Here is a 55,877-nt window from a genome sequence, read left to right on the forward strand (position 1 = left end):
GATCCACGATAATTCCATCAACAGAGTTATCCACAGGTCGGATGCGTTTAGGCGCGTTCGGCCAGGAGCAGGAAATTACGCGGCGTGAGCGGGGTTTCGCAGAAGGTACCGACGCGAACGCTGTAACCCTGCTCGGCGAGGAAAAGTGCCCGGTCCAGGACCAGCCAAAGCTCCAGTGGGCGTCGGAAAAGTCCGCGCAGTAGTTCAAGGTTGCGCACTTCGGCCAGTCGCTGCCAGCCGGCGGCTTCGAGACTTGGCCAATCTTGCGGGCCGATTGTGGATAACTCTTTGAGTGCGGCCAGGTGATGGCAGTAATCGGCGAAGGGTTTGTCCAGCCAGGCGCTGGGCAGGGAAGGGGTTGGCAGGTACTCGTCCATGCCGCGCAGTTGCCGTTGCAGCAAGTCGAATCCCAGGCGTCGGGCCATGGAGGTGTCGCGTTGACGTCGCACGCGGGCGCCGGCGGTAACGGTTTCACTCATGGGCAGCGCGAGGTCGTCGAGGGAAAGCTGTAGGCCGGAGCCTTTGGCGGCCGAGGAAATCGGCGAGTATTGGGCAAGACTGATCCGGTTGTAGCAGCACGGCGCAATGGCGAGTTGTTTGCAGCCTGTGGCGCTGGCGAGTTGAATCAGCCGCACATGCAGATCACCGCAGGCGTGAAGCGCGACGGGCGTGTGATGCGCGCTCAATAAAGTAGATGCGTCTGCCGCGAGCACATCCTGTTCGATGTGCAGCGCTTGCAGGTGATGGCGTTGGCTGAGTGCCTGGCCGCTGGTGACCAGTGCCGGGTCGTATTCCAAGCAAGTCAGTTGTTGCCCCGGTTGCAGCAGGCGGCGGCCCAAATGTCCCTTGCCGGAGCACCAGTCCAGCCAATGCTGCGGTGCCTCGGAAAACTGCAATCGACTGGCGAAGGCTTCGATCTGCTGCCATTTGCGCCCCGGTACATCGACGTTCAATCGATGGCCGGCCGCTTCAAGCGCACGTGGGGGCAATTCATCCATGGCACTCAAGGCAACGGACATCCTTGCCAAGGAAGCAAAGGGTTCCGGTGCATTCAGGAGGGCGGGTTGGTTGTGAGCGTTTTCCGCGTCTTCCAGCGTTCGCTCGCGTAGCCATGCGGCCAGTTCCGGGTAGGACGCTTCCCAAGGTAGCTGAAGATGAGTGAACGGCCGGGGTTTCCACAATGCTTGATGCTCTGTCAGAAAAGCATCCAGCGCGGTGAAGCGGGCGAGCAGGGCCTCGCCCGTCAACACCTGGGAATCAACGCCCTTGGCAGGCATCGACGCGCAACCAGCGCTCCAGCAGCTTGAAACCGCGTACCAGCACATAGGCCATTACCAGGTAGAACATGCCCGCGGCGAAGAAGATCTCTACCGGCAGGTAGGTCCGGGCAATGATGGTGCGGGCCATGCCGGTCAGCTCCAGCAAGGTCACGGTGCTGGCCAAGGCACTGGCCTTGAGCATCAGGATCACTTCGTTGCTGTAGGCCGGCAGGCCGATGCGCGCGGCGCGTGGCAGGATGATATAGAACAGCGCCTTGGGTCTGGACATGCCCAGCGCCCGCGCCGCCTCGATCTCGCCGGGCGGAATCGCCTGAATGGCGCCCCGCAGGATTTCCGCAATGTAGGCCGCGGTGTGCAAGGTCATGGTCGCCGTGGCGCACCAGAACGGATCGCGCAGGTACGGCCACATCGAACTGTTACGGATCGCGTCGAACTGCGCCAGGCCGTAGTAGACCAGGAACAGCTGAACCAGCAACGGCGTACCACGGAAAAAGAAGATGTAGCCGTAGGGAAATGCCCGTACCCACCACAGGCGCGACGAGCGGGCGATGCCCAGTGGAATGGCCAGCAGCAAACCGGCGATCACGGCGATGGCCACCAGTTCCAGGGTCAGGGTTGCGCCCTGGGCCAGTTTCGGCAGCCACTTGATGATGACTTCCCAGTTCATTGGGTGCTCCTCGCGAAGCCGCGAGCGGCACGTTTTTCCAGGAAGTGCATGCCGGTCATCGCCAGCACCGTCAGGCTCAGGTACATGAACGCGGCCACCATATAGAAGGTGAACGGCTGTTTGGAGACGGTTACGCCGATCTGCGCATGACGCATGATTTCTTCCAGGCCGATCACCGACACCAGCGCGGTGTCTTTCATCAGGATCATGAACAGGTTGCCCAGGCCGGGCAGGGCGATGCGCCACATCTGCGGCATGATCAACTTGGTGAAGATGCGCCACTTCGACAGACCCAGGGCCACACCGGCTTCACGATGGCCTTTGGGGATGGCGAGGATCGCGCCGCGAAACACTTCCGTGGCGTAGGCGCCGAAGCACAGGCCCAGCGCAATCACACCGGCGGCGAAGGCGTTGAGTTCAAGGTCGGGGTTGCCGAAGAACTCGCCCAGGGCACGCATCAGGTTGACCGTGCCGAAGTAGATCAACAGTACCCAGAGCAATTCCGGGATGCCGCGAACCAGGGTCGAGTAAGTGCCGCCAAGCCATTGCAGCGGCTTGTACGGGGAAGTCTTGGCCAAGGCGCCGAGCAGACCGAGTACCAGCCCCAGGCACAGGGCCGAGAGTGCCAGTTTCACAGTCATCAGCGCGCCAGCGGCGAGCGCCGGGCCGAATCCGTAGAGGTCGATAATCATGGATTTCTTTTCAAATCGCGGCAGGCAAGGCCGAGAACCGGCGCCATCAGACGCCGGTCAGGCAGGTCAGTATCAATAGATGCTGAACGGGAAGTACTTGTCGTTGATCTTCTTGTAGGTGCCGTCAGCGACGATTTCTTTCAGCGCGGCGTTCAGCTTCTCGCGGATCGGGTCCTTTTTACGGACAGCGATGCCGATCTTGTCGCTTTCTTCCACGGGATCGCCCTTGAACTCGTAGCTACGGCCAGCGTCGCTTTTCAGCCACTCGTAGTTGACGTACTTGTCGGCCAGGATGCCGTCCAGGCGGCCGGAAGTCAGGTCGAGGTAGGCGTTTTCCTGGGTGTCGTAGAGCTTGATGGTGATGTCGTCACCATAGTTGTCTTCCAGGAAGGTGCCGGCCAGGGTCGCGCGCTGGGCACCGATGATCTTGCCTTTGAGCGCCGCCTTGTCGGTTTTGAAGTCGATGTCTTTCTTGGCGATGAACTGCAGCTTGTTGGAGTAGTACGGGTCGGTGAAGTCCACCGCTTGCTTGCGCTCGTCGGTGATCGACATCGAGGAGATCAGGAAGTCGAACTTCTTGGCGTTCAGGGCCGGGATGATGCCGTCCCAGTCGGAGGTCACGACGGTGCACTCGACTTTCATCTTGGCGCACAGGGCGTCGCCGATCTCTTTGTCGAAGCCGACGACATTGCCACTGGCATCTTTATTGTTGAACGGCGGGTAAGCCGCTTCGATGCCCATCTTCAGGGTTTCGGCCATGGCACCGGCGCTGAACGCCAGGGTGACAGCGGCAGCCAGGAAGACCTTTTTGTAGTTCTGCATGTGGGTAGCTCCGTTAGCGGTTGCTGGACATGAATTGTTTGCAGCGCGCCGAAAGCGGGTTTTCGAACACCTGCTGTGGCGATCCTTGCTCTTCTACCAGGCCCTGGTGGAGGAACACCACTTCGCTGGAGACCTGACGGGCGAAGCCCATTTCGTGGGTCACGAGCAGCATGGTGCGGCCTTCTTCGGCCAGCGCGCGGATGACATTAAGTACTTCCTGGACCATTTCCGGGTCAAGCGCCGAGGTGGGCTCGTCGAACAGGATGACCTTGGGCTGCATGGCCAGGGTGCGGGCGATGGCCGCCCGTTGTTGCTGGCCGCCGGACAACTGCGCCGGGTAGGCGTGGCGCTTGTCGGCGATGCCGACCTTGGCCAGCAGGGCTTCGGCCACTTCGATGGCTTCGGCCTTGCTCTGGCCGAGCACGCGGCGCGGCGCTTCGATGATGTTGTCGAGCACGCTCATGTGCGGCCACAGATTAAAGTTTTGAAACACAAAACCGATTTCGCTGCGCAGGCGATTGATCTGCTTGCCGTCGGCGGCCACCAGTTCACCGTTCTTCGCGGCCTTGAGCTTGAGTTCTTCGCCGGCGACCAGGATCTGGCCCTGGTGCGGGTTTTCCAGCAGGTTGATGCAACGCAGGAACGTGGACTTGCCGGAGCCGGAGGAACCCAGGATCGAGATCACATCGCCGTCGCGGGCGGTCAGCGAGATACCTTTGAGCACCTCCAGCGAACCGTAGCGTTTGTGCAAGTTGCGGATTTCAAGCGCGGGCGTGGCCTCAGCCATGTGCGTTCCTCATATATGTTGCGCTCCTGCTGTTGGCGGCCTTCCTGGCGAGGCGGCCAACCTAGCATAGCGTTTCAATGGCAGCCAACAGCGCTAGGGACGGTAAACGGCTGGTGCGTGGCAGGTTGTCGCATCAGCGCAGCAGACTGTCGCCCCATCAACAACCGAACAGCCGTTTGAACCTTGCCTGTCGATAAAAAGCGCGGTGGCTGCCGCAAAAAAAGGCGCGATGTTGCCAGCTTTGACAGGGTGTTGGAAGCGCTATCCGGCCAAATGCACCGCTTGTGCACTTTTAATGTGCGCGGAGCTATTTTCAGGTGTGTTTCCGGTGCGCTGATTCACCCCACAAAGTGGGTCGCAGGGTAACGTTCTGGCAAAGTGCCATTGAATTCAATGGGTTGCGATGACTGTCCGGTCGAGGCGAGATCGCCGGGTTAGAGGGTTTTGAAATATTTTGGCGCAATTATTGCGTGCAGAATCCAGAACGCCCTGTTGGCTTCTTTTTACGAGAAGGTCCGCCGAACGGGATGCACGCATTCGCTTCTCCTTACAAAGGTAGTTTTAATGAGCAGTACCCAAAGCTCTAGTGGCCTCGAACAGGGGCTCAAACCGCGCCACGTGACCATGCTGTCGATTGCCGGGGTTATCGGCGCCGGCTTGTTCGTTGGCTCGGGTCACGCCATCGCCGCTGCAGGTCCGGCTGTTCTGTTGGCTTACGCCGCCGCCGGCATGTTGGTGGTGCTGGTGATGCGCATGCTCGGCGAAATGGCCGTTGCCTCGCCGGACACCGGTTCGTTTTCGACTTACGCCGACCGCGCGATCGGTCACTGGGCCGGTTTCACCATCGGCTGGCTCTACTGGTGGTTCTGGGTGCTGGTGATTCCACTGGAAGCCAACGCCGCCGCGACCATCCTGCATGCCTGGTTCCCTGGCGTGGACATCTGGGCTTTCGCTCTGGTCATCACGATGCTGCTGACCGTGACCAACCTCTTCAGCGTAAAGAACTACGGTGAGTTCGAGTTCTGGTTCGCCCTGCTCAAGGTTGTGGCAATCATTGGTTTCATTGTTCTCGGCGTCCTGGCGATCTTCGGCTTCCTGCCGAACAGTCAGGTCAGCGGTGTTTCGCACCTGTTCGACACCCAGGGCTTCCTGCCAAACGGCATGGGCGCGGTGTTGGGTGCCATCCTGACCACCATGTTCTCCTTCATGGGCACCGAGATCGTGACCATCGCGGCTGCGGAATCGAAAGATCCGGGCAAGCAAATCTCCAAGGCCACCAACTCGGTGATCTGGCGGATCGGCTTGTTCTACCTCGTATCGATCTTCATCGTTGTGGCCCTGGTGCCATGGAACGACCCGATCCTGGCCAGCGTTGGTTCCTACCAGACCGTGCTTGACCGCATGGGCATCCCGAACGCCAAGATGATCGTCGACATTGTGGTACTGGTTGCCGTGACCAGCTGCCTGAACTCGGCGCTCTACACGTCCTCGCGCATGATGTTTTCCCTGGGCAAGCGCGGCGATGCGCCGGCGATCTCCACGCGCACCAACAAAAGTGGCACGCCTTACTGGGCAGTGATGTTGTCCACCGGTGCCGCGTTCCTGGCAACATTCGCCAACTACGTGGCCCCGGCTGCGGTGTTCGAATTCCTGCTGGCCAGCTCCGGCGCCATCGCATTGCTGGTGTACCTGGTGATTGCGATTTCGCAACTGCGCATGCGTAAGCAGCGTATAGCGCGGGGCGAGAAAATCGCCTTCAGCATGTGGCTGTTCCCGGGCCTGACCTACGCGGTGATCGTCTTCATCGTCGCGGCCCTGACCATCATGCTGTTCCAGGATGCCCATCGCGTGGAAATTCTTGCGACCGGCTTGCTCAGTGCCCTGGTGGTAGCGACCGGCTTGCTGGTGGCTCGCCGCCGCAAGCTGGAAAAACGCGGCGCGGTAGTGCTGAACTGATCCATACCGCGTAATGCAAAACGGCCGCTGTCAGTGATGACAAGCGGCCGTTTTTGTTTCTGTCGATTGCTCTGTGTTCATTCGACATGAACCCAGTCTTCTACGCGTAACCCAGGAACGCGCTCAAACTCCCGCAGGTTGTTGGTGACCACGATAAACCCGCGTGAGCGTGCGTGCCCGGCAATCATCTGGTCGTACGGGCCTATGGGTGTGCCGGCCTTTGCCAGCTCGGATCGGATCATCCCGGTGTGCGCTGCAGCTTCGTTGTCGAAGGGCAGGACTTCAAGTCGGGCGGAGAAGCCCTCGATGACCGCCAGGTTTTTTTCGGGGGCAGCTGATTTTTCTGCTCCGTAGATCAGTTCCATCAGCGTGACCGCACTGATGCACAGTTGGCCGTGATGACGGTTGAACGCCTCCCGTACCACCTGTGGTTTGTTCTTGATGGTGAAGATGCAGATGTTGGTATCGAGCATGTACTTGATCATCAGAACGACTCACGCTCCTGATCGGCAGGTTGCTCGCGATCGGTCATGAAGTCTGCCGTGATGCTTTCTCCATCGAACCAGCTGTCCCAGGTTTCACCGGCGGGCGTGATGATGCGGCTTCTGCCGACGGCGACGACGTCGACTCGTTTCACGTCGCTTGGCATGGCCACGGCTTTCGGCAGGCGAACGGCCTGGCTTCGATTGCTCATGAAAAGGGTTGTCTGTTCCATCTGGACCTCCTGCGCTTTTGCTGGCGCGATGAGTCCAAAGGATAGGTTTTGTGTTGGATATGTCAACGGGATATACGTGGTGTCTGACGGAAGGAAAGTGCTCGATTCAGAGCCAAAAAAAGGCCGCTGTCAGTGATGACAAGCGGCCGTTTTTGTTTGAGTCGTAACCCTTACTCAGCTTTTTCTTCCGGCGCTTCCAGCGACTCGCGGTAGACATCCAGTGCCGCGCCGAAATCGGCGATGAACTGTGGCTCGCTCAGCCATGCCTGGGCGGCGTCGCGGTCCATGCCGTCGGCCCACATGCGGTAGTCGATCAGCATGTCGGCGGCCAGGTGGGTGGCGGCCATGCCTTCGTCGTCGGCGTTTTCCATGTCCAGCAGTTCTGGATGGTCGATGATGATAAAGGCGAGGTTCGTCAGCAGCACCGAGAGCATTTCACTGCGGCTGACGGCTTCCGCGTCGCGCATTTTGCTGAACATCGCGAAGGTATATTCCGGGATCGGCTCGGGGACATCGCCCAGGTCCTGGTCCACAATCGATTTTCTGCCAACCATGCGGATCTGCTTGGCTTTGGCTTTTGCGCGCTTGGCGCGTTTCTGTTGCTTGTTCAGGGAGGCCATGGGAACTCAGTTCGGTTTCTGTTGGGTTTGCGCGGCAATGGCGTCGGACGCCGCCACGTAGTCGGCCTGGAAGGCCGGTGATTCGATCCACGCCAGGGCGCCGGCCTCGTCGGTTTCAGTGGACCATTGGCGATACTCGATCAGCGCGGCAAGGATGAAGTCCATCGCACCTTCTTCGCCTTCCTGCTCGTACACCAGTTCCAGCAACGGGTCTTCCAGGAAGGCCGTGCACAGGGCTTGCTGGCTGATCTTCTCGGCGTCGATCATTTTCTTGAACAGTTCGGTCAGGTCCACCGACTCGAAGTCGATGCGATCGTCGTTCGGGTCCAATTCCACCGGCGCGGCAGCCCGCTGGGTGCGGTTCTGCTTGGCCTTGGCCTTGGCGCGGGATGCGCGTTTGTGCTGCTTGTTGGCGGAGGCCATGGGCGTCGTTCCGTATTCGTTGAAAGGGCAAAAGGCCTAACTGCGTGGCACTCGCCGCCCGGGGGTATCGGGGGCCAGTTCACCGTTTTGCAGCCAGGCCAATGCAATGGGCCATAGTGTGGCTTGGTATGCGCTGCGAAAAAAGGCGAAATGTCCGACTTCTTCTTCTTCGCCGATGTCTTCGGGGTGGATACGCAGGTGCGAGTTTGTGCTGCCGGTGAAGTAGCCGAGCAGGCGTTCGATGGCCGGGACCGTGCCGTAGGGATCGTCGCTAATGCTGATGGCCAGGGTTTGCGCGGTGACGCCGGCAAAGGGCAGCTGTCCGGCGGTTTTGCTGATTGTGCGGCCGCTGGCGCGTTTCTCGTAGCAGGCAGTGGAGAGGCTCCAGTCACGGACTACGCCGGCGGGTGTGTCTTCCAGCCAGCCAAGGCGTTTGCCCGGAAAGTAGCCGTAGATCATCGTCACCAGCGGCATCAGCACATGCCACTTGCCGAACATGCGCCAGCGATGGGCCGGCGCGTAGTCGCGCCAGTAGGCGAATTGCGCACCGACTGTCACCAGACGCCGGATCAGGTGCCCGGACGCCCCCAGGCCCGCTGCACAGCCGCCAAAACTGTGGCCGACCACATCGATAGGCTGCCTTGGGAACTCACGCTGTGCGCGCTTGAGCATCGCCTCGAAATCCAGCGCTCCCCAATCGGTCCACGAGGCTTGAAGCCCCTTGAGCGACGCCGGCCGCGACTCGCCGATGCCGCGGTAGTCATAGGTGATGACATCGAAGCCGTGGGCGAACAGGTAGTCGGCGAAGCGCGAGTAATGGCGGCAACGGACCGAGGTGGCGGCATTGATGATTACGACTGGACGAGCGGCGTCCTGAGAGGCGTGTCGCCAGGTGAAGCCACCGAGGATGAAACCGTCCGAGGCGGTTTCCTTGAACGGTTTGCCGGGCGCGGTAGTTGGCAGCGGCAACTCGATGAGAGTGGTGGCCAGTGGAGGCGTGTCCTGCAAATTCATTGGCGTCAGACCTTTGCGGGTAGCTGCCAACGATAGTCTTGATGCCGTTGATGAACAATCCGTTCGCCTCAACGCGGTTGTTGATCGAACAGTCGTTCTTCAAGTGCCGCCCGTTCCCGATTCAGCTCATTAAGCAGTTCCTCCTCACTCGGCAGGCCCCGCTTGTACTTGCTGGCGAACAGTTGCTCGTTTCCTTCCTGCACTGAGTAACGCACCACGGATTCATCCTTTTGCGCGCAGAGAATGATGCCGACGGTTGGGCCGTCTTCCACGCCGCGTTTGAGGTCGTCGTACATGCGCACGTACATGTCCATCTGCCCCACATCCTGGTGGGTCAGTTCACCGCGCTTGATATCGAAGATGACGAAGCATTTGAGCATGTAGTTGTAGAACACCAGGTCGATGTAGAAGTCTTTACTGTCGGTACTGATGCGTTGCTGGCGGGCAATGAACGCGAAGCCCTTTCCCAGCTCCAGCAAGAAGTCCTGCAGTTTTTCGATCAGCGCTTGTTCGATCTCGCTTTCTTGAAGCTTGCCGGCATTGGGTAAGCCAAGAAACTCCAGTACCACCGGATCGCGGATGAAATCCCGAGGGCTGGCCTTCATGTTTTGAATGTGGGTGGCGGCCTCCTGCTTGACGCTGCCGCGATCGCGGCTCGCCAGCAGGCGTTCGTAGTACAACGTATTGATCTGGCGCTCCAGTGCTCGGCTTGACCAGTTCTGGGTGGCTGATTCGTTCATGTACCAGAGGCGAGCGCTGTCGTTGTCGACCCGAAGCAAGCGGCGGTAGTGGGTCCAGCTCAATTCGTGATGCAGTGCGTCACGAATTGGAAAGGCTTGATAGAACAGACGCATATACCGAAGGTTGGAAGCGTCAAATCCCTTTCCGAACTCCGCAGTTAGCGCTTTGGCCAAGGTCGACGGTAACTCTTTGCCATACCTGACCCGTCGCGCGCCGTTCTGTTCGAACTCAACGATGTGCCGACCAATCTGCCAACAGGTTTGCACTTGTACGGTATCGACCGCCCGAAGCACCTTCTGACGTGCCTGATGGATCAATTTGCCAAGGTTGCCAAGCAGTGATGCCAGATGTGGGTCGTGAGTGTCGTTGTGTGTGAGGGCCGTCATGAGGTCTTCCGCAGCAAGTTGAACAGCGAAAGAGAATGACAAGTGAGCACCTTTCGAAGATGCCGGGGATTACTGAAAAACAGGCAGGAAATACCGGGTTCGCCGGCAGGACGGGTCTGATGGTGGGCGAGGGCTGAGGAACAAATGGCGTAGTACGTTTCGTACTCAGGTCAAATCAATCTAAACCCCTCCCTCCGGCTGGAAATCCAAAGAATGTAACGATTGGGTTCTGCAGAACCCGGGAGTCGTCATCATGAAATACTTCCATTCACTCCTGTTGCCTCTCTCCGCCGTCGGCGTGTTGATGTTTCCATCGATGCTGCCCGCCGCCAGCCTTGATCCCATCGACAGCGCTGGCGTACAGGTGCAACGCCAGGAGCAAAACGGCATCGTCTACCTGTCCGGCGGTATCGGTGAGGATGAGTCCAAGGCCATCCAGCAGACCACCGGGTACAACCTGCACATGACGTTCTCTGTCGGAGGGGAAAATGAATACACCCCTGACGTGAATGTAGTTATTCAGAAAGCCCCGGGGCAAACCGTGCTGACGCTCAATGACGCCGGTCCGCTGGTTTACGTGAAACTGCCTGCCGGGAAATACACGGTCATTGCAACGCGCAAAGGCGAAACACGGCAGGACGTTGCCGATGTTGGCAGCGGTGCAGTGCGTAATCTGGTTTTTCACTGGAATGATGCGAGTTAACGAGAGGCTCTAAACCCTGGGTCCTGCGACTCAGGGTTTTTCGTTATTGACACCCTCGTACGTGTGGATGAGTGCAACGCGTAGAGGGTTGGTTTCTACGCTCAGCAGCTTGATGGCCAAGGCGCAGCAGACCACGATCAACATAGGTTTGATCAACCGCGGTCCGACCCGAACAGCGGCCCGCGCACCCAATTGAGCGCCGACGAAGGCCGCCAAAGCCATGGCTATGGCTACCGGCCAGATAATCACACCTTTGGTGATAAAGACCGACAGAGAACCGAGATTGCATGACGCGTTGGCAAGTTTGGTAAAACTCATGGCGCGCATCATGCCCAGGCCGCAGAGCAGTACGAATCCGACGATAAAGAATGAGCCTACACCGGGGCCAAATATACCGTCGTAGAAGCCCAGAATCGGCGCAACGCTAAACGAAAAAAGCAGAATGCCAATTCTCTTGCGTCGATCTTCATTGGCCAGCTTTGGAGAGAGCGCAAAATAGATGGCTACCAGAATCAGCATGATAGGTACGCAAACTTCCAGGTAGCGCTTATCAATAGAGCTGACCAGCAAGGCACCGCTGGCGCCGCCAATAAATCCGCAGACAACCAGGAAACGGCCTTCGCGCCACTCGATCATTCCTTTGCGAGCGAAAGTTACAGTTGCCGAAACAGTTGCCGAAGCGGCCTGGAACTTGTTCGTGGCAATCGCACTGATGGGGTCCACCCCAGCCAGAAAAAGTGCAGGCAATGTTATCAGTCCGCCCCCACCCGCAATCGCATCAAAAAAACCGGCGCAGAACGCCACGAGCGCCAATAGGCTAATTACATCCCAAGACATCCCAATCCCTCTAATCCAATTATTGGCAAGTCATCTACGTGACTGGCTACTCAACAGTCAGGGCGTGCGGCAAAAGTCAGCCCTGCAGCCTCAGCGGGTCTTCTGAAATAACGATAGGAGGCGAAAATTTCGACAGGCCAAAAATGCCGATTCTGCACAAACCGACGATAAGCGTATGTCATCCATTTCCGTTAAAGCAGACAGAGCGTTCTGACAGAGCAGGGACAATCAGGAATTACCGATATCCGATGCCTGAAGGCTTTTCGGTAGTCAGCCTCGGCAACCGTTACGGTCGCTTGCGGACGTGGTGACAGGAGGTGGGAAATTGTTGCTTCAATGGAGGCTGGGCCGTTGCCTCATCAAATTGCAGGCATAAAAAAACCCTGAATCTTGCGATTCAGGGTTTTCGGTATTTGGTGCCCAGAGACGGAATCGAACCGCCGACACGGGGATTTTCAATCCCCTGCTCTACCGACTGAGCTATCTGGGCAACGGGGCGCATTAAACGGGTTTTTCAGGGGGTCGTCAAGCAAGTTTTCAAAAAAATTTTAATTATTACCGTCGCTTACGTTCCGACCCCCGATAAATCGGGGTTATTCCGATGGCGGTACGTAGCCTTCGGCCTTGGCGTAATCCTCGCCGGAGAAGTACTTGTCCATCTCGCCCTGAAGATATTTGCGATCTTCGGCGTTCATCATGTTCAGGCGTTTTTCGTTGATCAGCAGGGTCTGGTGCTTCTGCCAGTCGGCCCAGGCCTTTTGCGAGACGTGGTCAAAAATGTCCTGGCCTTTGGCGCCCGGGAACGGAGCACGTTCCAGGCCTGGCAATTCTTCTTTGTACTTGCGGCACATGATGGTGCGGGTCATGACGACTCTCCTGCGTTCAATACGGCGGCCGCGCGTTCGAGCAAGGTTTTGACCGGGGCGGCAAGGCCCAGGCGCGGCGGGGTGGCGAGGTTATACCAGAGCCAGTCAGCCTCGGCCACGTGATGGCCGGACTCCTGGACCTGAACCAGCCAGGGTTCGATGGATAACTGAAAATGGCTGAAGGTGTGCACCAGGTTAGGCAATGCCTGTTGGGTGCCCAGTTCCAGCGAGTGCTGCGATGCCAGGTGCGGCAAGTCGTCGAGGTCGTCGAGTTCCGGCAGGCTCCACAAACCGCCCCACAGGCCCGTGGACGGGCGACGGTAAAGCAGGATCGCACCGTCGTCGTTGGCGAGCATCGGCATCAAAGTGCGTTTCTGCGGGATGGCTTTGCGCGGCTTGGGGATCGGGTAGCGGGTTTCCAGGCCGAGCATGTGCGCCTCGCAGCCCTTTTCCAGCGGGCATAGCAGGCAGCTCGGTTTGCTGCGGGTGCAGAGCGTGGCGCCCAAGTCCATCATCGCTTGAGTGTAGGCGTTGGCCCGGTCGTGTGGCGTAAAGCGCTCAGCGTTGGCCCAGAGCTGTTTGGCCACCTTCGGCTCGCCAGGGTAGCCCTCTTGCGCAGTAAAGCGCGCCAGGACGCGCTTGACGTTGCCGTCGAGGATCGGCGCGCGCAGGCCCATGCTGATGCTGGCAATGGCACCAGCGGTGGATAGGCCGATCCCCGGCAGATCAGTGAGCTTTTCCACATCCCGGGGGAATTCGCCGCCGTACTGCTCGACGACGATCTTTGCGGTCTTCTGCAAATTGCGCGCGCGGGTGTAGTAACCCAGGCCCGTCCACAGGTGCAGTACTTCGTCTTCCGGCGCGCACGCCAGCGCTTCGACCGTCGGCAGCGAGGCCATGAAGCGGTCGAAGTAGTTCAGCACGGTGCTGACCTGGGTCTGCTGCAGCATGATTTCCGAGACCCATACCCGATACGGGTTGATGTCTTGTTGCCAGGGCAAATCGTGACGGCCGTGGCGGTCGAACCAGTCCAGCACCGCCGTTGAAAACTGCTCGGCTCTCATCGCTTGAACAGCTCCTTGAGCGCGTCTTTCAGTTTCGGGTCGACCTTGTCGCCCCATTTCTCGTCGATTTTTTCGCTGATCCTGTCGCCTGCCAGTTTGCCCGCGACCTGGCTCATGCGGTCATTATCCAGGCGGCAAGCCTTGGCACCCAGCTCCAGCGGGCCGCGGCAGCGCAGTGGCCACTCGACGCCGACAAACTTGTCGCCGACCTGGCAGGCCGGGTCCGGCATGGCGCTGGTATCGCCTTCGACGATGATGCCGACGCGGTAGTCCATGCCCAGCACTCGCAGATCGATGTCACCGTCACCTTTGACGGTCATGCCCGGGATGCGCACTTTCAGATCCGGGTTGCTGGCCACGCCGTTACGCAAGGTCAGGTTGCCCTTGAGCTCCTGGAACGGTGTGTCCTTGCCCCGGGGTTCGCCGTTGAGGGTTTTGCGGTTGAGCGTGGCGATGCCTTTGCACAGCTGTTGCTCAAGGTTGGCGTTGAGCAGCACGCCATTGTTGATCACGAAGCTGGCGTTGCCGTTGAGGGTTTCGATCAGCGCTTTCTGGCTGTTGCCGCTGCCGGTCAGGCTGCTGTTGAGCGTGACCAGGCCTTTGACCGGCGGGTTCTTGCCCTGGCTTTCGAGGATTTTTTCTGCAGGTACCCGGCTGATCTTCGTCTGCAAGTTCAGCGCCGGCACTGGCTGGCGCACATCGAGCGTGCCGGTGGTTTCGAAGTTGCCCTCGTACAGGTCGCCGCGCAGGTTGGCCAGTGTCAGCAGGCCGCCCTGGCCGGTGGCCTTGAGTGCCGCGTTATGGATCGGCAGTTTTTGCAGGGTCAACTGGCCGAAGGTCAGGTCGGCGTCCACATCGAGCTTGCTCAAGCGTTCCACGGGCAACAGGCGCTCGTTGCTCCAGGCGTCCTTGGTCGGCGCGGGTGGCAACGGAGTACTGCCGGCGCCGGCCATGGCATCGGCTTCGGTGCTGGCGACTTCGGCCTGACGCACTTGTGTCGCGCTATTGGCCTCGGCGGATTTCGGCGGCAGGTAACGGTCGACGTTGAAGGTGTCGGCCTTGAGTACTGCGCGCAGCGATTGCTTGGCGAAGTCTTCGACGGCAATGCGGCCGCTGAAGGTGCTGTCGTCGACTTTCAGGTTGACGTTATCGAACGCCAGGCTGGTGGGTGTTGCCGCCAGACGGCTGACCAGCTCGACCTTGCTCAGGCTGCCTTCGGCCATGGCCGGGAGTTTCTGGCCGATACTGTCGACGAATTTCGCCAGGTCGAACTGGGCAATCGAGATGCCGCCGCTGACCTGTGGGGTCTTGTCGAGGTCGTTGACCTTCAGTTCACCCAGTGCCCGCAGCTGGTTCGCGGAGATCTTGATGCCGGTCCACTCGGCGACATTGGCGGCCTTGTCCAGCACCAACTGGCCCTGGGCGGAGAACGTCATGCTCTTGCCTTGCAACGGGTCGCCGGTCACTTCACCGGACAACTTCATGTCTTCGAGCTGATAGCGCTGCAGTGCACGTGCGATGCGCAACTCGCCATTGAGCTCGGTACGCACTCGCAATGCCGGCTGGTTGGCTGACAGGAAAGCCGTGAGCTTGAGCGGAATGTTGACGGAGTCGTGAACCGCACCGGTGCTCAACTGGATGCTTTCGGCGCTGAAGCTCTTGCCGGTTTTTTCGTCGCTGTATTCGACCCGAGCGTTGTTCACGGTCAGGCTGTCGATGTCCAGGCGGATCGGTTGCGGCGGTTTTTTGGTCGCGACGCTGGCTTCGGGTGCAGGTTCACTCGCTGCGGGCGCAGTACCGGTCGCGTCGGTACTGGCCGCTGCCGGCACCTTGCCGACGTCTTCCCAATTGCCGTGGCCGTCCTTGTCACGGTTCAGGCGCAGGTTCAGGCCCTCGACGCGCACGTCGCTCATCTGCACTTCACGGCGCAGCAGCGGCAGTACGCGCACCGACAGGCCGAGCATCTGCAAGTCGGCAAACGGCTCGGCCGGCTTGATCAGGGTCGCCACACTGGCGTCGTGCAGTTCAAGGCCCAGCCACGGGAACAGGCTCCAGCCGATATCGCCATTGAGCGTGAGCTCGATGTGGGCCTTGTCGCGGGCAATCTGGCGAATCTCGTCTTTGTAGTCGTTGGGATCGAAGAGGTGGGTCAGGGCAAAGCCCAGCGCCACAATGATCAGCAACAGCCCGAGAAGTACCAGACCCAGGATTTTGCCGAACGCTTTCATGGGCGAGTCCTTGTAATTAGTCGAATTCAAAATTTAGCCGAGGAGTATAGCGCCCCCGAACAGACGACCGGTCGGTGATCACGCCGGCAGCACATCCAGCGGCAGTTTCAACTTCGCGGCCAGCGCCTGAGCCTCCAGATGCCCGGCAGGCGCCAGCAGGCGCAGGGGCATGCCCGATTGCGCGGCCATTTTCCGGGCTTCGGCGACCAGTCGCTCGGCAACACCACGGCGACGGGTGATTTTTCGTACACATATTTGGGACAAGTGCCAGGCGTCTTGGTGCCTTTGCAGGCGGGCCGCGCCCAGCAGGCGATCGTTGAAGCGTCCGGCGATCAGTGTGCCGTCGCGCAAGCAGTCTTCGATCAACTGCGCGGCCCCGGAAAAAGGTGCGAACAGCCAGTCCGGGGCGTCGCTGTAGATCTTCTGCAGATCCTGCCGATCCTGGGCAGTGGCTTGGTTCAGCGGCTCGACAATGATCGGCATGGTGATTCCTGTGAGGTCATGAAGCGATAGAGATCAGATGACGTACAAAAGGTGATGTCAGTTTGGTTTTTCTGTCACTGGCAAATGGTAACCTTTGCCCGTTCGTCCGTCCTTCTGCGACCTGTTGTCGCACAACAAGGTGCTCCACCAAAAAAACGGTCATGCCTGCGTGCATAGAGGCCGGGAGCGGGCTGTGGCTGGCGAACCATACTGACAATTGGGGGATACACAATGACCACGAGCATCACGGCGGACGGCTTCAGCGCCGACCAGCCAGCGTTCCTGTCCAAGGAGCGGATCATCGCCAAGCCCGGTTTCAACCGTTGGCTGGTGCCACCGGCCGCGCTGGCCATCCACTTGTGCATCGGCATGGCCTACGGCTTTTCGGTGTTCTGGTTGCCGCTGTCCAAGGCGCTGGGCGTCACAGCTCCAGCGGCCTGCGCACCCGACATGAGTTTTATCGCACAAGTCTTTTCGTCCCAGTGTGACTGGCCGATCTCGATGCTCGGCTGGATCTACACCCTGTTCTTCATCTTCCTCGGTTGCTCGGCCGCCATCTGGGGTGGCTGGCTGGAACATGCCGGACCGCGCAAGGCCGGTGTCGTATCGGCACTGTGCTGGTGTGGAGGCCTGCTGATTTCGGCGTTGGGGGTGTATACCCACCAGATCTGGTTGATGTGGATCGGCTCCGGGGTCATTGGCGGTATCGGCCTGGGCCTGGGCTACATTTCGCCGGTGTCGACCCTGATCAAATGGTTCCCGGACAAGCGCGGCATGGCCACCGGCATGGCGATCATGGGCTTCGGCGGCGGCGCAATGGTCGGCGCTCCGCTGGCGGCGGCGCTGATGGGGCATTTCGCCTCGCCAACCAGCGTCGGCGTGTGGCAGAGCTTCCTGGTGATGGCTGCGATCTACTTCGTGTTCATGATCGGTGGCGCGCTGTCCTACCGCGTTCCGCCAACCGGCTGGAAGCCTGAAGGCTGGACGGCCCCGGCGAAAAAAGCCTCGAACGCGATGATCACTCATCGCCATGTGCACGTGAATGTGGCCTGGAAAACGCCGCAGTTCCGTCTGGTGTGGTTGGTGCTGTGCCTGAACGTATCGGCCGGTATCGGCATCCTCGGCATGGCGTCGCCGCTGTTGCAGGAAGTGTTCGCGGGCAAGTTGCTGGGCAATGACCTGGCCTTCGGTCAGCTGGACGCCTCGCAACTGGCTTCGATCGCCGCCATCGCTGCCGGTTTCACCGGTTTGCTGAGCCTGTTCAACATCGGAGGGCGCTTCTTCTGGGCTTCGTTCTCGGATTACCTGGGTCGTAAAAACACCTACTTTGTGTTCTTCGCCCTGGGTTTTGCCCTGTACGGACTGATTCCAAACCTCGGTCACTTGGGCAGCGTCGCGCTGTTCGTGGCGGCGTTCTGCATCATCCTGTCGATGTACGGCGGTGGTTTCGCGACCGTTCCTGCGTATCTGGCGGACCTGTTCGGCACGCAAATGGTCGGTGCGATTCACGGTCGTCTGCTGACGGCGTGGGCTGCTGCCGGTGTGCTCGGTCCGGTGCTGGTGAACTACCTGCGTGAATATCAGCTGAGCATCGGCGTCGAGCGTGCGGCGGCCTACGACATCACCCTGTACATCCTCGCCGGCCTGCTGGTGTTGGGTTTCCTGTGCAACCTGCTGGTGCGTCCGGTGGCGGACAAGTACTTCATGACCGACGCCGAACTGGCCGCCGAACAGGCGCTGGGCCATGACAAAGGCGCTGACAGCAGCACCGTACTGGAGTGGAAAGCCGCGCCGGGCACCAAGCCGCTGGCGATTGCAGCGTGGCTGGTGGTGGGTATTCCGTTGGCGTGGGGTGTTTGGGTGACCTTGCAGAAGACGGCAGTGCTGTTTCACTAAGTAAACGCATAACCCTTGTAGGAGCGAGCCTGCTCGCGATAGCGGTCTGACAGTCGACAATGATGTTGAATGTGAGGGCCTCATCGCGAGCAGTCGAGCGTCGACCGGCTGCTCCTACAGTTGTTTTGGGGTGTCCGAAATGGCTTGTACTGACATGTATATCACCGGGCATGCGGGATTCACTCCGTCAGGGATATCACCTCGCGTGTTTCTGTTTGGCGCCCGCACGCCTATAATGGCTGCCTTTTTCGCCCAATGATTTTGCGGAGCTGGTGATGGCCGAACGTAAGGCGTCTGTCGAGCGCGACACTCTGGAAACCCAGATCAAAGCCTCGATCAACCTCGATGGCACCGGAAAGGCCCGATTCGATATCGGTGTTCCTTTTCTTGAGCACATGCTGGACCAGATCGCCCGCCACGGGCTGATCGACATGGATATTGTCAGCAAGGGCGACCTGCATATCGATGACCACCACACGGTGGAAGACGTCGGTATCACCCTTGGCCAGGCTTTTGCCAAAGCCATCGGCGACAAGAAAGGCATCCGTCGCTACGGCCACGCCTACGTGCCGCTCGATGAAGCGCTGTCGCGTGTGGTGATCGACTTCTCCGGCCGTCCAGGCCTGCAGATGCACGTTCCGTACACCCGCGCCACCGTCGGCGGCTTTGACGTTGACCTGTTCCAGGAGTTCTTCCAGGGCTTCGTCAACCACGCCAACGTCAGCCTGCACATCGACAACCTGCGTGGGCACAACACCCACCACCAGATCGAAACCGTGTTCAAGGCTTTCGGCCGCGCCCTGCGCATGGCCGTGGAGCTCGATGACCGTATGGCCGGGCAAATGCCATCGACCAAGGGCGTTCTGTAATGCAGACAGTCGCGGTTATCGATTACGGCATGGGCAACCTGCACTCGGTGGCCAAGGCCCTCGAGCACGTCGGTGCCGGCAAGGTGCTGATCACCAGCGATGCCAACGTGATTCGCGAAGCCGACCGGGTGGTTTTCCCCGGCGTCGGCGCCATTCGCGATTGCATGGCGGAGATCCGTCGCCTCGGCTTCGATTCGCTGGTGCGTGAAGTCAGCCAGGACCGTCCGTTCCTTGGCATCTGCGTGGGCATGCAAGCCTTGCTCGACACCAGCGAAGAGAACGACGGCGTCGACTGCATCGGCCTGTTCCCGGGCGCGGTGAAGTTCTTCGGCAAAGACCTGCATGAAGACGGCGAACACCTGAAAGTCCCGCACATGGGCTGGAACGAAGTGAAGCAGAAGGTCAGTCACCCGCTGTGGCACGACATTCCGGACCTGGCGCGGTTCTACTTCGTGCACAGCTACTACATCGCTGCCGCCAACGCGCGGCAGGTGGTGGGGGGCGGTCACTACGGTGTCGATTTCGCCGCGGCGCTGGCCGAAGGCTCGCGTTTCGCCGTGCAGTTCCACCCGGAGAAAAGCCATACCCATGGCCTGCAGTTACTGCAGAACTTCGCTGCATGGGACGGTCGCTGGTAAATGGCAATCAAGAAAAAACCGCCGATTCTGACCCTCACTCCCGAGCAGGAGAGCGAGGCCAATCGCAAGATCAAGCGTTTCATGGAAGACCGCTTCGAACTCGACCTCGGCTCGTTCGAGGCGGCGGAGATTCTTGAGCTGTTTACCCGTGAAATTGCTCCGCACTATTACAACAGGGCGATTTTCGATGTGCAGGCGCACCTCAAAGAGAGGTTCGAAAGCATCGAAAGCGACCTGTGGGCGCTCGAGAAAAACTGATTTTCGAGCCAAGCTGATCATTCAAATTTGAAGGTTTGCCAGATGCTGATTATTCCCGCTATCGATCTCAAAGACGGTGCCTGTGTTCGTCTGCGCCAGGGCCGTATGGAAGATTCCACGGTGTTCTCCGATGACCCGGTGAGCATGGCTGCCAAGTGGGTGGAAGGCGGTTGCCGCCGTCTGCATCTGGTCGACCTGAACGGCGCCTTCGAAGGCCAGCCAGTCAACGGCGAAGTGGTCACTGCCATCGCCAAGCGCTACCCGAACCTGCCGATCCAGATCGGCGGCGGTATCCGCTCCCTGGAAACCATCGAACACTACGTGAAAGCGGGCGTGAGCTACGTGATCATCGGCACCATGGCCGTGAAAGATCCAGCCTTCGTTGCCGAAGCCTGCCGCGCATTCCCAGGCAAGGTGATCGTTGGCCTGGACGCGAAGGACGGCTTCGTCGCTACCGACGGCTGGGCTGAAATCAGCACCATTCAGGTGATCGACCTGGCCAAGCAGTTCGAAGCCGACGGCGTGTCCGCGATCGTTTATACCGACATCGCCAAAGACGGCATGATGCAGGGCTGCAACGTACCGTTCACCGCCGCGCTGGCTGCTGCCACGAAGATCCCGGTGATCGCTTCCGGCGGCATCCACAACCTCGGTGACATCAAGTCGCTGCTCGACGCCAAGGCGCCCGGCATCATCGGCGCGATCACCGGCCGTGCGATCTACGAAGGCACCCTCGATGTCGCTGAAGCGCAAGCTTTCTGCGATTCGTACAAAGGCTGAGGAAACGACCATGGCCCTGGCCAAACGCATCATCCCTTGCCTGGACGTGGACAACGGCCGGGTGGTCAAGGGTGTGAAATTCGAAAACATCCGCGACGCCGGTGACCCGGTGGAAATCGCCCGTCGTTACGACGAGCAGGGCGCCGACGAGATTACCTTTCTTGACATCACCGCCAGCGTCGATGGCCGCGACACCACACTGCATACCGTCGAACGCATGGCCAGCCAGGTGTTCATCCCGCTGACCGTGGGCGGTGGCGTGCGCACCGTGCAAGATATCCGCAACCTGCTCAATGCCGGTGCGGACAAGGTCTCGATCAACACCGCCGCGGTGTTCAACCCGGAATTCGTCGGCGAAGCCGCTCAGCATTTCGGTTCGCAATGCATAGTGGTAGCCATCGACGCGAAGAAGGTTTCCGGACCGGGTGAAACCCCGCGCTGGGAAATCTTCACCCATGGCGGTCGCAAACCAACCGGCCTCGACGCCGTTGAGTGGGCGAAGAAAATGGAAGGCCTGGGTGCCGGCGAAATCCTGCTGACCAGCATGGACCAGGATGGCATGAAAAACGGTTTCGACCTGGGTGTCACCCGCGCCATCAGCGATGCGCTGGGCATTCCGGTGATCGCCTCCGGCGGTGTCGGCAACCTGCAACACTTGGCCGACGGCATTATCGAAGGCCACGCCAGCGCGGTACTGGCGGCGAGTATTTTCCACTTCGGCGAATACACCGTGCAGGAAGCCAAGGCTTATATGGCCCATCGCGGAATCGTGATGCGTTAAACAAACCGGTACAGGCCAGTGGACACCATGGCGTACCCAAGGCACTCTTGGGTACGCCATGGATTTCGGTAGCCAGACATGCTTAAACGCTTTCTTCTCGTCCTTGCCAGCGCTTCTCTGTTGTTGATCAGCGGAGCAAACGCTAAAGACAGCCCCGATACCGACCTGGTGTTGCTGACGGAGAATTTCCCGCCGTACAACATGGCGAAGAACGGCAAGAACTTCGCTCAGGACGAGAACATCAATGGCATCGCCACCGATATCGTCCGCGAGATATTCAAGCGCGCCGACATTACCTACAGCCTGACGCTGCGTTTCCCTTGGGAGCGGGTGTACAAACTGGCTCTGGAAAACCCCGGTTACGGTGCCTTCGTGATGGCGCGTCTGCCCGATCGCGAAAAACTCTTCAAATGGGTCGGCCCGATTGGTCCCGACGACTGGATCATGTTGGCCAGGGCCGACAGCAAGATTACCCTCGAAACCCTCAATGACGCGCGCAAATACAAGATCGGCGCCTACAAGGGCGATGCGATTGCCGAGACGCTGGCCAAGCAGGGGCTTAATCCGATTGTTGTGCTGCGTGATCAAGACAACGCGAAAAAACTGGTCAACGGCCAGATCGACCTGTGGGCCACCGGTGACCCGGCAGGCCGCTATCTGGCGCGCCAGGAGGGCGTGAACGGGCTCAAAACCGTGCTGCGGTTCAACAGCGCCGAGTTGTACCTGGCGCTGAATAAAGACGTTCCGGATGAAACCGTCGCCAAGCTGCAAGCCGCGCTGGATCAGCTGCGCAAGGAAGGCATCGTTGACGACATCATGGGTCGCTATTTGTAGCAATTACCTCGATGTGGGCTGAAGCGCAGCGTCCGGCATCGCGCTCAAGTACACGGCGCTTGTAAACACGTTATTCAACATCGCCCTTGTCAGCTGCTGTTCTCCTGAGGCGACACCGATAATACAGAGCGCATGTGCGCCGCTTTGTGGCCCGATTTCAGTATTGATGTATGCGTCTTCAGAGCTGAGGGCGGCGCTGTAATTGTCGGGAGCTTTGCAGTCCCTGGCGTTACTGACCGTTTTGTAGCGATACAAGGGCGCCTCGAGGGAGAACCTGAAATCCCACGTAGGCAATACGATCCGCCCCTCCGCGTTTTGCGTTCCATGAACGTATGACTTGAGCTTCCAAGGCTCCGAGACAGTCAGTTCGACCGGTTTCAGGGAACAGTCCCGCCCATTACTGGTAAAGATGCCGTCGATAAAGCAGTAGTACAGAAAGTTGGCGGAATAGCTGTAGTTGAAATGCGTTGCCTGGCAGGACGATGAGTGTTCGCAGCCGGGGGGAGTTGACATGTTGCGGTAGGCTCCGACTTTACTGACGATGCCGGTGATTTCGTTGGTGCGGCGGTTCAGCATCGGGCTACCGGAGCTGCCAGCGTAAAGATCGCAGCTGTTTTTCATGGCCAAAGGGAACACCCCGGGGTGATCGATGAATGTTCCGGCGGTTTGTTCGGCACAGGCGCTCAATCGAAGCCCCTGCTCGGTAAAGCCGCCCGGCGCGCCAACGTTAAGCACATCATGGCTCTCGTAGGTTTGATGGGACGCCAACTTGAGCGGATTGACCCCGGCCTGTATCAGCGACGCCAATGTCGCGTCGACCTCGAGTACTGCAAGATCGGTCCCGACCAGGCTGCTCCATCGGGCAGTTCGGATGGCGTATTGGCGCTTACGCTGTGGCACGTCATGAAAGTAGTGGAAGGTGACGCTGGCTTTCAAAGGCAAATTGGTCCGCGCCGAACCGTACTCAAAGAACACGCAATGACCGCTGGTGAGCAGGTAAGCAGGGCCAGTGGCTTGGCCTTGTCTGTTACGCGTGTCCAGTAGAACGGCGCTGCAGGTCTCGCCCGATTGGAGACTGAGTCGTCCCACGCCGCTCCAGATTTCATAAAAATGCTCGCTGTTTTGCAGAGCTCTTGATGGTGAATCGTTGACGGCGCCTTCGCCCAAATCGCGAGCCTGCACTGCGGAAATAGCCAGCAGGCCAAGCAAGCCTGCGAAGCAAAAGAGGCTGAGGTATTTCATGTCCATTCCTTGGTGATGAAATTCAGGGTGAGCGCTATCGTGGCACGCGGTGGTGTACCCGCTGGCATAAGTAGTTATCGCGAAATGGAGTGAGCTGCGAGGAATTACCGGGCAGTCGGGAGGCGGTACTGGCCATCCTTGCCGTGCGCTGCCGTTGCACGATTGCCGCGCACGCTGATCATCTGTTGGATATCGATCCAGTCAATGCCCTGAGCCTTGAGCTTGGGCAATTCACGTTCAAGCACTGCCAATGTCTGCGGATACGGATGCCCGATCATCACCGCAGAACCCTGCTTGCGCGCCAGGCTGATAGCCGTCTGCAGCTGAGTGAAGATCTTGGCTTCAGTGGGCTCGTCATCGAGGAAAACATCCCGCGAAACGCTCGCCAGACCGATCTTCTGCGCTTCGGCGGCCGCCACGGTTTGCGCACTGGTGCGGCTGTCGACGAAGAACTTGTGTCGACGCTGCAAGTCCGCCATCAACCAGGCCATGGCCGGTTGCTGAGCGGTCATGCGGCTGCCCATGTGGTTGTTGATGCCAGCGGTATACGGCACAGCCTTGAACGCTGCGTTCAAGCGCTTCTCGAGTTCTTCGACGGGTAACTCGGGATGCCAGGCAAAGGGCCCGGTGGCCGGGTCCATGGGCATGTGCAGGATGACGATCTTGCCGGCGCGATGGGCTTCGCGGGCGAATTCGGTGGCGTGGGGCGTGTCGGGCATGATTGCCGTGGTCACAGGGCCAGGCAGGGCGAGCACACGGCGATCCCGGGGCAGGTTCTGCCCCAGGTCATCGATGATCAGGCTCAGGTAGGCTTTGTGGGGCGTCGATCCGGCGGGCTCTGCGTGAGCAACACCCGCCAGACAACACAACAGACCAATCAGTAACCGCAGAAACATCTCAACGGCCGGATGTGATGCTCAGCCCTTTGAGCAGGCTCAGGGCCTGGGCCAATTGGTAATCATCGTCCTGCGGCATAGGTTTGGCCTTGCCGCTGGCGCCGGTCGGTTTGTCGGCGCCGCCGTTGCCATTGCCCAGGTGACCCTGCAAGTCAGCTTCCTTGAAGTAATCGCTGTCCTGCTCGCTGGTGATCTTGGCCTTGCGTACTTCGATGTCCGGCACGATGCCCTGGGCCTGGATCGAGCGGCCGTTTGGCGTGTAGTACAACGCGGTGGTGATCTTCAGTGCGCGCTCGTTGTTCAGCGGCAGCACGGTTTGCACCGAGCCTTTGCCGAAACTGGTGGTGCCCATCAGCACGGCGCGTTTCTGGTCCTGCAGGGCGCCGGCGACAATTTCCGAAGCCGAGGCGCTACCGCCGTTGATCAGCACGACCATTGGCACGGCTTCGCTTTCGTCCTTGCCGGTGGCAGAGAAACGCAACTCGGAGTTGGCGATGCGGCCCTTGGTGTAAACGATCAGGCCCTTGGTGATGAAGTGGTCGACCACTTCCACCGCCGCCTGCAACACCCCGCCCGGGTTGTTGCGCAGGTCGAGAATGATGCCCTTGAGCTTCTTGCCGTTGTCCTTGCGCAGCTTGGCCAGAGCCTTGGAGACTTCTTCGCCGGTCTTGACCTGGAACTGGGTGATGCGAATGTAGCCGTAGCCCGATTCCAGCAGCTGGCTCTTCACGCTCTTCACCTGGATGACGGCGCGGGACAGGGTCACGTCGAACGGCGTGCCGCCGTCGCGCACCAGGGTCAGGGTGATTTTCTGGCCGATCTTGCCGCGCATCTTGTCGACGGCTTCGGTCATGCTCTGGCCGCGGGTCGGCTGGCCGTTGATCTTGACGATGAAGTCGCCGGCCTGAATGCCGGCCTTGGAGGCCGGAGTGTCATCAATGGGCGACACCACCTTGATGAAGCCGTCTTCGGCACCGACTTCAATGCCCAGGCCGCCGAATTCACCGCTGGTGCTTTCCTGCAGCTCGGCGAAATCTTCAGGGCCGAGGTAGGCCGAATGCGGATCGAGGTTGCTGAGCATGCCCTTGATGGCGTTTTCCAGCAGGGTCTTGTCGTCCACCGGTTCGACATAAGCGGCCTTGATCCGGTCCATCACCTCGGCAAAGGTGCGCAACTCATCCAGCGGCAGTGGCGCCTTGGTGGTCGCAGCAGTGCCCGCAGGCGCAACCGCCGGCGCTGGTTGAGCGGCAAACGCCAGAGGCGCGCCGATCACCAGGGCGATCGTCAGGGCCAGCGAGGTAAGGCGGGACAAATGCAGCATGTCTAACAAACTCCTGAATTAGGTAACGCGCTTATCCTTGCGCGCGGCACCATTGCGCCGGATCACTCGGGTGACCCTGCTGACGAATCGCGAAATACAATGCCGGTGTATCTTGTCCGCCACTGCTACCCACAGTGGAGATGGACTCACCGGCTTTAACCACATCACCCGCAGACTTGAGCAGCGTCTGGTTGTGACCATAAAGACTCAAAAAACCGTTGCCGTGGTCGAGGATCACCAGCAACCCGGCGCCTCGCAGCCAGTCGGCAAACACTACGCGACCACCATGCACCGCATGCACGGTGCTGCCGGCAGACGCGCCGATCATCACGCCATCCCACTTGGTCCGGGCATCGTCGCCACGGCTTTCACCGTAGCGCGCCAGCAGTCGACCATCGACAGGCCAGGGAAGTTTGCCGCGGGTTGACGCAAACGCGCCGCCAAAGGTCTCGCCGGAACTGGAAACCAGTGCGCCAGGTGTCGACCTGACCGGTTTGCGTGGGGCGTCGTCGCCGGCATCTGCCTGCGCCTGGGCCTCACGTAAACGCTTTTTTTCGGCTTCCTGCTGGGCAATCAGCGCTTTTTGTCGCGCTTCTTCTGCCTCACGGGCCTGGCGGGCCAGGGTTTCTTCAATGGTTTTAAGGACTTTAGACAGGTCTGCCTGATCCTGCTCGCGCGCTGCCAGTTTCTGATCGCGAGCCTTTACGTCGTCATTGAGCTTGGCCAGGACTTGCTGGCGCTCCTTGCGGACTTTCTCGAGCTCGTCACGCTGGGTGTCGAGGCTGCTTTGCTGCACCAGCAATTGCGCCTGCTGCATGGCAATGTCTTTCTCGACATTGGACAGTTGGCGCAGGGTTTCGTTGAAACTCTTCAGCTGCTCCAGGCGAGCCTGGCTCAGGTAGTCGTAATAGGTGAGGGTGCGGGCGAATCTTTCCGGATTCTGCTGGTTGAGCAGCAGCTTGAGGTATTCCTGGCGCCCGTTCTGGTAGGCCGCCCGGGCCTGAATGGCGATCAGTCGTTGCTGTTCAATGCGCGCGCTCTGGAGTTTTTTTTTCTCCGCATCGAGGCGCTGCAGCTCGGCTTCGCTTTTCTTCAGCTCTTTTTGCAGGGCGTCGACCTGCTTCTCGAGCTTGCCCATTTCGGTTTCGGTGCCCTTGAGCTCCTTTTGCACACCGGATTTTTCTTCCTGGAGCTTGCCCAGCAGCTTCTTCAGCTCGGCAATGTCCTGACGCGTGGCGTCCAACTGTTGTTGGGTGTCCGCGCGCTCGTCAGCGAAAGCCGGTTGGAGCAGGCAGGTCAGGGCTAGGGCAGTCAGGATGCGGAGCATAGGGGCGGGCGGCACCAGGGAAAGGGACGGCCTAGTATGCCCGCCATGGGCGGCAAAAAAAATGCCCATTTCTGACTGTGTGATGACTGGAGTGAAGTTGCCCCTGAAAACACCCCAAAACCACTGTGGGAGCGAGCCTGTGTGGCGAGGGGGCTTGCCCCCGTTGGGTCGCGAAGCGGCCCCAAAATCTGCAATAGCGGTGTATCAGGTACACCGCATGCAATGGTTTTACGACTGCTACGCAGCCGAACGGGGGCAAGCCCCCTCGCCACACAGGCTCGCTCCCACAGGGTTTAGCGGTGTTTGAGCGGCCGGGTTACACCAGAATCGAAGTCCCGGTCATTTCCTTCGGCTGCTCCAGGCCCAGCAACTTGAGCATGGTCGGCGCCACGTCCGCCAGCACGCCGCCTTCGCGAACTTTCAGATCGCGCTTGCCGACATAGATGAACGGTACCGGCTCGGTGGTGTGCGCAGTGTGCGCCTGGCCGGTGGTTTCATCGGACATTTGCTCGACGTTACCGTGGTCAGCCGTGATCAGCGCTTCGCCACCGACCTTTTCCAGGGCGTCGACGATGCGGCCCACGCACAGGTCCAGGCATTCAACGGCCTTGACCGCCGCTTCGAACACGCCGCTGTGGCCAACCATGTCGCCGTTGGCGTAGTTGACCACGATCACGTCGTAACGCTGGTTTTCGATGGCGTCGACGATGCGGTCGGTGACTTCCGGTGCGCTCATTTCCGGCTGCAAGTCATAGGTGGCGACTTTCGGCGACGGAATCAGGATGCGTTCTTCGCCCGGGAACGGCTCTTCGCGGCCGCCGGAGAAGAAGAAGGTCACGTGGGCGTATTTTTCGGTTTCAGCGATGCGCAGCTGGGTCTTGCCGTTTTTCGCCAGGTAGTCGCCCAGTACGTTTTCCAGGCTGCCGGCAGCGAAAGCCGACGGCGCAGGGATGCTGGCGGCATATTGGGTCAGCATGACGAAACCGGCCAGTTTCGGCTGGCGGGCACGCTCGAACTCACTGAAGTTGTCTTCGACGAACACGCGGGTCAGCTCGCGGGCGCGGTCGGCGCGGAAGTTCATGAACACCACGGCATCGCCGTCTTCGACTTTTACCGGCTCACCGATGGAGGTGGCCTTGACGAATTCGTCGCTCTCGCCACGCTCGTAGGCTGCTTGCAGGCCTTCCTGGGCGGTGGCGGCGTTGAATTCGCCCTGGCCATCGACAATCAGGTTGTAGGCCTGGGACACTCGGTCCCAACGGTTGTCGCGGTCCATGGCGTAGTAGCGGCCGATGATGCTGGCGATCCGGCCTTTGCCCAAGGCCTGGAAGGTCGCGTCGAGCAGTTCGATCGACGATTGCGCGCTTTTCGGCGGGGTGTCGCGGCCGTCGAGGAAGGCGTGCAGGTAGATGTTTTGCGCGCCGCGCTTGAAGGCCAGTTCGGCCATGGCGACCAGGTGATCCTGGTGGCTGTGCACGCCGCCATCGGACAGCAGGCCCATGAAGTGCACGGCTTTGCCGGCGGCGACGGCCTTGTCCACGGCGGCGCAGATGGTCGGGTTCTCGAAGAACTCGCCGTCGCGGATCGATTTGGTGACGCGAGTGAAGTCCTGATACACCACGCGGCCGGCACCCAGGTTCATGTGGCCGACTTCGGAGTTGCCCATCTGGCCGTCTGGCAGGCCGACGTCCATGCCGCTGCCCGAGATCAGGCCGTTCGGCACGGTGGCCCACAGACGGTCGAGTACGGGCTTTTTGGCCGCATAGATGGCGTTGGATTCGGGGCTGTCACTGTGACCGAAGCCGTCGAGAATCATCAGGACCAAAGGTTTAGGCGTGGTAGTCATGGAATCCACTCGTGGCTGAGGTAAAAGAGGTAATGGAAAAAGGGAGTCGCAGTTTAAAGCGAAGTTCCGGCCACGTCACCGCCGGACGGGGTTTGGCCCACCATAGTGGCTGTGTATACTGGCCGACATTTTAACGCCCTGGAACCTCCTTCGATGGTTGCTAACCTGATTCAATTTGCCACTAACCACTACATTCTCGTCGGTATCTTCGTCGTACTGCTGGCGTTGCTGATTGCCTATCAAATGCAGGGCGGCGGCCGTAGCCTGAGCACCGGCGAACTGACCGGGCTGGTCAACAAGGACGCAGGCGTAGTGATCGACATTCGTCCAACCAAGGATTTCGCCGCCGGTCACATTGTCGGCGCGCTGAACATTCCCCAGGACAAACTGACCGCTCGCGTTGGTGAGCTGGAAAAGCACAAGGCCAAAACCATCATCCTGGTCGACGCCATGGGCCAGACCGCCGGCACCCACGCCCGCGAATTGATGAAATCCGGCTTCACCGCCGCCAAGCTGTCCGGTGGTATCTCCAGCTGGAAAGCCGACAATCTGCCGCTGGTGAAGTGATATGAGCAGCGTCGTCGTCTATTCCAGCGATTACTGCCCTTACTGCTCGCGAGCCAAGTACCTGCTCGAGAACAAAGGCGTGGCCTTCGAAGAGATCAAGGTCGATGGCAAGCCGCAGGTGCGCGCTGCGATGGCCCAGAAAGCCGGGCGTACGTCCGTGCCGCAAATCTGGATCGGCAGCACCCACGTGGGCGGATGTGATGATCTGTTTGCCCTGGAGCGCGCCGGCAAGCTCGACGCGTTGCTCAGGGCCTGACGGCAATACCCCAAACAAGCAAACCTAAAAGAACCCTGGATCAAGAAGGATCTGTGATGACTGACCAACAGAACACTGCTGCGAACGAAGAAGAAACTGCACCGCAATTCTCCTTGCAGCGCATTTATGTGCGTGACCTGTCCTTCGAAGCTCCGAAAAGCCCGGCGATCTTCCGCCAGCAGTGGGAGCCGAGCGTCGCACTGGATCTGAACACCCGTCAAAAGACACTGGAATCCGACTTCCACGAAGTCGTGCTGACCTTGTCGGTTACCGTGAAAAACGGTGACGAAGTGGCGTTCATCGCTGAAGTGCAACAGGCCGGGATCTTCCTGATCAAGAACCTGGATGACGCTTCGATGAGCCACACCCTGGGTGCGTTCTGCCCGAACATCCTGTTCCCGTATGCTCGCGAAACCCTGGACAGCCTGGTGACCCGCGGTTCGTTCCCGGCACTGATGCTGGCTCCGGTGAACTTCGATGCGCTGTACGCGCAAGAGCTGCAACGCATGCAGGCTGCTGGCGAGACTCCGACCGTTCAGTAAGCTGCGCTGCTAAACAATCGCGGGCAAGCCCGCTCCCACAGGTTTTGCACAATCCTGTGGGAGCGGGCTTGCCCGCGATTGATTCTGTCAGGCGAAAAAGATCTTTGAGTTACCTGAAACCGTTTTGACGCCACGCTTCGTACACGGCCACCGCGACAGTGTTCGACAGATTCAGGCTGCGGCAGCCCTCGCGCATCGGCAGACGCAGGCGTTGCTCACCGGGCAGGGCGTCCAGTACGTCGGCGGGCAAGCCCCGGCTTTCCGGGCCGAACAGGAACGCATCACCCGGGACGAAGCTGGCATCGTGGAACGGCCGCGAGCCCTTGGTGGTGAAGGCGAACAGCCGTGGATGGCCGAGGCTCTCCAGGCAGCTGGCGAGGTCCGCGTGGCGTTGCAGGGTGGCATACTCGTGGTAATCGAGGCCGGCCCGGCGCAGGCGCTTGTCGTCCATCTCGAAGCCTAGCGGTTCGATCAAATGCAGGTGGCAGCCACTGTTGGCGCACAGCCTGATAACGTTGCCGGTATTCGGCGGAATTTCTGGTTGGAAAAGGATGACGTGAAACATGCACGGCTCCGAAGGCAAAGATGACGCGCATTCTACGCCGCCAGAAGGCGTGCGTTCGAAACTATTCCTGCGGGTAATGGGCTCGCTGGCGATTGTCGGGGTGATGGTCGGGATGATGATCGGTCGCCTGACCACACCGGACCCCAGTCAGTTGCAGCAGGTCGAGGTGACGAACGACGGGCTGGTGGTGTGGTTCAACAACGAACCCAAGACCCACGGCGAGATGGTTGATGGCAGTGTCGCGCTGCTGTTTGGCGCCGAGGGCAAGGCGCAGAAAGGTCAGCTCAAGCTCGGCGGCAAGGACGTGAACTGGCGGGTACGTTTGAGCGATGGGGGGTTGTTGCTGACGCTGGTAGCAGCCCGGCCTCTGCAGGGCCAATGGGCCGGTAGCGAGGTCGATGACCGCTGGCGGCTGGAGATCCATCTCCGGGAGCAATAAAAGAGGGAATCCCCGGCCTGCCTGTACCAAGGTTCCCGAAACGGGAGGCTCGTCGCGAGTGCGGTGTGAGCCTGGTGTAAAGAAGGAACCCCTGACCTGCCTGTATCAAGGGCCCCAAAACGGCTGGGCTCGTCGCGGGTGCGGTGTGAGCCCGATGTAAAGAGGGGAATCCCCGGCCTGCCTGTACCAAGGTCCCCGAAACCGGGTGGGTGAACTGATTCACTTGATAGGGTTATTGCAGGTGGCGTGCCAGGTTTTAACAGTTCGGAACAAAAAATCGCTTTGATGCGCTGAAAGCCCCGGGATTAGGGACTTTCGTGTTTTTTCGAAAGGGATTCGATTGCGAAAGCAGGCGGGGATTCGAAGCTGCTTTTGTGCGCGATTGCGGTTCACGGTGCATTCAGTCGGTGCACTCCGGTCTTTAAAAGCATCGCGGGCAAGCCCGCTCCCACAGGTTCTGCACAATCCTGTGGGAGCGGCGGTGCGGCGATCCGACTTGCCCGCGATTGGATGTAGCTAGCAGCGAAGTACTAAAGGCTGTTTAGCCCTCATCCCCCTCATCATCATCCCCACCATCTACCTTCATCCCCAATTCCTTGATCTTGCGCGTCAGGGTATTGCGCCCCCAGCCCAGCAAAACAGCGGCATCGCGGCGGCGGCCGGCGGTGTGTTTGAGGGCGGTCTCGATCATGATCCGCTCGAAGGCCGGTACGGCGCTGTCGAGCAGGCTCGATTGACCGCGGGCCAAAGCCTGGTCAGCCCACTGGCGCAGGGCCTGCTCCCAGTTGGTGACCGGTGCCGAGTCCTGCGGCAGGCTCAGCAGCTCCGGCGGCAGGTCGCCGATGTGCACTTCGCGACCCGAAGCCATTACCGTGATCCAGCGGCAGGTGTTCTCCAGCTGACGCACGTTGCCGGGCCACGGCAGGTTCTTCAGGTATTCCTCGGTTTCGCTTTTCAGCAGCTTCGGCTCGACCGCCAGCTCCTGGGCGGCGCGGCCGAGGAAGTGCTTGGCCAGGGTCGGGATGTCTTCGCGGCGATCCGACAGGCGCGGGATGTGGATGCGGATCACGTTGAGGCGATGGAACAAGTCCTCACGGAATTTCCCGGCATGCACCAGGGTTTCCAGATTCTGGTGAGTCGCAGCGATGATGCGCACATCGACCTTCACCGGCACATGACCGCCGACGCGGTAGAACTCGCCGTCGGCCAGTACCCGCAGCAAGCGGGTCTGGGTGTCGGCGGGCATGTCACCGATTTCGTCGAGGAACAGCGTACCGCCATCGGCTTGCTCGAAACGCCCGCGACGCAGGTTGGCCGCGCCCGTGAACGCGCCTTTCTCATGACCGAACAGTTCGGATTCCATCAGGTCTTTGGGGATTGCCGCCATGTTCAGCGCAATGAACGGCGAAGCGGCGCGCGGGCTGTGGCGATGCAGCGCGTGGGCCACCAGCTCTTTACCGGTACCCGATTCACCATTGATCAGCACGGTGATGTTGGAGTGGCTCAAGCGCCCGATGGCGCGAAACACTTCCTGCATCGCCGGCGCTTCGCCGATGATTTCCGGGGTACGGGTCAGGGTCGGGGCAACTTCCAGGCCCTGTTGTTCCTGAGCGTGCTGGTTGGCGCGCTTGACCAGGGAAACCGCCTCGTCGACATCGAACGGCTTGGGCAGGTACTCGAAGGCGCCGCCCTGATAGGACGCGACAGCGCTGTCCAGATCCGAGTGCGCGGTCATGATGATCACCGGCAGCCGTGGGTGCTGTTCGCGAATCCGCGCCAGAAGCTCCAGGCCGCTGGCTCCGGGCATGCGGATGTCAGAGATGATCACGTCCGGCTGCTGGCGCGCCAGGCGGCTCATCACGCCATCGGCGCTGTCGAAGCTTTGCGTGGTCATGCCTTCCTGTTGCAAGGCTTTTTCCAGGACCCAACGGATAGAACGGTCGTCATCGACGATCCACACGGTTTCACTACGGCTCATGTCGATGTGGCTCCTTGTTCCAGTGGCAGAAAGATCGAGAAGGTGGTGTGGCCGGGGTGGCTGTCACATTCGATCAGGCCCTGGTGCTGGCTGATGATGTTCTGGGTAATGGCCAGGCCCAGCCCGGTACCGTCCGGACGACCGCTGACCATGGGGAAGAAAATGGTTTCCTGAAGTTCTGTCGGGATGCCCGGACCGTTGTCGATGATCTCGATCTTGGTCACCAGGCGATGGCGCACGTGGCCGATGGTGAACTGGCGCATGGCGCGGGTGCGCAGGCTGATGCGGCCCAGGCGCAGTTCATTCTGGGTGCTGATGGCCTGCATCGCGTTGCGCACGATGTTCAGGACCGCCTGAATCATTTGCTCGCGATCGATCAGGACGTCGGGAATGCTTGGATCGTAGTCGCGCACCAAGGTGATGCAGCCCTGGCTTTCGGCCTCCACCAGATGGCAGACACGCTCAAGCACTTCATGGACATTGCACATGGCCAGCGACGGCAGCTTGTTGGAGCCGAGCATGCGGTCCACCAGGTTACGCAGGCGGTCGGCTTCTTCGATGATGACGTTGGTGTAGTCGCGCAGGCTTTCTTCCGGCAGTTCCCGGGCCAGCAATTGTGCCGCGCCGCGAATCCCGCCCAAGGGGTTCTTGATTTCATGGGCAAGGCCGCGCACCAGCATCTTGCTGGTTTCCTGCTTCGACAGCTGTGCCTCTTCCTTGGTGATCCGCAGCAGGCGGTCTCGGGGGTGGACTTCGAGCAGCAGCATGGTGTCGCCGTTGCTCAGGATCGGCGTTACCGCGTAATCGACGGTCAGGGTCTGGCCGGTGAGGGCGGTGAGCATGGCTTCGCGCTTGGTGAACGGGTGCGCTTGCTCGACGGCCTGGCGCAACGAGTTCAGCGCCTCGGTCGATTCGGTAAACAACTCACTGATGAACTGCCCATGGCTGCGCTGACCGCTGATGGCCAGCAGCATCTCCGCCGCCGGGTTCATGTACTCGAGGCGCAGTTCGGCGTCGAGCAGGATGGTGGCAGTGGTGAGGTTGTCGAGTAGCAAACGGTGGAGTGCGTCGCTAATGGTCATCGGGACCTCTTTTAGGGCAGAGCATGCGCAAAAAAAACGCTGGTACGGGCAAAATGCAAAAACCAAACCAAGGCTCCGAAAAGAAGCGCTCAAGGCCTGAAACAGGCGTTTGACGCTCGTTTGCGTGGCGTTCTGCCAGCTTTCGCGGGTACTTTCGAACCAAAATGGGTTGGAATGTGAGTACGGTGCAAGCTATTGCACCAATATAGTGCGCAAAGCTGAGCGAGGTTAGAAAGTCTCGGGAATGCGGGCAGCGCGATGAAGCAGACGCTCAGCAGTCAGGCCTTCAGCGCGTGTGCACTCGTTGCACGGTGAAGGTCGCGGTGGGGCTCTGTTGTACAACATTTTCGCCATCGATCACTTGCACGGCGAGGCGGTGTTCGCCGCGATCGATGTTCACCAGTTGCAGGGTCGGCACGTTGCCTGGCTGGCCGTAGGGCTGACCGTCCAGCAGCAGGCGCAACAGGTGGGGGCCTTGCAGGCGGGGCTGGATCAGTACTGTTACGGTGAACGTGCCGTTGTTGGCGCGCAGGGCTTCTGTGGTGGGCAGGCCTGTCAGCTCCAGCGCTTCATAGGCTTTGTGGGGTTCTTCTTTACGACCGGTCTCAGTGGCAGGTGCGACTTCGCCGGCAGGCTGGCGCTCGACGCTGTTGAGGGGCGGCAATTCGACCGGTTGGGCACTGACGCCGTCAGGCGGTTGATTGCTGTACGCGGTAGCGCCGTTGGCGTCCGTGTACTTGTAGATCTGCGCAGTGGCGGGCAGAACAATCAGCAGCAGAATGAAGAGAAAACCACGAGCCATGGAATCGACCGGAAACGAAAGCATTGGGTTGCAGCATAGGCCAGGCGTAGCGTTTTTCCCAAGCCGTTAACATTTTGGCGTGAATCACCGAGATCTCCTGAGCACAGAAAACCCCTTGTGGGAGCGGCGGTTGTTCATCGAATGGCAAATCGTGGGCAATAAAAAGGCCTCCACGAAGGAGGCCTCTTTTTGTCACGCCGCGTGCCGCGGCGCTACCGGATCAGCAGCTGTAGTACAGCTCGTATTCCAGTGGGTGTACGAAGGTACGTACCTTGATTTCTTCTTCGCTTTTCAGGGCGATGTAAGCGTCGATGAAGTCGTCGCTGAAAACGCCGCCTTTGGTCAGGAACGCACGACCTTTGTCCAGCTCTTCCAGGGCTTCTTTCAGGCTGCCGCAAACCTGTGGGATCTCTTTGGCCTCTTCAGGCGGCAGGTCGTACAGGTTTTTGTCAGCTGCGTCGCCAGGGTGGATCTTGTTCTGGATGCCGTCCAGGCCAGCCATCAACAGTGCGGCGAAGCACAGGTACGGGTTGGCAGCCGGATCCGGGAAGCGTGCTTCGATACGGCGGGCTTTCGGGCTCGACACGTAAGGAATACGGATCGAAGCGGAACGGTTACGAGCCGAGTAGGCCAGCATTACCGGAGCTTCGAAGCCTGGAACCAGACGCTTGTAGGAGTTGGTCGCCGGGTTGGTGAAGCCGTTCAGGGCCTTACCGTGCTTGATGATGCCGCCGATGAAGTACAGGGCGGTGTCGGACAGGCCGGCATAGCCTTCGCCTGCGAAGGTGTTCTTGCCATCTTTCCAGATGGACATGTGTACGTGCATACCCGAGCCGTTGTCGCCGTACAGAGGCTTAGGCATGAAGGTAGCGGTACGGCCGTAGGCATCGGCTACGTTGTGCACGACGTACTTCAGGGTTTGGGTTTCGTCGGCTTTCTTCACCAGGGTGTTGAACTTGACGCCGATTTCGTTCTGGCCGGCAGTCGCCACTTCGTGGTGGTGAACTTCGACGGTCAGGCCCATTTCTTCCAGTGCGTTGCACATGGAGGTACGGATTTCGTGGTCGTGGTCGAACGGCGGAACCGGGAAGTAGCCGCCTTTGACGCCTGGACGGTGGCCTTTGTTGCCGCCTTCGATGTCCTGGTCGGACATCCACGAACCTTGTTCAGAGTAGATCTTGAACATGGAACCGGAAATGTCGGACTTGAACTTCACTTGGTCGAAGATGAAGAACTCTGGCTCTGGACCGGCGTATACGGTGTCACCGATAGCGGTGGCCTTCAGGTACTCTTCGGCGCGCTTGGCGATCGCACGTGGGTCGCGGTCGTAGCCTTGCATGCTCGAAGGCTCGATGATGTCGCAGACCAGGATCAGGGTCGGTTCTTCGGTGAACGGATCCAGGACAGCGGTGGAGTCGTCCGGCATCAGGATCATGTCGGAGGCTTCGATGCCTTTCCAGCCAGCGATGGAGGAACCGTCGAACATTTTGCCGACTTCGAAGAAGTCGTCATCCAGCGCATCGCGAGCCGGCATGGTCACGTGGTGCTGAGTGCCTTTGGTGTCCGTGAAGCGCAGATCAATCCACTTGACGTCATGATCTTTGATGAGTTGAACCGACTTCGACATAGTGTCCTCCGGGTGGCTTCGGGCTAGTAATGGATGCCCTTAAATGTGGGTGATGCCGGCGCGAATACTCTGCCAAGGCAACCTGCCTCACAAGGGAGCAAATTGCATGCCAGTGCCCCAGCATGGGTTTTTTGCCCCAAAAACACGCTTGCGGAGGCATATTGCGCTTTAAAGCAGAAAATCTCGCCCTGTAATGTGGCGTCATCTCCAGCAAATGACCTGTTTTGGTGCGCACGAAACCTTCTGCACATTAACTGGTTAAACCTTGAGCAATTTCCGCTATAATCCGCGCCCCCCTTTTTCGGCAGGCCATGCGCGCGCTGTTTCCATGAAATTAATCGTAAAAGTCTTCCCCGAGATCACCATCAAGAGTCGACCTGTCCGGACGAAATTTATCCGCCAGTTGGCCAAAAACATCCGCGCCGTGCTCCGCGATCTGGACCCGGCCGTGGTGGTGAACGGCGTGTGGGACAATCTCGAGCTGGAAACCCGCGTCACCGACCCGAAAGCCTTGAAAGAGATGGGCGAGCGCCTGACCTGCATGCCGGGCATCGCGCACTTTCTGCAGATCGACGAGTACCCGCTGGGCGACTTCGACGACATCACCGAAAAGTGCAGGCAGCACTACGGCGATGCGCTGGCCGGGAAGATTTTCTCGGTGCGCTGCAAGCGTGCGGGCAAGCACCCGTTCAGCTCGATGGACGTTGAAAAATACGTCGGCAGCAAGCTGCGTCGCGAGTGCGGCGCAGCCGGGATCGACCTGAAAGCGCCGGAAATCGAAGTCCGGATCGAAGTTCGCGACCAACGGTTGTTCGTGATCCACAGCCAGCACAACGGCATCGGCGGATATCCGCTGGGCGCGCTGGAGCAGACCCTGGTGCTGATGTCCGGTGGCTTCGACTCCACCGTGGCGGCCTACCAGATCATGCGCCGAGGCCTGATGGCGCACTTCTGCTTCTTCAATCTGGGCGGACGGGCCCACGAACTGGGCGTCATGGAGGTCGCGCATTTCATCTGGAAGAAGTACGGCAGCTCCCAACGCGTGCTATTTGTCAGTGTGCCGTTCGAAGAAGTGCTGGGCGAAATTCTCGGTAAAGTCGATAACAGTCATATGGGCGTAGTATTGAAGCGTATGATGTTGCGCGCTTCGTCCCAAATTGCCGATCGACTGCACATCGACGCGCTGGTCACCGGTGAGGCGATCTCCCAGGTGTCGAGCCAGACGCTGCCGAACCTGTCAGTGATCGATTGCGTGACCGACAAGCTGGTGTTGCGTCCGCTGATCGCGAGTCACAAGCAGGACATCATCGACCTGGCCAACGAAATCGGTACCGCCGATTTCGCCCGGCACATGCCGGAATACTGCGGCGTCATCTCGGTCAATCCGAAGACCGCGGCCAAGCGCTATCGCGTCGAGCATGAAGAGAAAGAATTCGATATGGCGGTACTCGAGCGTGCGCTCGAAAACGCCAAGCTGGTGCCGATCGATCGCGTGATCGACGAATTGGGCCAGGACTTGCAGATTGAAGAAGTCAGCGAAGCGCTGGCCGGTCAGATCGTCATCGACATCCGTCATCCGGATGCCGCTGAAGACGACCCGCTGGACCTCGCTGGCATCGAGGTACAAACGATGCCGTTTTATGCAGTGAACGCTCGTTTCAAGGAACTGGACCCTACTCGCCAGTACCTGCTGTATTGCGACAAAGGCGTGATGAGTCGCCTGCATGCCCACCATTTGCTCAGTGAGGGGCATGCCAATGTGCGCGTTTATCGACCGAGCTAAGTGCCCGGGGCTGTTTGCCTGTGGCCTGCGTCACCGGCCCCCCGATGCCACCGTCAAGCTGTAACGGCTTTCACGGACGCTACTGTTAATCGCTGCCAAGACTTGTCAGCACACCGAATCCTCTGATCGAGATACACAAGTGATCGAAAATCTACGCAACATCGCCATCATTGCCCACGTTGACCATGGTAAGACCACCCTGGTAGACAAACTCCTGCGTCAATCCGGCACCCTGGAGCGCAACGAGCTCAACGACGAGCGCGTGATGGACTCCAACGACCAGGAAAAAGAGCGCGGTATTACCATTCTGGCGAAAAACACCGCCATCAACTGGAACGGCTACCACATCAACATCGTGGATACCCCGGGCCACGCCGACTTCGGCGGCGAAGTTGAACGCGTAATGTCGATGGTCGACTCGGTTCTGCTGCTGGTTGACGCTCAAGACGGCCCTATGCCGCAAACCCGTTTCGTGACCAAGAAGGCTTTCGAAGCCGGCCTGCGTCCAATCGTGGTCATCAACAAGGTTGACCGTCCAGGCGCGCGTCCGGACTGGGTTCTGGACCAGATCTTCGACCTGTTCGACAACCTCGGTGCCACTGAAGAACAGCTGGACTTCAAAGTCGTCTACGCCTCGGCCCTGAACGGTATTGCCGGTCTGGAACACACCGACATGGCTGAAGACATGACCCCGCTGTACCAGTCGATCGTCGACAACGTACCAGCGCCGAAAGTCGACCGTGACGGTCCGTTCCAGATGCAGATCTCCGCACTGGACTACAACAGCTTCCTGGGTGTGATCGGCGTTGGCCGTATCGCTCGCGGTCGTGTCAAGCCGAACACCCCGGTCGTGGCTATCGACGCTGACGGCAAGAAGCGCAACGGTCGTATCTTGAAGCTGATGGGTCACCACGGTCTGCACCGCATTGACGTTGAAGAAGCTTTGGCTGGCGACATCGTCTGCATCAGTGGCTTCGACCAGCTGTTCATCTCCGACACCCTGTGCGACCCACTGAACGTCGAAGCGATGAAGCCGCTGACCGTTGACGAACCAACCGTTTCCATGACCTTCCAGGTAAACGACTCGCCTTTCTGCGGTAAAGAAGGCAAGTTCGTGACCAGCCGTAACATCAAGGAACGTCTGGACAAGGAACTGCTGTTCAACGTTGCTCTGCGCGTTGAAGAAGGCGACACCGCCGACAAGTTCAAAGTCTCCGGCCGTGGTGAGCTGCACCTCTCGGTACTGATCGAAACCATGCGTCGCGAAGGCTTCGAAATGGGTGTTGGTCGTCCGGAAGTGATCATCCGTATGGTTGATGGCGTCAAGCACGAACCGTACGAAAACGTGACCATCGACCTGCCGGAAGAATCCCAGGGCGCGATCATGGAACAGATCGGTATCCGTAAAGGCGACCTGACCAACATGGTTCCGGATGGCAAGGGCCGTGTGCGCCTTGAGTACAACATTCCGGCCCGTGGTCTGATCGGTTTCCGTAACGAGTTCCTGACCCTGACCTCCGGTGCAGGCATCCTGACCTCGATCTTCGACCGTTACGACACCATGAAGTCCGGTGACATGTCCGGCCGTCAGAACGGCGTGCTGGTATCGGTCGCTACCGGTAAGGCACTGACCTACTCGCTGGAAACCCTGCAGTCGCGTGGCAAGCTGTTCATCGAACACGGCCAGGACATCTATGAAGGTCAAATCGTTGGTCTGAACAGCCGCGACAACGACCTGGGTGTTAACCCAACCAAAGGCAAGAAGCTCGACAACATGCGTGCTTCGGGTAAAGACGAAACCATCGCTCTGGTTCCGCCTGTACGCTTCACTCTGGAGCAAGCTCTGGAATTCGTACAAGAAGACGAGCTGTGTGAAGTCACGCCTAAGTCCATCCGTCTTCGCAAGAAGATCCTGGGCGAAAGCGAGCGTACCCGCGCTGCCAAGAAGTCCGGTAACTAAGTCATTTAGTTAGCTGACAAAAAAAACGCCCCCGACCGCAAGGTCGGGGGCGTTTTTGTGCGTGCGGGGTTTATGTGGTGTTTGTGCGGGCCCCTTCGCGAGCCCGCTCGCGAAGGCGGCCGATCAGCCGCCGCCGAAATCAGGAAATATCAGAACCGCTCAATCGCCCGCGAACTCCGCTCGCGTTCCACTTCCTTGGGCTTGTACGCGCAATACCCCGGCCGCGGGCCGATTTTCGGGTGATTGCGGCAGGTATCCGGGCGCTTTTCATAAATAGTGCACAGACGGCTCTTACGATCCAGGTAGTAGCAATCGTTGTTGCTCATGCGCTGGAGGGTAAAGATTCCTGACTTCTGGTTGAAGCGCTCGACCAGGCCTTCCTTTTGCAGGCGCTTGGCGATGTTCTTCGGCGGATCACCCAGCTCGAATTCATCGACCACGCCGATGCGGACCAGATCCTTGATCTTGACCTCGACGGGCAGGGTGCAGCAACTGGACATGCACGAGCCGCACATCGGGGCAGAGTACTTGGCCCAGGTATCGAGGCGGTCGATCTCTGCGGCAGCGATCAGGTTCGGCTTCATCATCGGTTGTTACCAGCGTGTGCATCAGGGCGCGCGATCATACCGGGACTGGTGGATTTTTGAACAACCTTTCGCCAGTTTTTTTCACAGACGGCGCAAACAACCGGAAAATAGGCACGAGCCCTGCATTGATTCAGGCACAAGACAACGCAATGTCGATCCAGCTCGCATTCAAAGGAAAAACTGCCGAACCAGAGCCTCTACCGCCTGTCAGACCGTCTAGGCTCAGACAACTCCAAGCTCGCTCGAGGTCCTATCGATGACTCAAGAACCACTTGTTCGCGAAGCAGAGGTGGCCGCATTCCGCGACGCCGTCTTGACCAAACTCACTTATGCAGTGGGTAAAGACCCGGATCACGCCTTCGACCACGACTGGTTCGAAGCCATTGCCCTGGCCGCGCGGGACCACATGGTCGAGCACTGGATGGACCACACGCGGCAGATCTACCGCAAAGGCCAGAAGCGCGTTTATTACCTCTCCCTGGAATTCCTCATCGGCCGGTTGCTCTTCGACAGCCTGAGCAACCTCGGCCTGCTCGACGTGGCCCGCGAAGCCCTGACCGAACTCGGCGTCGACCTTGAGCGCATTCGCTTGCTGGAGCCCGATGCGGCGCTGGGCAACGGCGGCCTCGGGCGTCTGGCAGCGTGTTTCCTGGAAAGCATGTCGACTCTCGGCATTGCCGGTCATGGCTACGGCATCCGCTATGAGCATGGTTTGTTCCGCCAGGCCATCGTCGACGGCTGGCAACAGGAGCAGACCGAACACTGGCTGGATTTCGGCAACCCGTGGGAGTTCGAGCGGCCGGAAGTGGCTTACACCATCGGTTTCGGCGGCGGTGTCGAGACCCTGACCGACGACACCGGCAAAACCAGACAAGTCTGGTCCCCGGCGGAAACCGTACGCGCCATTGCGTATGACACGCCAGTGGTCGGTTGGCGCGGGGCAAGCGTCAACACGCTGCGTTTGTGGCGCGCCCGGGCCATGGAAGATCTGCATCTTGAGCGTTTCAACGCCGGCGACCACCTGGGCGCCGTGGCCGAAGTGGCCCGGGCCGAAAGTATCTCCCGAGTGCTGTACCCGGCGGACAGCACCGAGGCCGGCCAGGAACTGCGCCTGCGTCAGGAGTACTTCTTCGTCGCCGCCTCGTTGCAGGATCTGCTGCGCCGCCATCGCAACATGCACACCTCGGTGCTGACCCTGGGCGACCACGCGGCGATTCAGCTCAACGACACTCACCCCTCGATTGCCGTGGCTGAACTGATGCGGCAACTGGTCGACGTCTATGACGTGGCATGGGATGCGGCGTGGCAGGTCACCGTCGATACGCTCTCCTACACCAACCACACGTTACTGCCCGAAGCGCTGGAAACCTGGCCGGTCGGCCTGATGGAGCGCATGCTGCCGCGGCACATGCAGATCATTTACCTGATCAACGCCCATCACATTGACTCGCTGCGGGCCAAAGGTATTCACGACTTCGACGTGTTGCGCGCGGTGTCGCTGATCGAGGAAGACAACGGACGCCGGGTGCGCATGGGCAACCTGGCGTTTCTCGGTTCCCACAGCATCAACGGTGTGTCCGGATTGCACACGCAACTGATGCGCCAAACGGTGTTCTCCGAACTGCACAAGCTCTACCCGGAGCGGATCAACAACAAAACCAACGGCATCACCTTCCGCCGCTGGCTGTATCAGGCCAACCCCGAGCTGACCTCGATGCTGGTCGATACCCTAGGGCCCGAAGTGCTGGATAACCCGGAACAGCGTTTGCTCGCCCTCGAACCGTTCGCCGAGAAAAGTGCATTCCGCAAGGCGTTTGCCGAGCAACGCCTGCACAGCAAGAAAGCCCTGGCGTACCTGATTCATGAGCGGTTGGGCGTGGCGGTCAACCCGGCGGCGATGTTCGACGTGCAGGTCAAGCGGATCCACGAATACAAACGCCAGTTGCTCAACCTGATGCACACCGTGGCGTTGTACCAGGCGATTCGCGCGGAGCCTGAGATCGATTGGGTGCCACGGGTGAAGATCTTCGCCGGCAAGGCGGCCGCGAGTTATCACCAGGCCAAACTGATCATCAAGCTGACCAACGACATCGCCCGGGTGGTGAACAACGACCCGACCGTGCGCGGCTTGCTCAAAGTGGTGTTTCTGCCCAACTACAACGTCAGCCTGGCGGAGAGCATCATTCCGGCGGCGGATTTGTCCGAGCAGATCTCCACCGCCGGATTCGAAGCGTCAGGCACCAGCAACATGAAATTCGGCCTGAATGGCGCGCTGACCATCGGCACCCTGGACGGGGCCAACGTGGAAATGTGCGACCGCATCGGCGCTGAGCACATGTTCATCTTCGGCCTCAGCGCGCAGCAGGTGGAGGCGCGCAAGCAGAACCATGAGTTCAGCGCGGTGCCGGATATTGCCGCGTCCCATCGTCTGAACGATGTGCTGCAAGCGATTCGTGGCGGGGTGTTCTCACCGGATGATCCGTCCCGTTATGCCGGGTTGATCGATTCGCTGGTGGACTACGACCGCTTCCTGGTCTGCGCCGACTTCGATTCCTACTGGCACGCCCAGATGCGCGTCGAAGCCCATTGGCACGATTCGAAGGAGTGGTGGCGTTCAGCGGTGTTGAGCACGGCGCGGATGGGCTGGTTCTCCTCGGACCGGACCATTCGCGAGTACGCCACGGAAATCTGGAAGGCGCTGGAGTAAGTCTTCAGGCAGGTAGATATACTGGCGCGCCGAAAAAAATCGCAGCCTTCGGCAGCTGTTACAGGATCGCGTAATACCGCGACTATGTAGGAGCTGTCGAAGGCTGCGATCTTTATGGATACGGCTGAGCTAATCTTTCCGGATTGGCCAATGCGCTTAGGGATATCGACCATGCAATGGATGTTCATGCTGATAGGGCTGGTGCTCGGCTGGATACTCGACGAGTCATTCAGCGATGCGCTGCTGGGCGCGTTACTCGGATTGGGTATCGGCCAGGCCCTTCGCTTGGCTCGCATGGACTCGCAGGCCGTCGAGCAGCAGCGTTTGCTGGAGCAGGCGCAGGTCGTGCTGCACGCGGTCGAGCAACGGCTGGCGCTGCTCGAAGCATCGGGCGTGAAGACGCCGGAAACCCGCGAACCACTTGTCTCACCTGAAAGCATCCTCGATGAAGCACCTGTCGCAGCCCCGGAGTTACTCTGGGAACTGCCGCCCGAACTCGAACCGATCGCCGCCGCGGCCACCGAAACCAATCGTGCGCACCCCGCCGATGCCTGGAAGGCCGAGACGACCGCTCGCCAGGCACAACCACCTGTCCCCCCGCGTGGTCCGAACCTCATCGATCGCGCAATCAACCGTGCCCGCGCCTGGTTGTTCGGCGGCAATACCGTGTTGCGGGTCGGCGTGGTGCTGCTGTTCCTCGGCCTGGCCTTTCTGCTGCGCTATGCCACCGAAGGCGTGGTGGTGCCGGTTGAGTTGCGCTACGCAGGCGTTGCGGCGGCAGCCTTGGGGTTGCTCGGGCTGGGTTGGTGGCTGCGTGCGCGTAACAGCAGTTATGCGTTGATCCTGCAGGGTGCCGGGATCGCTGTGTTGTACCTGACGGTGTTTGCCGCGATGCGCCTGCATCCGCTGCTCGATCCCTCGGCGGGGTTTGGCCTGCTGGTGGCGGTGACGGTCTGTTCGGCGATTCTCGCCATTACCCAGGACTCCCTGGGGCTGGCCGCCGCTGCCGCACTGGGCGGATTCGCCGCGCCGCTTCTGGCCTCCACCGGCGCCGGCAGCCACGTCGCGCTGTTCAGCTACTTTGCCCTACTCAACGCCGGTATCTTCGCTATCGCCTGGTTCAAGGCCTGGCGGCTATTGAATGTCATCGGGTTCAGCGGCACCTTCGGCATCGGTTTCGCCTGGGGCCTGCGCTCCTACTCGCCGGAGCAGTTGTGGAGCACCGAGCCGTTCCTGATTTTGTTTTTCCTGATGTACCTGGCCATTGGTCTGCTGTTCGCCCGGCGCAGGCTGCTGGAAATGAGCGATGCACCGGCAGAGGGCAGTCGCGAATCGCTGCTGCAATGGTCGGCGCGCAAGGGCAACTACGTCGATGGCACGCTGCTGTTCGGTCCGCCGTTGGTGGGTTTCGGCTTGCAGTTCGCATTGGTGCAGCATCTGGAGTTCGCAGCGGCGTTCAGTGCCTTGGCGCTGGGCATGATTTACATGGGGCTTGCCCGTTGGCTGATGGCCGGGCGCACGTTGTTGCTGGGGGAAACCTGCCTGGCCCTGGGCGTGATCTTCGCCAGCCTGGCGATTCCGCTGGGGCTCGATGCACGCTGGACGACGGCGGCGTGGGCGGTGGAAGGCGCGGGGATCTTCTGGCTCGGCCTGCGCCAGCAAAGGCCCGTGGCCCGGGCCTTTGCCTTGCTCCTGCAACTGGGTTCGGCGCTGGCGTTTCTCAGCGAGCTGCACGACAGCGAGAGCAGCCTGCTCGGCGGTGTACCGCTGGGCGCGCTGTTACTGGGCGTCGCGTTGCTGTTCAGCTTCTACCAGTTGCGTAAAGCCTTGCCGGAACAGATCAGGCCTTGGGAACTGAAAGGTCTGCCAGTCCTGGCTTGCCTCGGGCTGGCGTTTCTCTATTTGCTGGCACCGTTGTTTTTCTTCAGCCACGGCACGGTGATCATTTGGGCCCTGGCCGGGGTGCTGACGTTGTTGGTTGGCTTGCACCTGCCATCGCGCACGTTCGTGTTCACCGCGCTCGCTGTGCAACTGTTGGGTGGCGCGCTGTTCCTGGCGACGGGGCCGCAACTCAGTGAAGGACTGAATCCCTTGGCTCATGCTGGATTCTGGGCGCCACTGGTATTGGGGCTGGCGGCGATGATCGGGGCCTGGCGTTTGCAGGTTGGTCATTCGCTCGGAGCATTCAAAGGGCTGAGTCTGTTGCGATTGTCCCAGGCGTTGCTGGTGTGGGGCGCAGGCTGGTGGGCGTTGGCCTGGGTCATCGAAGTGCTGCATTTTGCCCCTTTGCCGATGCGGGCGACTTTGTTGTTGGGCATCGCTGCCGTGAGTGTGGCGCTGTGGACGGTATTGGCGCTGCGCCTGAAATGGCCGTCACTGGGGGTACTCGGCACGGTGTTGACTCCCGCGGCGGCGCTGGTGCTGCTCGCGGCCTGGCACTCGCGTTATCACCCGGCAGCCAACGTCGGCTGGCTGGCGTGGGCCGCTGTGTTCGTGGTGCATTTCATGTCCTTGCGACGCCTGGCGCCCATGCTGCCGACGCGCGTGACGAGCGTCGCCCATGTGCTCGGCTGTTGGCTGTTGATGGGTGTGCTGGCTCTGGAGCTGCGTTACGGCTTGCTGGTGTTGTCCGAGCAATACAACGCCTGGCGCTGGTTGGGTTGGGCGATTCTGCCCAGTCTGTACCTGGTGCTGATGGCGGCACCTCGCGCGTGGCCGTGGCCGGTGTCGGCGTATTCGCGCGAGTACCGTGTATACGCCGCCGCGCCGCTGGCGTTGTTGATGCTCGGCTGGTTCTGGCTGGCGAATGTCGCCAGCGACGGCAACGCCGAGCCACTGCCCTACGTGCCATTGATCAACCCGCTGGAGCTGGGCCTGTTGTTTGCGTTGTTCGGTGTCTATGCCTGGTCCCGCAGCGCCATGACGCAACTGGCGGTCCGCGAGGATTACGCCGCCATCGCCACGCAAGGGGTCGCGGGTGCCTCGCTGTTCGTGTTCGTTACGGCATTGGTGATGCGTACGGCGCACCATTGGAGCGGGGTGCCGTTCGAGCTGGATCTGTTGCTGGAGTCAATGCGGGTGCAGGCCGGGCTGTCCATCGTCTGGACCTTGATGGCTCTGAGCCTGATGATCGGCGGCCATTTGCGTCGCCGCCGCGAAGTCTGGCTGATCGGCGCGGCCTTGATCGGCGTGGTCGTGGCCAAGCTGTTCTTTGTCGAATTGAGTAATCGCGGCGGGCTGGCGCGGATCGTGTCGTTTATCGGCGTCGGCGTGTTGCTGCTGGTGGTGGGCTATTTCGCCCCGCTGCCGCCCAAGCGCGCCGAAGCTGTGCCGGATATCGAGAAACCGGTCCCGGAATCCGAAGGAGTGTCGTCTTGAGTCAGAAGCTGAACCTGGGTTGGCTGGGCGCTGTCGCCATGGGCGTGGTGTTGTCGGCGGTTGCCCAGGAAAAACCGGCGGACTTCACCACCCAAGTGCCCCTGTCGGTGACGGGCGAAGGCCCCTGGTATCGCCTTGAACTGCCCCTGAACGTACAACTGAATGCACGGCAGGCCGACCTGAGCGACGTGCGTGTGTTCAACGCCGTGGGCGAAGTTCAGGCTTATGCCTTGGCCCGGGAATCGGCGCGGAGCAATGAAACCCGCACCTTGACCGAGGTGAAATGGTTTCCGTTGTACAGCTCGATGGACGCCACTGAAGCCGCGCCGAGCGTGCGGGTGCAATCGAGCACCACCGGCACATTGGTCCAGGTGCAGCCCTCCAGTCAGTTGGAGGCGGGTGAGGAGGAGCTGCGCGGTTGGTTGCTCGACGCTTCCGCCATCAAGGCGCCGTTGCAGCAGTTGATTCTTGACTGGAGCAGCGAGCGCGACGGCTTCCAGCGCTTCTCCGTCGAAGCCAGTGACGATTTGCAGCATTGGCAGTCCTGGGGCGAAGGGCAGGTGGCGCGCCTGACCTTTTCCGACGAGCGGGTCGAGCAGCATGAAGTCAACCTGCCGGGCCAGTCGGCGCGCTACCTGCGGTTGCTGTGGATTACACCGCATTCGGCACCGACACTGACTTCGGCGCAACTGCAGAGCGCCAGTACCCGCAGCCTGCCACTGCCGTTGGTCTGGTCCCAGGCGTTGGCCGGCAGCAGCGTGAAGGCGGGTGAATACACCTGGCAGTTGCCGATGGGGCTGAATGTCGAGCGGGTGCAGGTCGAGTTGAGCCAGCCCAACAGCCTGGCGCCAGTGAGTCTGGCCGGTCGGCGCGACAGCAGCCTGCCATGGCAGTCGTTGGGCAGCGGTTTGCTCTATCGCCTGACCCAGAATGGTCAGGATGTGGTGCAAAACGAGTTGCAGCTATCAGGGCAAATCGTCCAGCAACTGAAACTGACCGTGGACGAACGCGGCGGCGGCTTGGGTGATCAGGCGCCGACGCTGAAGTTTGCCGTGCGCGCCACGCAACTGGTGTTCCTGGCGCGTGGGCCTGGGCCTTACACGCTGGTCGTGGGGAATCCGACGGCGAAGGCGGCGAACTTGTCGCTGTCGACGCTGATTCCGGATTACAGCCCGGCGAAGCTCGCGACCTTGGGCCGGGCCATGGTGGATGTCGGGGCGGTGGTTTCGAATGCATCGACAGAGAAAACGCTGGCGACGACGGACACCCCTTGGAAGAAGCTCGGATTGTGGGCGGTGTTGTTGCTCAGTGTCCTGTTCCTGGCGGCGATGGCGTTCAGTTTGCTGCGTAAACCGCCAGCCAAATCCTAGGCTGGCGCTTCGCGCCAGATCGCGGGCAAGCCCGCTCCCACAGGTACGGCGCTGTCCTTGTGGGAGCGGGCTTGCCCGCGATAGCGGTATATCAGTCAATAAAGATGCTGATATGACCGCTACTTTCCGGCTCACCCCCAGCCCTTTTCCAACTACGCTCATCCCCGCGCATGAACTCTCTTCGGCCGATCACGTCTGATAGGAGGAAATGCGCCCCGACTCGCGTTAAACTGCGCGGGTTTTTAGCCCCCCCATTCCTCCGGAGCCTTCCATGTCCCGCGTTACCTTGAGTCGCTATTTGATTGAGCAGACCCGCAGCAACAACACTCCTGCCGATCTGCGCTTCCTGATCGAAGTGGTGGCGCGTGCCTGCAAGGAGATCAACCACGCCGTGTCCAAAGGCGCCCTGGGTGGCGTTCTGGGCAGCATGGGCACTGAAAACGTCCAGGGCGAAGTGCAGAAGAAGCTCGACGTGATCTCCAACGAGATCCTGCTCGAAGCCAACGAATGGGGCGGTCACCTGGCCGGCATGGCGTCCGAAGAAATGGACAATGCCTACCAGATCCCGGGCAAGTACCCGAAAGGCGCATACCTGCTGGTATTCGACCCACTGGACGGTTCGTCGAACATCGACATCAACGCCCCGGTCGGCACCATCTTCTCGGTACTGCGTTGCCCGAACGAGTACCTGAGCCAGAACGAACCTTTGAACGAAAAGGCTTTCCTGCAGCCAGGTACCCAGCAAGTGGCCGCCGGTTACGCGATCTACGGTCCGCAGACCATGCTGATCCTGACCCTGGGCGACGGCGTGAAAGGCTTCACCTTGGACCGTGAAATGGGCAGTTTCGTGTTGACCCACGAAAACATCACCATTCCTGAAGCCACCCAGGAATTTGCCATCAATGCGTCCAACCAGCGTCACTGGGAAGCACCGGTACAACGCTACGTCAGCGAATTGCTGGCAGGCGATGAAGGCCCGCTGAAAAAGAACTACAACATGCGTTGGGTTGCCGCGATGGTCGCCGACGTGCACCGCATCCTGACCCGCGGTGGTCTGTTCATGTACCCACGCGACAGCCGCGAGCCGTCGAAGCCGGGCAAACTGCGTTTGATGTACGAAGCCAACCCGATGTCGTTCCTGGTGGAACAGGCGGGCGGCGCGTCCACCGACGGCCACCAGCGCATCCTCGACATCCAGCCGGAAGGCCTGCACCAGCGTGTTGCGGTGTTCCTCGGTTCGAAAGAAGAAGTTGCCCGCGTCACGGCTTACCACAAGGAATAAACCATGACCGCGCCCTGGCAGCCGTTGCTTGATTGGTGGTTCGGAAGTTCCGGGTCGGCGAGGGAAGTGGCGGCGCAGAAGGGCAGGTTATGGTTTGGCAAGCGCGACAGCCAGGACCTCGAAGCGCGCGAGCGTTTCGGGGACTTGACCGCGCAGGCACTGGCCGGCGGATTGACCGAGTGGATGCAACGTCCCGAAGGTTGGCTGGCCCTGGTGCTGTTGCTCGATCAAATCCCGCGAATGATCTTTCGCGATACTCCAAAAGCATTCTCCGGCGATTCCCGCGCACAGAAACTGGTAGCCCAGGGCATTGCCGCGGATTTCGATCGGCAGTTGCAGCCGATTCAGCGGGTGTTCATCTACCTGGTGTTCGAGCACAGCGAGAACCTCGCGGTGCAGAACGAAGGCGTCTCGCGTTACATCGAACTGGTGGCGCAGCAGCCGGAGACTGATCGGGCACTGTTCAGCGACTACCTGGACTATGCCGAGCGGCATCAGAGGGTGATTGCGCAGTTTGGGCGGTTTCCGCATCGCAATGCGGTGTTGGGAAGGGAGTCTACGGCTGAGGAGTTGGCGTTTCTTTCAAAGCCGGGTTCAAGGTTTTAGATCTCTATAGCGGCTGATGCCGCCTTCGCGAGCAGGCTCGCTCCTACAGTGGATTTGTGAACGCCACAGATCAAGTGTAGGAGCGAGCCTGCTCGCGATGGGGCCTTCAGCAGCGCCTTAGATCCGGAAGCTACCCACCAACTGCTTCAACCGCGCCGCCTGCCGTTCTAGATCGGCACACGCACGCAAGGTCGATTGCAGGTTTTCCACACCTTCCTGGTTCAGCGTGTTGATCTCGGTGATGTCGACGTTGATCGACTCCACCACGGCGGTCTGTTCTTCGGTTGCGGTAGCGACCGACTGGTTCATGCCATCGATCTCCCCGATGCGCTGGGTCACGCTGCCAAGGCGTTCGCCCGCCTGGTTGGCGATGCCGACGCTGCTTTCGCTCTGGCGCTGGCTGTCGGTCATGATGCCCACTGCTGCCCGGGCGCCGACTTGCAGCTCTTCGATCATCGTCTGCACTTGCTGCGCCGAGTCCTGGGTGCGGTGAGCAAGGTTGCGTACTTCGTCGGCAACCACCGCGAAACCACGGCCGGCCTCGCCAGCGCGGGCCGCTTCGATGGCCGCGTTCAGTGCCAGCAGGTTGGTCTGCTGGGAGATGCTGGTAATCACTTCCAGGATCTGCCCGATGTTGACCGTGTTGCTGTTGAGGGTTTCGATGTTGCCGCAAGAATCGCTGATCTTGGCCGACAGCTGTTGCATCGCCGCGATGGTTTTATCCACCACCTGTTGACCGTCTTCGGCCAGGCTGCGGGCGTCGCTGGAATGTTGCGAGGCGAGGGCAGCGTTCTGGGCGATTTCCTGGGCGGCGGCACCGAGCTGGTTGATTGCGGCGGCCACGCTGCTGGTGCGCGAGGCTTGCTGGTCGGAGTTGAACATCGACGAGTTGGAAGCGGCCACCACGCGCAACGCCACTTCGTTGACCTGGCCGGTGGCTGAGGATACTTCGATGATCGAGGTGTGAATGCGTTCGACGAAGCGGTTGAACGACAGCCCCAGCGCGCCGAACTCGTCGTGGCCGTGAATAACCAAGCGTTTGGTCAGGTCACCTTCGCCTTCGGCGATGTCGTGCATGGCGCGCCCCATGGTCAGCAGCGGCTGCATCAACAGGCTGATCAGCATGCCCAGCAGCACAATGATGATCACCACGGCAATCACCATGGCGATGATCGCCGAGGTGCGGAATTCGCTGAGCATAGAGAACGCCGTTTCCTGGTCGAGCACCAGCGCTACGTACCAGTCCGCCGAAGGCACGCCGTTGACATGGGTGAAGGAGATGAACTGGCGCTTGCCGTCGATCTCGACTTCTTTCATGCCCGGGCTGACTTTCGGCGCACCGTTGGGGTAAGCCTCAGTCAGGTTCTTGAGTACCAGCTTGCTGTCCGGGTGAATCAGGATCTTGCCGTCGGCACCGACGATGAACGCATGGCCGTGACCGCCGAAATTCAGCGAATTGATGATCGCGCTGACGCTGGACAGGTCGATGTCGGCACCGGCGACACCGATCATCTGGCCCTGGTGCTGCACCGGAGTGGCGACTGTGATCACCAGCTTGCCGGAAGAGGCGGCGATGTAGGGTTCGGTGACGATGGTCTGTTGCGCGCTGTTGGCCGCCTTGTACCAGCCACGGGCGCGCGGATCGTAGTCCGCCGCGCGGTTGCCTGCCGGGACCGAGAACATCACGCCGTCGGCGCCACCGAAGTAACTCAGCTGGAAGTTGCCGGTGTAGGCGGGCAGGCCGATGATCCGTTTCAGGCTGGCGGGAGCATTGCCATCGGCGGTGACCTGTTGGGCCATCGACTGCAGCAATTGCATGCGGCTTTCCAGCCAGGTCTGGATGTTGCTGGTGGTCAGGCTGCCGAGTTCCTGCATCGAGGCTTCGGTACTGTTGCGCAAGGTTTCGCGCTGGCGATAGTCGTTGAACAGGATGAAACAAGCGAATGCGACGGCCACCACGAGGGCGGCAGCCAGCAATATCTTGTGGCTGAACTTCATGTTTCTGGTCATGGATGAGCTACCGCAGAGGGGCTGTTCTACAAAATGGGGGAGCAAATGCCAGCGATGTGGCTTTGCGTTGCATTTATGTCGACTGAACGGCGCCAAAGATTAGGCGGATTCTCTGAAAAACGACGAAATGCTCGGTAAACAGGCAAAGTGGCTGATTTTCGGCAAAAGGTAGACGAGTGGCCCGATAAATAGCCTGCCGGGCAGGGAACCTGACAGGGGTTTTCTCTTCTAAGCTTCAGCTTGGCAGCCATGCCAATCCCCTACGCCCCCGGAGTTTCACCATGTCGTTGCGTTCCATCGCCCTGCTTTCGTTCTGCGTATTGCTCGCTGCCTGCAGCAAGGTCAATCAGGAAAACTACTCTAAGCTCTCGGCCGGCATGGCCAAGGCCGATGTGGAGACCCTGTTGGGCAAACCCGCCGATTGTTCAGGCGCGCTCGGCATGTCCAGTTGCACCTGGGGCGACAAGAACAGCTTTATCAGCGTGCAGTTCGCCGGTGACAAAGTGCTGATGTTTTCCGGCCAAGGCCTGAAGTAAACCGGGGCGATTGCCCACGGGAGAAAAATAATGAAGCGGTTATTGATCATCCTTTTTGCCGGCCTGGTGTTGGCCGGCTGTGCCACGCCTGGCCAGGACCCATTGGCCCCCAAGACGGTCAATAGCGTCAACCTCAAGCGCTACCAGGGCACCTGGTATGAACTGGCCCGCATGCCGATGTACTTCCAGCGTGACTGCGCGCAGTCCGAAGCCCATTACACGCTCAAGCCCGACGGCAACGTCGCGGTGTTGAACCGCTGCCTGACGGCACAGTGGCAATGGGAAGAGGTCAAGGGCACGGCTTATCCACAGGTGCCCGGCAAGAGCGACAAGCTGTGGATCGAGTTCGATACCTGGTTCTCCAGGCTGATCCCGGGTACGGCGAAGGGCGAATACTGGGTGCTGTACGTCAGCGATGACTACAAGACCGCCATCGTCGGTGATCCGAGCCGCAAGTATCTGTGGCTGTTATCGCGCACGCCGACCGTGAACGGTGTGGTGCGTGAGGAGCTGCTGAGCAAGGCGCGCCAGCAGGGTTACGACACCACGCGGCTGATCTGGCGGGCGTCGGAACAGCAGATGGCCGAGACGTCAAACTAACAACGCATGACCCTGTAGGAGCGAGCCTGCTCGCGATGGTGTGTCAGTCGACATCGTTGTGTCTGATACTCCATCGCGAGCAGGCTCGCTCCTACAGGGTTTTTGCGTTAGTTCAGAAGATCGCGCAGGACCTGAGTGAAGGCGCGGCTGCTTTCCTCTTCCCCTGCATGCCGCCCGTCACGCACCACCCACTGGCCATTCACAAGCACATCCCGCACCTGGCGATCGCCACCGGCAAACAGCCACCGATTGAGAATCCCGTCACCATTGGCTGTCGCCAGATACGGATCGTTGCCATCGAGCACCAGCCAGTCGGCACGCTTGCCGACTTCCAGGGCGCCAATCGGCTGGCCTAGCGCCTGAGCACCACCATCCAGCGCCGCATCGAACAGCGTACGGCCGACCATTGGCTGATCCGCGCCATACAAGCGATTACGCCGCTGGTCGCGCAGACGCTGGCCGTATTCCAGCCAGCGCAATTCTTCCACCACGCTCAACGACACATGGCTGTCGGAACCAATGCCCATGCGTCCGCCCTGGGCGAGGAAATCCACAGCCGGGAAAATCCCGTCACCGAGGTTGGCTTCGGTGGTCAGGCACAGGCCGGCGATGGCGCGACTCTTGGCCATCAGCGTGACTTCTTCCGGGTTGGCGTGGGTCGCGTGGACCAGGCACCAGCGCTGATCGACGTCGACGTTTTCGTACAGCCATTGCAGCGGACGGCGACCGCTCCAGGTCAGGCAGTCGTCGACTTCTTTCTGCTGCTCGGCAATGTGGATGTGCACCGGGCATTGCTTGTCGCTGGCCGCCAGCACTTCGCTGATCTGCTGCGGTGTAACCGCGCGCAGCGAGTGGAAACACAAGCCGAGCGACTGCGCCTTTTGTTGCGCGAGGATCGGCTGCAAGCGCGATTGCAACTTCAGGTAGTTTTCGGTGCTGTTGATGAAGCGGCGCTGGCCTTCGTTTGGCGTTTGACCGCCGAAGCCGGAGTGGCTGTAGAGCACCGGTAGCAGGGTCAGACCAATACCGGCGGAGGTAGCGGCCTGGCTGATACGCAGGGCCAGTTCGGCCGGGTCTGCGTATGGCTGGCCGTTGTTGTCGTGGTGGACGTAATGAAACTCCGCGACCGAGGTGTAACCGGCCTTGAGCATTTCGATATACAGCTGACGAGCGATGACGCCGAGTTGCACCGGGCTGATTTTTCCGACGAGGCGATACATCAGGTCGCGCCAGGTCCAGAAACTGTCGTTCGGATTGCCCGCCACTTCCGCCAGCCCGGCCATGGCCCGCTGGAAGGCGTGGGAGTGCAGGTTCGGCATGCCAGGCAGCAGCGGACCGCTCAACCGCTCGGCGCCATCTGCATGGGAATCGGCCTGGATATGGGTCAATACGCCGTCGGCGCTGACCTCAAGACGTACATTGTTGGCCCATCCACTAGGCAGCAGCGCGCGTTCGGCAAAGAAGGCGGACATGGTTCATCACCCCATCGTGTGTTATTTGTATATACATATACAGACGTTTGCCTGCCCGGTAAACTCCGGCAAGCTAGCGACATCAATCAAACGACCAAGGATTAACCGTGCCGACTCCGCCTACAGTCTCTCCGTTGGCCGCGAACATGGGCGACAGTCCGGCGCCCTTGTACGCCCGCGTCAAACAAATGATCACCCAGCAAATCGACAGTGGAAACTGGCCACCGCACTACCGCGTTCCGTCGGAAAGCGAGCTGGTCAGCCAACTGGGCTTCAGCCGTATGACCATCAACCGCGCACTGCGCGAGATGACTGCCGACGGCCTGTTGGTGCGCATGCAAGGCGTCGGTACGTTCGTCGCCGAGCCGAAAAGTCAGTCTGCGCTGTTCGAAGTACACAACATCGCCGACGAAATTGCCTCTCGCGGTCATCGCCACACTTGCAAGGTCATCACCCTTGAAGAAGAGGCCGCCGGCTCCGAGCGCGCCCTGGCCCTGGACATGCGCGAAGGGCAGAAGGTGTTCCACTCACTGATCGTGCATTTCGAAAACGATATTCCGGTGCAAATCGAAGACCGTTTCGTCAATGCGCTGGTGGCGCCGGACTACCTCAAGCAGGACTTCACCCTGCAAACGCCTTATGCCTATCTGAACCAGGTCGCACCGCTGACCGAAGGCGAGCACGTGGTCGAGGCGATCCTGGCCGAGCCGTCCGAATGCAAGTTGCTGCAGATTGAAAAAGGCGAGCCGTGCCTGC

General features: G+C 60.1%; 52 protein-coding genes, 1 tRNA gene and 1 pseudogene (1 of these 54 cut by a window edge). 23 read left to right on the plus strand and 31 right to left on the minus strand.

Features of this window, described 5'->3' with window-relative positions:
• Nucleotides 1-47: 47 nt before the first annotated feature.
• The 5 genes from AC3IX1_RS01575 to AC3IX1_RS01595 form a co-directional block, all read right to left on the minus strand.
• A complete protein-coding gene (locus tag AC3IX1_RS01575; RefSeq protein WP_489386871.1) occupies nt 48-1,277 on the minus strand; it encodes a methyltransferase in 1,230 nt (409 codons plus the stop codon).
• On the minus strand, nt 1,258-1,947 hold the full coding sequence (locus tag AC3IX1_RS01580; protein WP_008046525.1) for an ABC transporter permease: 690 nt from the start codon (nt 1,945-1,947) through the stop codon (nt 1,258-1,260). Before AC3IX1_RS01580 ends, AC3IX1_RS01575 begins: the two co-directional genes overlap by 20 nt.
• Complete coding sequence (locus AC3IX1_RS01585) at nt 1,944-2,639, minus strand: ABC transporter permease (RefSeq protein ID WP_057712425.1); 696 nt, start codon at nt 2,637-2,639, stop codon at nt 1,944-1,946. The genes AC3IX1_RS01580 and AC3IX1_RS01585 overlap by 4 nt, the downstream gene beginning before the upstream one ends.
• A gap of 72 nt (nt 2,640-2,711) precedes the next feature.
• Nucleotides 2,712-3,461, minus strand: coding sequence for an ABC transporter substrate-binding protein (locus AC3IX1_RS01590; protein WP_489386872.1), 750 nt, complete (start codon nt 3,459-3,461; stop codon nt 2,712-2,714).
• Nucleotides 3,462-3,474: 13 nt separating this feature from the next.
• Nucleotides 3,475-4,248: an ABC transporter ATP-binding protein gene (locus AC3IX1_RS01595; RefSeq protein WP_007972784.1), complete on the minus strand. Its 774-nt coding sequence runs from the start codon at nt 4,246-4,248 to the stop codon at nt 3,475-3,477.
• A gap of 564 nt (nt 4,249-4,812) precedes the next feature.
• On the opposite strand from AC3IX1_RS01595, the gene gabP reads away from it, so the two are divergent.
• Nucleotides 4,813-6,204, plus strand: a complete 1,392-nt coding sequence (gene gabP, locus AC3IX1_RS01600; RefSeq protein ID WP_489386873.1) for a GABA permease — start codon at nt 4,813-4,815, stop codon at nt 6,202-6,204.
• Nucleotides 6,205-6,281: 77 nt separating this feature from the next.
• Here the strand turns inward: gabP and vapC are convergent, their stop codons facing one another.
• The 6 genes from vapC to AC3IX1_RS01630 all read right to left on the minus strand — a co-directional run bounded on the left by vapC (nt 6,282) and on the right by AC3IX1_RS01630 (nt 10,103).
• Nucleotides 6,282-6,689, minus strand: a complete 408-nt coding sequence (vapC, locus tag AC3IX1_RS01605; RefSeq protein ID WP_489386874.1) for a type II toxin-antitoxin system tRNA(fMet)-specific endonuclease VapC — start codon at nt 6,687-6,689, stop codon at nt 6,282-6,284.
• Nucleotides 6,689-6,919 (minus strand): type II toxin-antitoxin system VapB family antitoxin, encoded by a 231-nt coding sequence (gene vapB, locus AC3IX1_RS01610; protein WP_056725827.1) that lies wholly within the window; start codon nt 6,917-6,919, stop codon nt 6,689-6,691. Before vapB ends, vapC begins: the two co-directional genes overlap by 1 nt.
• A 170-nt stretch (nt 6,920-7,089) precedes the next feature.
• Nucleotides 7,090-7,539, minus strand: coding sequence for a hypothetical protein (locus tag AC3IX1_RS01615; RefSeq protein WP_489386875.1), 450 nt, complete (start codon nt 7,537-7,539; stop codon nt 7,090-7,092).
• A gap of 6 nt (nt 7,540-7,545) precedes the next feature.
• Nucleotides 7,546-7,962, minus strand: a complete 417-nt coding sequence (locus AC3IX1_RS01620) for a hypothetical protein (RefSeq protein WP_476199526.1) — start codon at nt 7,960-7,962, stop codon at nt 7,546-7,548.
• A 36-nt stretch (nt 7,963-7,998) separates the two neighbouring features.
• Complete coding sequence (locus tag AC3IX1_RS01625; RefSeq protein WP_489386876.1) at nt 7,999-8,976, minus strand: alpha/beta hydrolase family protein; 978 nt, start codon at nt 8,974-8,976, stop codon at nt 7,999-8,001.
• A 68-nt stretch (nt 8,977-9,044) separates the two neighbouring features.
• Entirely contained in the window at nt 9,045-10,103 is a 1,059-nt protein-coding gene (locus AC3IX1_RS01630) for a PDDEXK nuclease domain-containing protein (protein ID WP_489386877.1), read from the minus strand.
• A gap of 253 nt (nt 10,104-10,356) precedes the next feature.
• On the opposite strand from AC3IX1_RS01630, the gene AC3IX1_RS01635 reads away from it, so the two are divergent.
• Nucleotides 10,357-10,806, plus strand: a complete 450-nt coding sequence (locus AC3IX1_RS01635) for a carboxypeptidase regulatory-like domain-containing protein (RefSeq protein WP_489386878.1) — start codon at nt 10,357-10,359, stop codon at nt 10,804-10,806.
• A 30-nt stretch (nt 10,807-10,836) separates the two neighbouring features.
• Here the strand turns inward: AC3IX1_RS01635 and AC3IX1_RS01640 are convergent, their stop codons facing one another.
• The 6 genes from AC3IX1_RS01640 to AC3IX1_RS01665 all read right to left on the minus strand — a co-directional run bounded on the left by AC3IX1_RS01640 (nt 10,837) and on the right by AC3IX1_RS01665 (nt 16,284).
• Nucleotides 10,837-11,643, minus strand: a complete 807-nt coding sequence (locus AC3IX1_RS01640) for a TSUP family transporter (protein WP_489386879.1) — start codon at nt 11,641-11,643, stop codon at nt 10,837-10,839.
• A 414-nt stretch (nt 11,644-12,057) separates the two neighbouring features.
• Nucleotides 12,058-12,133, minus strand: a tRNA-Phe gene (locus AC3IX1_RS01645).
• A 103-nt stretch (nt 12,134-12,236) separates the two neighbouring features.
• The gene (locus AC3IX1_RS01650) at nt 12,237-12,509 is read right to left on the minus strand and encodes an oxidative damage protection protein (protein WP_007989188.1); all 273 of its coding nucleotides are present in this window, start codon (nt 12,507-12,509) and stop codon (nt 12,237-12,239) included.
• On the minus strand, nt 12,506-13,573 hold the full coding sequence (gene mutY, locus AC3IX1_RS01655) for an A/G-specific adenine glycosylase (RefSeq protein ID WP_489386880.1): 1,068 nt from the start codon (nt 13,571-13,573) through the stop codon (nt 12,506-12,508). Before mutY ends, AC3IX1_RS01650 begins: the two co-directional genes overlap by 4 nt.
• Nucleotides 13,570-15,801, minus strand: a complete 2,232-nt coding sequence (locus tag AC3IX1_RS01660; RefSeq protein ID WP_489386881.1) for an AsmA family protein — start codon at nt 15,799-15,801, stop codon at nt 13,570-13,572. The genes mutY and AC3IX1_RS01660 overlap by 4 nt, the downstream gene beginning before the upstream one ends.
• 78 nt (nt 15,802-15,879) lie before the next feature.
• Complete coding sequence (locus AC3IX1_RS01665; RefSeq protein WP_489386882.1) at nt 15,880-16,284, minus strand: acetyl-CoA sensor PanZ family protein; 405 nt, start codon at nt 16,282-16,284, stop codon at nt 15,880-15,882.
• A 231-nt stretch (nt 16,285-16,515) separates the two neighbouring features.
• Between AC3IX1_RS01665 and AC3IX1_RS01670 the strand changes: the two genes are divergently transcribed.
• From AC3IX1_RS01670 to AC3IX1_RS01700, 7 genes are all read left to right on the plus strand, one after another.
• Nucleotides 16,516-18,180 carry an OFA family MFS transporter gene (locus tag AC3IX1_RS01670; protein ID WP_489386883.1) on the plus strand — a complete coding sequence of 555 codons (1,665 nt, stop codon included), beginning with the start codon at nt 16,516-16,518 and terminating at the stop codon, nt 18,178-18,180.
• A 275-nt stretch (nt 18,181-18,455) separates the two neighbouring features.
• A complete protein-coding gene (gene hisB, locus AC3IX1_RS01675) occupies nt 18,456-19,049 on the plus strand; it encodes an imidazoleglycerol-phosphate dehydratase HisB (protein ID WP_489386884.1) in 594 nt (197 codons plus the stop codon).
• Entirely contained in the window at nt 19,049-19,687 is a 639-nt protein-coding gene (gene hisH / locus AC3IX1_RS01680) for an imidazole glycerol phosphate synthase subunit HisH (protein WP_057712412.1), read from the plus strand. The genes hisB and hisH overlap by 1 nt, the downstream gene beginning before the upstream one ends.
• Nucleotides 19,688-19,945 (plus strand): DUF2164 domain-containing protein, encoded by a 258-nt coding sequence (locus AC3IX1_RS01685; RefSeq protein ID WP_093227621.1) that lies wholly within the window; start codon nt 19,688-19,690, stop codon nt 19,943-19,945.
• Nucleotides 19,946-19,987: 42 nt separating this feature from the next.
• Complete coding sequence (gene hisA / locus AC3IX1_RS01690; RefSeq protein ID WP_489386885.1) at nt 19,988-20,725, plus strand: 1-(5-phosphoribosyl)-5-[(5-phosphoribosylamino)methylideneamino]imidazole-4-carboxamide isomerase; 738 nt, start codon at nt 19,988-19,990, stop codon at nt 20,723-20,725.
• 10 nt (nt 20,726-20,735) lie between these two features.
• Nucleotides 20,736-21,506 carry an imidazole glycerol phosphate synthase subunit HisF gene (hisF, locus tag AC3IX1_RS01695; protein ID WP_007972752.1) on the plus strand — a complete coding sequence of 257 codons (771 nt, stop codon included), beginning with the start codon at nt 20,736-20,738 and terminating at the stop codon, nt 21,504-21,506.
• Between the two features lie 78 nt (nt 21,507-21,584).
• On the plus strand, nt 21,585-22,340 hold the full coding sequence (locus tag AC3IX1_RS01700) for a substrate-binding periplasmic protein (protein WP_489386886.1): 756 nt from the start codon (nt 21,585-21,587) through the stop codon (nt 22,338-22,340).
• A gap of 3 nt (nt 22,341-22,343) precedes the next feature.
• On the opposite strand, the gene AC3IX1_RS01705 is transcribed toward AC3IX1_RS01700, so the two are convergent.
• The 5 genes from AC3IX1_RS01705 to gpmI all read right to left on the minus strand — a co-directional run bounded on the left by AC3IX1_RS01705 (nt 22,344) and on the right by gpmI (nt 28,972).
• Nucleotides 22,344-23,582: a trypsin-like serine peptidase gene (locus AC3IX1_RS01705; RefSeq protein ID WP_489386887.1), complete on the minus strand. Its 1,239-nt coding sequence runs from the start codon at nt 23,580-23,582 to the stop codon at nt 22,344-22,346.
• 104 nt (nt 23,583-23,686) lie between these two features.
• Complete coding sequence (locus AC3IX1_RS01710) at nt 23,687-24,478, minus strand: divergent polysaccharide deacetylase family protein (protein WP_489386888.1); 792 nt, start codon at nt 24,476-24,478, stop codon at nt 23,687-23,689.
• A 1-nt stretch (nt 24,479) separates the two neighbouring features.
• The gene (locus tag AC3IX1_RS01715) at nt 24,480-25,799 is read right to left on the minus strand and encodes a S41 family peptidase (protein ID WP_489386889.1); all 1,320 of its coding nucleotides are present in this window, start codon (nt 25,797-25,799) and stop codon (nt 24,480-24,482) included.
• Between the two features lie 31 nt (nt 25,800-25,830).
• Nucleotides 25,831-27,126, minus strand: coding sequence for a murein hydrolase activator EnvC family protein (locus AC3IX1_RS01720; RefSeq protein ID WP_489386890.1), 1,296 nt, complete (start codon nt 27,124-27,126; stop codon nt 25,831-25,833).
• A 316-nt stretch (nt 27,127-27,442) separates the two neighbouring features.
• Nucleotides 27,443-28,972: a 2,3-bisphosphoglycerate-independent phosphoglycerate mutase gene (gpmI, locus tag AC3IX1_RS01725; protein ID WP_489386891.1), complete on the minus strand. Its 1,530-nt coding sequence runs from the start codon at nt 28,970-28,972 to the stop codon at nt 27,443-27,445.
• A gap of 153 nt (nt 28,973-29,125) precedes the next feature.
• Here gpmI and AC3IX1_RS01730 point away from each other — a divergent pair, with 153 nt between their 5' ends.
• From AC3IX1_RS01730 to secB, 3 genes are read left to right on the plus strand one after another with little or no spacing between them, the layout of a single operon-like run.
• Nucleotides 29,126-29,539 (plus strand): rhodanese-like domain-containing protein, encoded by a 414-nt coding sequence (locus AC3IX1_RS01730; protein WP_008047735.1) that lies wholly within the window; start codon nt 29,126-29,128, stop codon nt 29,537-29,539.
• A 1-nt stretch (nt 29,540) separates the two neighbouring features.
• Nucleotides 29,541-29,795: a glutaredoxin 3 gene (grxC, locus tag AC3IX1_RS01735; RefSeq protein ID WP_008047737.1), complete on the plus strand. Its 255-nt coding sequence runs from the start codon at nt 29,541-29,543 to the stop codon at nt 29,793-29,795.
• Nucleotides 29,796-29,851: 56 nt separating this feature from the next.
• Nucleotides 29,852-30,337 carry a protein-export chaperone SecB gene (secB, locus tag AC3IX1_RS01740; RefSeq protein WP_007972740.1) on the plus strand — a complete coding sequence of 162 codons (486 nt, stop codon included), beginning with the start codon at nt 29,852-29,854 and terminating at the stop codon, nt 30,335-30,337.
• Between the two features lie 109 nt (nt 30,338-30,446).
• On the opposite strand, the gene AC3IX1_RS01745 is transcribed toward secB, so the two are convergent.
• Nucleotides 30,447-30,902, minus strand: a complete 456-nt coding sequence (locus AC3IX1_RS01745; RefSeq protein WP_489386892.1) for a tRNA (cytidine(34)-2'-O)-methyltransferase — start codon at nt 30,900-30,902, stop codon at nt 30,447-30,449.
• Between AC3IX1_RS01745 and AC3IX1_RS01750 the strand changes: the two genes are divergently transcribed.
• A complete protein-coding gene (locus tag AC3IX1_RS01750; protein ID WP_056725789.1) occupies nt 30,901-31,341 on the plus strand; it encodes a hypothetical protein in 441 nt (146 codons plus the stop codon). The genes AC3IX1_RS01745 and AC3IX1_RS01750 overlap by 2 nt on opposite strands.
• Nucleotides 31,342-31,882: 541 nt before the next feature.
• Here the strand turns inward: AC3IX1_RS01750 and ntrC are convergent.
• From ntrC to glnA, 4 genes are all read right to left on the minus strand, one after another.
• Nucleotides 31,883-33,319: a nitrogen regulation protein NR(I) gene (ntrC, locus tag AC3IX1_RS01755; protein ID WP_046040882.1), complete on the minus strand. Its 1,437-nt coding sequence runs from the start codon at nt 33,317-33,319 to the stop codon at nt 31,883-31,885.
• Nucleotides 33,316-34,401: a nitrogen regulation protein NR(II) gene (gene glnL, locus AC3IX1_RS01760; RefSeq protein WP_489386893.1), complete on the minus strand. Its 1,086-nt coding sequence runs from the start codon at nt 34,399-34,401 to the stop codon at nt 33,316-33,318. The genes ntrC and glnL overlap by 4 nt, the downstream gene beginning before the upstream one ends.
• A gap of 286 nt (nt 34,402-34,687) precedes the next feature.
• Entirely contained in the window at nt 34,688-35,203 is a 516-nt protein-coding gene (locus AC3IX1_RS01765) for a DUF4124 domain-containing protein (RefSeq protein WP_489386894.1), read from the minus strand.
• Nucleotides 35,204-35,423: 220 nt separating this feature from the next.
• Nucleotides 35,424-36,830, minus strand: a complete 1,407-nt coding sequence (glnA, locus tag AC3IX1_RS01770; protein WP_110660758.1) for a glutamate--ammonia ligase — start codon at nt 36,828-36,830, stop codon at nt 35,424-35,426.
• A 328-nt stretch (nt 36,831-37,158) separates the two neighbouring features.
• Between glnA and thiI the strand changes: the two genes are divergently transcribed.
• Together thiI and typA are read left to right on the plus strand one after the other, a co-directional pair.
• Entirely contained in the window at nt 37,159-38,613 is a 1,455-nt protein-coding gene (gene thiI / locus AC3IX1_RS01775; protein WP_489386895.1) for a tRNA uracil 4-sulfurtransferase ThiI, read from the plus strand.
• Between the two features lie 139 nt (nt 38,614-38,752).
• The gene (gene typA / locus AC3IX1_RS01780) at nt 38,753-40,573 is read left to right on the plus strand and encodes a translational GTPase TypA (RefSeq protein ID WP_489386896.1); all 1,821 of its coding nucleotides are present in this window, start codon (nt 38,753-38,755) and stop codon (nt 40,571-40,573) included.
• A 149-nt stretch (nt 40,574-40,722) separates the two neighbouring features.
• Here the strand turns inward: typA and AC3IX1_RS01785 are convergent, their stop codons facing one another.
• Entirely contained in the window at nt 40,723-41,160 is a 438-nt protein-coding gene (locus AC3IX1_RS01785) for a YkgJ family cysteine cluster protein (protein ID WP_095942315.1), read from the minus strand.
• 256 nt (nt 41,161-41,416) lie between these two features.
• Here AC3IX1_RS01785 and AC3IX1_RS01790 point away from each other — a divergent pair, with 256 nt between their 5' ends.
• The 5 genes from AC3IX1_RS01790 to AC3IX1_RS01810 all read left to right on the plus strand — a co-directional run bounded on the left by AC3IX1_RS01790 (nt 41,417) and on the right by AC3IX1_RS01810 (nt 50,503).
• On the plus strand, nt 41,417-43,867 hold the full coding sequence (locus tag AC3IX1_RS01790; RefSeq protein ID WP_489386897.1) for a glycogen/starch/alpha-glucan phosphorylase: 2,451 nt from the start codon (nt 41,417-41,419) through the stop codon (nt 43,865-43,867).
• A 171-nt stretch (nt 43,868-44,038) separates the two neighbouring features.
• Nucleotides 44,039-47,245: a DUF2339 domain-containing protein gene (locus tag AC3IX1_RS01795; RefSeq protein WP_489386898.1), complete on the plus strand. Its 3,207-nt coding sequence runs from the start codon at nt 44,039-44,041 to the stop codon at nt 47,243-47,245.
• The gene (locus tag AC3IX1_RS01800) at nt 47,242-48,615 is read left to right on the plus strand and encodes a DUF3999 domain-containing protein (protein ID WP_489386899.1); all 1,374 of its coding nucleotides are present in this window, start codon (nt 47,242-47,244) and stop codon (nt 48,613-48,615) included. Before AC3IX1_RS01795 ends, AC3IX1_RS01800 begins: the two co-directional genes overlap by 4 nt.
• Nucleotides 48,616-48,886: 271 nt before the next feature.
• The gene (locus AC3IX1_RS01805) at nt 48,887-49,897 is read left to right on the plus strand and encodes a class 1 fructose-bisphosphatase (protein ID WP_007975526.1); all 1,011 of its coding nucleotides are present in this window, start codon (nt 48,887-48,889) and stop codon (nt 49,895-49,897) included.
• Nucleotides 49,898-49,900: 3 nt separating this feature from the next.
• Entirely contained in the window at nt 49,901-50,503 is a 603-nt protein-coding gene (locus tag AC3IX1_RS01810) for a DUF924 family protein (RefSeq protein WP_489386900.1), read from the plus strand.
• A 117-nt stretch (nt 50,504-50,620) separates the two neighbouring features.
• Here AC3IX1_RS01810 and AC3IX1_RS01815 read toward each other — a convergent pair whose 3' ends face one another.
• Both AC3IX1_RS01815 and AC3IX1_RS01820 read right to left on the minus strand, forming a co-directional pair.
• Nucleotides 50,621-51,385, minus strand: a complete 765-nt coding sequence (locus tag AC3IX1_RS01815; RefSeq protein ID WP_411740587.1) for a methyl-accepting chemotaxis protein — start codon at nt 51,383-51,385, stop codon at nt 50,621-50,623.
• Between the two features lie 93 nt (nt 51,386-51,478).
• Nucleotides 51,479-52,513, minus strand: a pseudogene (locus AC3IX1_RS01820) (HAMP domain-containing protein); the annotation flags it as partial.
• 281 nt (nt 52,514-52,794) lie between these two features.
• On the opposite strand from AC3IX1_RS01820, the gene AC3IX1_RS01825 reads away from it, so the two are divergent.
• Both AC3IX1_RS01825 and AC3IX1_RS01830 read left to right on the plus strand, forming a co-directional pair.
• A complete protein-coding gene (locus AC3IX1_RS01825; protein WP_007975531.1) occupies nt 52,795-53,049 on the plus strand; it encodes a hypothetical protein in 255 nt (84 codons plus the stop codon).
• Between the two features lie 30 nt (nt 53,050-53,079).
• Nucleotides 53,080-53,649: a lipocalin family protein gene (locus AC3IX1_RS01830; RefSeq protein WP_489386901.1), complete on the plus strand. Its 570-nt coding sequence runs from the start codon at nt 53,080-53,082 to the stop codon at nt 53,647-53,649.
• Nucleotides 53,650-53,756: 107 nt separating this feature from the next.
• On the opposite strand, the gene AC3IX1_RS01835 is transcribed toward AC3IX1_RS01830, so the two are convergent.
• Nucleotides 53,757-55,121: a formimidoylglutamate deiminase gene (locus AC3IX1_RS01835; protein WP_489386902.1), complete on the minus strand. Its 1,365-nt coding sequence runs from the start codon at nt 55,119-55,121 to the stop codon at nt 53,757-53,759.
• A gap of 146 nt (nt 55,122-55,267) precedes the next feature.
• Between AC3IX1_RS01835 and hutC the strand changes: the two genes are divergently transcribed.
• On the plus strand, nt 55,268-55,877 hold the 5' portion of the coding sequence (gene hutC / locus AC3IX1_RS01840; protein ID WP_162135916.1) for a histidine utilization transcriptional repressor HutC. Its footprint extends 101 nt past the window's final position; only the first 610 of its 711 coding nucleotides appear in the window; it begins with the start codon at nt 55,268-55,270; the stop codon falls past the right edge of the window.

The sequence above is a fragment of the Pseudomonas sp. KH_046_2 genome, assembly GCF_057838985.1.

Bases quoted from the DNA above. Each gene is read 5' to 3' on its own strand.
- AC3IX1_RS01575 (WP_489386871.1), bottom strand. From the start codon at position 1,277: ATGCCTGCCAAGGGCGTTGATTCCCAGGTGTTGACGGGCGAGGCCCTG.
- AC3IX1_RS01580 (WP_008046525.1), bottom strand. From the start codon at position 1,947: ATGAACTGGGAAGTCATCATCAAGTGGCTGCCGAAACTGGCCCAGGGC.
- AC3IX1_RS01585 (WP_057712425.1), bottom strand. From the start codon at position 2,639: ATGATTATCGACCTCTACGGATTCGGCCCGGCGCTCGCCGCTGGCGCG.
- AC3IX1_RS01590 (WP_489386872.1), bottom strand. From the start codon at position 3,461: ATGCAGAACTACAAAAAGGTCTTCCTGGCTGCCGCTGTCACCCTGGCG.
- AC3IX1_RS01595 (WP_007972784.1), bottom strand. From the start codon at position 4,248: ATGGCTGAGGCCACGCCCGCGCTTGAAATCCGCAACTTGCACAAACGC.
- gabP (WP_489386873.1), top strand. From the start codon at position 4,813: ATGAGCAGTACCCAAAGCTCTAGTGGCCTCGAACAGGGGCTCAAACCG.
- vapC (WP_489386874.1), bottom strand. From the start codon at position 6,689: ATGATCAAGTACATGCTCGATACCAACATCTGCATCTTCACCATCAAG.
- vapB (WP_056725827.1), bottom strand. From the start codon at position 6,919: ATGGAACAGACAACCCTTTTCATGAGCAATCGAAGCCAGGCCGTTCGC.
- AC3IX1_RS01615 (WP_489386875.1), bottom strand. From the start codon at position 7,539: ATGGCCTCCCTGAACAAGCAACAGAAACGCGCCAAGCGCGCAAAAGCC.
- AC3IX1_RS01620 (WP_476199526.1), bottom strand. From the start codon at position 7,962: ATGGCCTCCGCCAACAAGCAGCACAAACGCGCATCCCGCGCCAAGGCC.
- AC3IX1_RS01625 (WP_489386876.1), bottom strand. From the start codon at position 8,976: ATGAATTTGCAGGACACGCCTCCACTGGCCACCACTCTCATCGAGTTG.
- AC3IX1_RS01630 (WP_489386877.1), bottom strand. From the start codon at position 10,103: ATGACGGCCCTCACACACAACGACACTCACGACCCACATCTGGCATCA.
- AC3IX1_RS01635 (WP_489386878.1), top strand. From the start codon at position 10,357: ATGAAATACTTCCATTCACTCCTGTTGCCTCTCTCCGCCGTCGGCGTG.
- AC3IX1_RS01640 (WP_489386879.1), bottom strand. From the start codon at position 11,643: ATGTCTTGGGATGTAATTAGCCTATTGGCGCTCGTGGCGTTCTGCGCC.
- AC3IX1_RS01650 (WP_007989188.1), bottom strand. From the start codon at position 12,509: ATGACCCGCACCATCATGTGCCGCAAGTACAAAGAAGAATTGCCAGGC.
- mutY (WP_489386880.1), bottom strand. From the start codon at position 13,573: ATGAGAGCCGAGCAGTTTTCAACGGCGGTGCTGGACTGGTTCGACCGC.
- AC3IX1_RS01660 (WP_489386881.1), bottom strand. From the start codon at position 15,801: ATGAAAGCGTTCGGCAAAATCCTGGGTCTGGTACTTCTCGGGCTGTTG.
- AC3IX1_RS01665 (WP_489386882.1), bottom strand. From the start codon at position 16,284: ATGCCGATCATTGTCGAGCCGCTGAACCAAGCCACTGCCCAGGATCGG.
- AC3IX1_RS01670 (WP_489386883.1), top strand. From the start codon at position 16,516: ATGACCACGAGCATCACGGCGGACGGCTTCAGCGCCGACCAGCCAGCG.
- hisB (WP_489386884.1), top strand. From the start codon at position 18,456: ATGGCCGAACGTAAGGCGTCTGTCGAGCGCGACACTCTGGAAACCCAG.
- hisH (WP_057712412.1), top strand. From the start codon at position 19,049: ATGCAGACAGTCGCGGTTATCGATTACGGCATGGGCAACCTGCACTCG.
- AC3IX1_RS01685 (WP_093227621.1), top strand. From the start codon at position 19,688: ATGGCAATCAAGAAAAAACCGCCGATTCTGACCCTCACTCCCGAGCAG.
- hisA (WP_489386885.1), top strand. From the start codon at position 19,988: ATGCTGATTATTCCCGCTATCGATCTCAAAGACGGTGCCTGTGTTCGT.
- hisF (WP_007972752.1), top strand. From the start codon at position 20,736: ATGGCCCTGGCCAAACGCATCATCCCTTGCCTGGACGTGGACAACGGC.
- AC3IX1_RS01700 (WP_489386886.1), top strand. From the start codon at position 21,585: ATGCTTAAACGCTTTCTTCTCGTCCTTGCCAGCGCTTCTCTGTTGTTG.
- AC3IX1_RS01705 (WP_489386887.1), bottom strand. From the start codon at position 23,582: ATGAAATACCTCAGCCTCTTTTGCTTCGCAGGCTTGCTTGGCCTGCTG.
- AC3IX1_RS01710 (WP_489386888.1), bottom strand. From the start codon at position 24,478: ATGTTTCTGCGGTTACTGATTGGTCTGTTGTGTTGTCTGGCGGGTGTT.
- AC3IX1_RS01715 (WP_489386889.1), bottom strand. From the start codon at position 25,799: ATGCTGCATTTGTCCCGCCTTACCTCGCTGGCCCTGACGATCGCCCTG.
- AC3IX1_RS01720 (WP_489386890.1), bottom strand. From the start codon at position 27,126: ATGCTCCGCATCCTGACTGCCCTAGCCCTGACCTGCCTGCTCCAACCG.
- gpmI (WP_489386891.1), bottom strand. From the start codon at position 28,972: ATGACTACCACGCCTAAACCTTTGGTCCTGATGATTCTCGACGGCTTC.
- AC3IX1_RS01730 (WP_008047735.1), top strand. From the start codon at position 29,126: ATGGTTGCTAACCTGATTCAATTTGCCACTAACCACTACATTCTCGTC.
- grxC (WP_008047737.1), top strand. From the start codon at position 29,541: ATGAGCAGCGTCGTCGTCTATTCCAGCGATTACTGCCCTTACTGCTCG.
- secB (WP_007972740.1), top strand. From the start codon at position 29,852: ATGACTGACCAACAGAACACTGCTGCGAACGAAGAAGAAACTGCACCG.
- AC3IX1_RS01750 (WP_056725789.1), top strand. From the start codon at position 30,901: ATGCACGGCTCCGAAGGCAAAGATGACGCGCATTCTACGCCGCCAGAA.
- AC3IX1_RS01745 (WP_489386892.1), bottom strand. From the start codon at position 30,902: ATGTTTCACGTCATCCTTTTCCAACCAGAAATTCCGCCGAATACCGGC.
- ntrC (WP_046040882.1), bottom strand. From the start codon at position 33,319: ATGAGCCGTAGTGAAACCGTGTGGATCGTCGATGACGACCGTTCTATC.
- glnL (WP_489386893.1), bottom strand. From the start codon at position 34,401: ATGACCATTAGCGACGCACTCCACCGTTTGCTACTCGACAACCTCACC.
- AC3IX1_RS01765 (WP_489386894.1), bottom strand. From the start codon at position 35,203: ATGGCTCGTGGTTTTCTCTTCATTCTGCTGCTGATTGTTCTGCCCGCC.
- glnA (WP_110660758.1), bottom strand. From the start codon at position 36,830: ATGTCGAAGTCGGTTCAACTCATCAAAGATCATGACGTCAAGTGGATT.
- thiI (WP_489386895.1), top strand. From the start codon at position 37,159: ATGAAATTAATCGTAAAAGTCTTCCCCGAGATCACCATCAAGAGTCGA.
- AC3IX1_RS01785 (WP_095942315.1), bottom strand. From the start codon at position 41,160: ATGATGAAGCCGAACCTGATCGCTGCCGCAGAGATCGACCGCCTCGAT.
- AC3IX1_RS01790 (WP_489386897.1), top strand. From the start codon at position 41,417: ATGACTCAAGAACCACTTGTTCGCGAAGCAGAGGTGGCCGCATTCCGC.
- AC3IX1_RS01795 (WP_489386898.1), top strand. From the start codon at position 44,039: ATGCAATGGATGTTCATGCTGATAGGGCTGGTGCTCGGCTGGATACTC.
- AC3IX1_RS01805 (WP_007975526.1), top strand. From the start codon at position 48,887: ATGTCCCGCGTTACCTTGAGTCGCTATTTGATTGAGCAGACCCGCAGC.
- AC3IX1_RS01810 (WP_489386900.1), top strand. From the start codon at position 49,901: ATGACCGCGCCCTGGCAGCCGTTGCTTGATTGGTGGTTCGGAAGTTCC.
- AC3IX1_RS01815 (WP_411740587.1), bottom strand. From the start codon at position 51,385: ATGTTCAACTCCGACCAGCAAGCCTCGCGCACCAGCAGCGTGGCCGCC.
- AC3IX1_RS01825 (WP_007975531.1), top strand. From the start codon at position 52,795: ATGTCGTTGCGTTCCATCGCCCTGCTTTCGTTCTGCGTATTGCTCGCT.
- AC3IX1_RS01830 (WP_489386901.1), top strand. From the start codon at position 53,080: ATGAAGCGGTTATTGATCATCCTTTTTGCCGGCCTGGTGTTGGCCGGC.
- AC3IX1_RS01835 (WP_489386902.1), bottom strand. From the start codon at position 55,121: ATGTCCGCCTTCTTTGCCGAACGCGCGCTGCTGCCTAGTGGATGGGCC.